Origin of the sequence: Bradyrhizobium sp. B039, assembly GCF_038965675.1 — a bacterium.
GTDB lineage: Bacteria > Pseudomonadota > Alphaproteobacteria > Rhizobiales > Xanthobacteraceae > Bradyrhizobium > Bradyrhizobium diazoefficiens.
Genome location: NZ_CP152416.1, coordinates 3,406,503 through 3,462,925, shown reverse-complemented (window position 1 = coordinate 3,462,925; position 56,423 = coordinate 3,406,503). Strand labels below are relative to the sequence as shown.

52 protein-coding genes and 1 pseudogene (1 of these 53 only partly in view) are annotated in these 56,423 nt (G+C 64.0%); 19 read left to right on the top strand and 34 right to left on the bottom strand.

Going from position 1 to position 56,423, the window contains the following annotated elements:
* The 12 genes from AAFG50_RS16115 to AAFG50_RS16060 all read right to left on the bottom strand — a co-directional run.
* On the bottom strand, positions 1 to 2,153 hold the 5' portion of the coding sequence (locus AAFG50_RS16115) for a TerB family tellurite resistance protein (protein WP_028171973.1). The gene continues 67 nt to the left of window position 1, outside the view; the window shows 2,153 of its 2,220 coding nt (coding positions 1–2,153); its start codon is at positions 2,151 to 2,153; its stop codon lies off the left edge, out of view.
* 64 nt (positions 2,154 to 2,217) lie between these two features.
* Entirely contained in the window at positions 2,218 to 3,309 is a 1,092-nt protein-coding gene (locus AAFG50_RS16110) for an AI-2E family transporter (RefSeq protein WP_028171974.1), read from the bottom strand.
* Between the two features lie 152 nt (positions 3,310 to 3,461).
* The gene (locus AAFG50_RS16105; protein ID WP_304552270.1) at positions 3,462 to 4,961 is read right to left on the bottom strand and encodes a tripartite tricarboxylate transporter permease; all 1,500 of its coding nucleotides are present in this window, start codon (positions 4,959 to 4,961) and stop codon (positions 3,462 to 3,464) included.
* A 12-nt stretch (positions 4,962 to 4,973) separates the two neighbouring features.
* Positions 4,974 to 5,441 (bottom strand): tripartite tricarboxylate transporter TctB family protein, encoded by a 468-nt coding sequence (locus tag AAFG50_RS16100; RefSeq protein ID WP_028171976.1) that lies wholly within the window; start codon positions 5,439 to 5,441, stop codon positions 4,974 to 4,976.
* Entirely contained in the window at positions 5,438 to 6,253 is an 816-nt protein-coding gene (locus AAFG50_RS16095; protein WP_028171977.1) for a carboxymuconolactone decarboxylase family protein, read from the bottom strand. The genes AAFG50_RS16100 and AAFG50_RS16095 overlap by 4 nt, the downstream gene beginning before the upstream one ends.
* 13 nt (positions 6,254 to 6,266) lie before the next feature.
* Positions 6,267 to 7,040, bottom strand: coding sequence for a glucose 1-dehydrogenase (locus tag AAFG50_RS16090; protein ID WP_011086235.1), 774 nt, complete (start codon positions 7,038 to 7,040; stop codon positions 6,267 to 6,269).
* An 11-nt stretch (positions 7,041 to 7,051) separates the two neighbouring features.
* The gene (locus AAFG50_RS16085; RefSeq protein WP_231166678.1) at positions 7,052 to 8,077 is read right to left on the bottom strand and encodes an acyl-CoA dehydrogenase family protein; all 1,026 of its coding nucleotides are present in this window, start codon (positions 8,075 to 8,077) and stop codon (positions 7,052 to 7,054) included.
* 39 nt (positions 8,078 to 8,116) lie between these two features.
* A complete protein-coding gene (locus AAFG50_RS16080) occupies positions 8,117 to 8,887 on the bottom strand; it encodes an SDR family NAD(P)-dependent oxidoreductase (protein ID WP_028171978.1) in 771 nt (256 codons plus the stop codon).
* A gap of 46 nt (positions 8,888 to 8,933) precedes the next feature.
* Positions 8,934 to 10,145, bottom strand: coding sequence for an acyl-CoA dehydrogenase (locus tag AAFG50_RS16075; RefSeq protein WP_028171979.1), 1,212 nt, complete (start codon positions 10,143 to 10,145; stop codon positions 8,934 to 8,936).
* A 57-nt stretch (positions 10,146 to 10,202) separates the two neighbouring features.
* On the bottom strand, positions 10,203 to 11,417 hold the full coding sequence (locus AAFG50_RS16070; protein WP_039184179.1) for an ABC transporter substrate-binding protein: 1,215 nt from the start codon (positions 11,415 to 11,417) through the stop codon (positions 10,203 to 10,205).
* Positions 11,418 to 11,479: 62 nt separating this feature from the next.
* Positions 11,480 to 13,612: an acetate--CoA ligase family protein gene (locus AAFG50_RS16065; RefSeq protein WP_342714194.1), complete on the bottom strand. Its 2,133-nt coding sequence runs from the start codon at positions 13,610 to 13,612 to the stop codon at positions 11,480 to 11,482.
* Between the two features lies 1 nt (position 13,613).
* Complete coding sequence (locus AAFG50_RS16060) at positions 13,614 to 14,384, bottom strand: enoyl-CoA hydratase/isomerase family protein (protein ID WP_028171982.1); 771 nt, start codon at positions 14,382 to 14,384, stop codon at positions 13,614 to 13,616.
* Positions 14,385 to 14,573: 189 nt separating this feature from the next.
* On the opposite strand from AAFG50_RS16060, the gene AAFG50_RS16055 reads away from it, so the two are divergent.
* Positions 14,574 to 15,551, top strand: coding sequence for a tripartite tricarboxylate transporter substrate binding protein (locus tag AAFG50_RS16055; protein ID WP_049832417.1), 978 nt, complete (start codon positions 14,574 to 14,576; stop codon positions 15,549 to 15,551).
* 26 nt (positions 15,552 to 15,577) lie between these two features.
* Here AAFG50_RS16055 and AAFG50_RS16050 read toward each other — a convergent pair whose 3' ends face one another.
* On the bottom strand, positions 15,578 to 16,252 hold the full coding sequence (locus tag AAFG50_RS16050; RefSeq protein ID WP_011086227.1) for a TetR/AcrR family transcriptional regulator: 675 nt from the start codon (positions 16,250 to 16,252) through the stop codon (positions 15,578 to 15,580).
* Positions 16,253 to 16,361: 109 nt separating this feature from the next.
* Here AAFG50_RS16050 and AAFG50_RS16045 point away from each other — a divergent pair, with 109 nt between their 5' ends.
* On the top strand, positions 16,362 to 17,246 hold the full coding sequence (locus AAFG50_RS16045; RefSeq protein WP_028171984.1) for an SMP-30/gluconolactonase/LRE family protein: 885 nt from the start codon (positions 16,362 to 16,364) through the stop codon (positions 17,244 to 17,246).
* 12 nt (positions 17,247 to 17,258) lie between these two features.
* On the opposite strand, the gene AAFG50_RS16040 is transcribed toward AAFG50_RS16045, so the two are convergent.
* The gene (locus AAFG50_RS16040; RefSeq protein ID WP_028171985.1) at positions 17,259 to 18,176 is read right to left on the bottom strand and encodes a LysR family transcriptional regulator; all 918 of its coding nucleotides are present in this window, start codon (positions 18,174 to 18,176) and stop codon (positions 17,259 to 17,261) included.
* Between the two features lie 123 nt (positions 18,177 to 18,299).
* Between AAFG50_RS16040 and AAFG50_RS16035 the strand changes: the two genes are divergently transcribed.
* The 3 genes from AAFG50_RS16035 to AAFG50_RS16025 all read left to right on the top strand — a co-directional run bounded on the left by AAFG50_RS16035 (position 18,300) and on the right by AAFG50_RS16025 (position 20,301).
* The gene (locus tag AAFG50_RS16035) at positions 18,300 to 19,382 is read left to right on the top strand and encodes an LLM class flavin-dependent oxidoreductase (protein ID WP_028171986.1); all 1,083 of its coding nucleotides are present in this window, start codon (positions 18,300 to 18,302) and stop codon (positions 19,380 to 19,382) included.
* Positions 19,383 to 19,438: 56 nt separating this feature from the next.
* A complete protein-coding gene (locus AAFG50_RS16030) occupies positions 19,439 to 19,933 on the top strand; it encodes a flavin reductase family protein (RefSeq protein ID WP_028171987.1) in 495 nt (164 codons plus the stop codon).
* 68 nt (positions 19,934 to 20,001) lie between these two features.
* Positions 20,002 to 20,301, top strand: a complete 300-nt coding sequence (locus tag AAFG50_RS16025) for a hypothetical protein (protein ID WP_028171988.1) — start codon at positions 20,002 to 20,004, stop codon at positions 20,299 to 20,301.
* A gap of 11 nt (positions 20,302 to 20,312) precedes the next feature.
* Here the strand turns inward: AAFG50_RS16025 and AAFG50_RS16020 are convergent, their stop codons facing one another.
* From AAFG50_RS16020 to AAFG50_RS16010, 3 genes are read right to left on the bottom strand one after another with little or no spacing between them, the layout of a single operon-like run.
* Positions 20,313 to 20,753, bottom strand: coding sequence for a RidA family protein (locus AAFG50_RS16020; protein ID WP_028171989.1), 441 nt, complete (start codon positions 20,751 to 20,753; stop codon positions 20,313 to 20,315).
* Positions 20,754 to 20,771: 18 nt separating this feature from the next.
* Entirely contained in the window at positions 20,772 to 21,950 is a 1,179-nt protein-coding gene (locus AAFG50_RS16015) for an acyl-CoA dehydrogenase family protein (RefSeq protein WP_028171990.1), read from the bottom strand.
* Positions 21,951 to 21,966: 16 nt separating this feature from the next.
* Positions 21,967 to 24,285, bottom strand: a complete 2,319-nt coding sequence (locus AAFG50_RS16010) for a bifunctional salicylyl-CoA 5-hydroxylase/oxidoreductase (RefSeq protein WP_028171991.1) — start codon at positions 24,283 to 24,285, stop codon at positions 21,967 to 21,969.
* A gap of 291 nt (positions 24,286 to 24,576) precedes the next feature.
* Between AAFG50_RS16010 and AAFG50_RS16005 the strand changes: the two genes are divergently transcribed.
* Positions 24,577 to 25,083, top strand: a complete 507-nt coding sequence (locus AAFG50_RS16005) for a MarR family transcriptional regulator (RefSeq protein WP_011086218.1) — start codon at positions 24,577 to 24,579, stop codon at positions 25,081 to 25,083.
* A 13-nt stretch (positions 25,084 to 25,096) separates the two neighbouring features.
* Here AAFG50_RS16005 and AAFG50_RS16000 read toward each other — a convergent pair whose 3' ends face one another.
* The 7 genes from AAFG50_RS16000 to AAFG50_RS15970 form a co-directional block, all read right to left on the bottom strand.
* Entirely contained in the window at positions 25,097 to 26,761 is a 1,665-nt protein-coding gene (locus tag AAFG50_RS16000; RefSeq protein WP_039184176.1) for an ATP-dependent acyl-CoA ligase, read from the bottom strand.
* A gap of 9 nt (positions 26,762 to 26,770) precedes the next feature.
* Positions 26,771 to 27,928: an ABC transporter substrate-binding protein gene (locus AAFG50_RS15995; protein WP_028171993.1), complete on the bottom strand. Its 1,158-nt coding sequence runs from the start codon at positions 27,926 to 27,928 to the stop codon at positions 26,771 to 26,773.
* A gap of 57 nt (positions 27,929 to 27,985) precedes the next feature.
* Positions 27,986 to 28,768, bottom strand: a complete 783-nt coding sequence (locus AAFG50_RS15990; RefSeq protein ID WP_028171994.1) for a cyclase family protein — start codon at positions 28,766 to 28,768, stop codon at positions 27,986 to 27,988.
* 34 nt (positions 28,769 to 28,802) lie between these two features.
* The gene (locus tag AAFG50_RS15985) at positions 28,803 to 29,915 is read right to left on the bottom strand and encodes an SDR family NAD(P)-dependent oxidoreductase (protein ID WP_334229971.1); all 1,113 of its coding nucleotides are present in this window, start codon (positions 29,913 to 29,915) and stop codon (positions 28,803 to 28,805) included.
* A gap of 125 nt (positions 29,916 to 30,040) precedes the next feature.
* Entirely contained in the window at positions 30,041 to 31,219 is a 1,179-nt protein-coding gene (locus AAFG50_RS15980; RefSeq protein ID WP_028171996.1) for a thiolase family protein, read from the bottom strand.
* 25 nt (positions 31,220 to 31,244) lie between these two features.
* Positions 31,245 to 31,673, bottom strand: a complete 429-nt coding sequence (locus AAFG50_RS15975) for an organic hydroperoxide resistance protein (RefSeq protein ID WP_028171997.1) — start codon at positions 31,671 to 31,673, stop codon at positions 31,245 to 31,247.
* A gap of 21 nt (positions 31,674 to 31,694) precedes the next feature.
* Entirely contained in the window at positions 31,695 to 32,486 is a 792-nt protein-coding gene (locus tag AAFG50_RS15970) for an aspartate/glutamate racemase family protein (protein WP_039184173.1), read from the bottom strand.
* A 631-nt stretch (positions 32,487 to 33,117) separates the two neighbouring features.
* Here AAFG50_RS15970 and AAFG50_RS15965 point away from each other — a divergent pair.
* Genes AAFG50_RS15965 through AAFG50_RS15950 form a run of 4 tightly spaced genes read left to right on the top strand, consistent with a single transcriptional unit; the run spans position 33,118 to position 37,828 of the window.
* Entirely contained in the window at positions 33,118 to 34,266 is a 1,149-nt protein-coding gene (locus AAFG50_RS15965) for an ABC transporter substrate-binding protein (protein ID WP_028171999.1), read from the top strand.
* Positions 34,267 to 34,308: 42 nt separating this feature from the next.
* Positions 34,309 to 35,352, top strand: coding sequence for a branched-chain amino acid ABC transporter permease (locus AAFG50_RS15960; RefSeq protein ID WP_028172000.1), 1,044 nt, complete (start codon positions 34,309 to 34,311; stop codon positions 35,350 to 35,352).
* On the top strand, positions 35,349 to 37,118 hold the full coding sequence (locus tag AAFG50_RS15955; protein WP_011086208.1) for a branched-chain amino acid ABC transporter ATP-binding protein/permease: 1,770 nt from the start codon (positions 35,349 to 35,351) through the stop codon (positions 37,116 to 37,118). The genes AAFG50_RS15960 and AAFG50_RS15955 overlap by 4 nt, the downstream gene beginning before the upstream one ends.
* The gene (locus tag AAFG50_RS15950) at positions 37,115 to 37,828 is read left to right on the top strand and encodes an ABC transporter ATP-binding protein (protein WP_011086207.1); all 714 of its coding nucleotides are present in this window, start codon (positions 37,115 to 37,117) and stop codon (positions 37,826 to 37,828) included. The genes AAFG50_RS15955 and AAFG50_RS15950 overlap by 4 nt, the downstream gene beginning before the upstream one ends.
* Positions 37,829 to 38,225: 397 nt before the next feature.
* On the opposite strand, the gene AAFG50_RS15945 is transcribed toward AAFG50_RS15950, so the two are convergent.
* Positions 38,226 to 38,468, bottom strand: coding sequence for a hypothetical protein (locus AAFG50_RS15945; RefSeq protein ID WP_028172001.1), 243 nt, complete (start codon positions 38,466 to 38,468; stop codon positions 38,226 to 38,228).
* A gap of 482 nt (positions 38,469 to 38,950) precedes the next feature.
* Between AAFG50_RS15945 and AAFG50_RS15940 the strand changes: the two genes are divergently transcribed.
* The gene (locus tag AAFG50_RS15940) at positions 38,951 to 39,457 is read left to right on the top strand and encodes a peptidoglycan-binding domain-containing protein (protein ID WP_028172002.1); all 507 of its coding nucleotides are present in this window, start codon (positions 38,951 to 38,953) and stop codon (positions 39,455 to 39,457) included.
* A 61-nt stretch (positions 39,458 to 39,518) separates the two neighbouring features.
* Here AAFG50_RS15940 and AAFG50_RS15935 read toward each other — a convergent pair whose 3' ends face one another.
* Entirely contained in the window at positions 39,519 to 40,025 is a 507-nt protein-coding gene (locus tag AAFG50_RS15935) for a MarR family transcriptional regulator (protein ID WP_231166677.1), read from the bottom strand.
* Between the two features lie 149 nt (positions 40,026 to 40,174).
* Between AAFG50_RS15935 and AAFG50_RS15930 the strand changes: the two genes are divergently transcribed.
* The 4 genes from AAFG50_RS15930 to AAFG50_RS15915 all read left to right on the top strand — a co-directional run bounded on the left by AAFG50_RS15930 (position 40,175) and on the right by AAFG50_RS15915 (position 43,755).
* On the top strand, positions 40,175 to 40,852 hold the full coding sequence (locus tag AAFG50_RS15930) for a VOC family protein (RefSeq protein ID WP_028172004.1): 678 nt from the start codon (positions 40,175 to 40,177) through the stop codon (positions 40,850 to 40,852).
* Positions 40,853 to 40,899: 47 nt separating this feature from the next.
* A complete protein-coding gene (locus AAFG50_RS15925; protein WP_011086202.1) occupies positions 40,900 to 42,234 on the top strand; it encodes an epoxide hydrolase family protein in 1,335 nt (444 codons plus the stop codon).
* A 76-nt stretch (positions 42,235 to 42,310) separates the two neighbouring features.
* Complete coding sequence (locus AAFG50_RS15920) at positions 42,311 to 42,766, top strand: carboxymuconolactone decarboxylase family protein (RefSeq protein WP_011086201.1); 456 nt, start codon at positions 42,311 to 42,313, stop codon at positions 42,764 to 42,766.
* A gap of 101 nt (positions 42,767 to 42,867) precedes the next feature.
* Positions 42,868 to 43,755: an alpha/beta hydrolase gene (locus AAFG50_RS15915; protein ID WP_028172006.1), complete on the top strand. Its 888-nt coding sequence runs from the start codon at positions 42,868 to 42,870 to the stop codon at positions 43,753 to 43,755.
* Between the two features lie 2 nt (positions 43,756 to 43,757).
* Here the strand turns inward: AAFG50_RS15915 and AAFG50_RS15910 are convergent, their stop codons facing one another.
* The 4 genes from AAFG50_RS15910 to AAFG50_RS15895 are packed head-to-tail and all read right to left on the bottom strand — an operon-like array spanning position 43,758 to position 46,972.
* Positions 43,758 to 44,480: a hypothetical protein gene (locus tag AAFG50_RS15910; protein WP_028172007.1), complete on the bottom strand. Its 723-nt coding sequence runs from the start codon at positions 44,478 to 44,480 to the stop codon at positions 43,758 to 43,760.
* A complete protein-coding gene (locus AAFG50_RS15905; RefSeq protein WP_011086198.1) occupies positions 44,477 to 44,914 on the bottom strand; it encodes a thioesterase family protein in 438 nt (145 codons plus the stop codon). The genes AAFG50_RS15910 and AAFG50_RS15905 overlap by 4 nt, the downstream gene beginning before the upstream one ends.
* Complete coding sequence (locus tag AAFG50_RS15900; RefSeq protein WP_028172008.1) at positions 44,914 to 45,822, bottom strand: fumarylacetoacetate hydrolase family protein; 909 nt, start codon at positions 45,820 to 45,822, stop codon at positions 44,914 to 44,916. The genes AAFG50_RS15905 and AAFG50_RS15900 overlap by 1 nt, the downstream gene beginning before the upstream one ends.
* A gap of 43 nt (positions 45,823 to 45,865) precedes the next feature.
* A complete protein-coding gene (locus AAFG50_RS15895) occupies positions 45,866 to 46,972 on the bottom strand; it encodes a cupin domain-containing protein (RefSeq protein ID WP_028172009.1) in 1,107 nt (368 codons plus the stop codon).
* Between the two features lie 367 nt (positions 46,973 to 47,339).
* Between AAFG50_RS15895 and AAFG50_RS15890 the strand changes: the two genes are divergently transcribed.
* The 4 genes from AAFG50_RS15890 (at position 47,340) to AAFG50_RS15875 (ending at position 52,193) form a co-directional block, all read left to right on the top strand.
* Complete coding sequence (locus AAFG50_RS15890; RefSeq protein WP_028172010.1) at positions 47,340 to 49,499, top strand: indolepyruvate ferredoxin oxidoreductase subunit alpha; 2,160 nt, start codon at positions 47,340 to 47,342, stop codon at positions 49,497 to 49,499.
* Positions 49,496 to 51,061 (top strand): indolepyruvate oxidoreductase subunit beta family protein, encoded by a 1,566-nt coding sequence (locus AAFG50_RS15885; protein ID WP_028172011.1) that lies wholly within the window; start codon positions 49,496 to 49,498, stop codon positions 51,059 to 51,061. Before AAFG50_RS15890 ends, AAFG50_RS15885 begins: the two co-directional genes overlap by 4 nt.
* 155 nt (positions 51,062 to 51,216) lie before the next feature.
* Positions 51,217 to 51,711, top strand: coding sequence for a MarR family transcriptional regulator (locus AAFG50_RS15880; RefSeq protein ID WP_028172012.1), 495 nt, complete (start codon positions 51,217 to 51,219; stop codon positions 51,709 to 51,711).
* Positions 51,711 to 52,193: a MarR family winged helix-turn-helix transcriptional regulator gene (locus AAFG50_RS15875; RefSeq protein ID WP_028172013.1), complete on the top strand. Its 483-nt coding sequence runs from the start codon at positions 51,711 to 51,713 to the stop codon at positions 52,191 to 52,193. The genes AAFG50_RS15880 and AAFG50_RS15875 overlap by 1 nt, the downstream gene beginning before the upstream one ends.
* Positions 52,194 to 52,330: 137 nt before the next feature.
* Here the strand turns inward: AAFG50_RS15875 and AAFG50_RS15870 are convergent, their stop codons facing one another.
* The 4 genes and pseudogenes from AAFG50_RS15870 to AAFG50_RS15855 form a co-directional block, all read right to left on the bottom strand.
* Positions 52,331 to 53,212: a DMT family transporter gene (locus tag AAFG50_RS15870; RefSeq protein ID WP_028172014.1), complete on the bottom strand. Its 882-nt coding sequence runs from the start codon at positions 53,210 to 53,212 to the stop codon at positions 52,331 to 52,333.
* A gap of 128 nt (positions 53,213 to 53,340) precedes the next feature.
* Positions 53,341 to 53,823, bottom strand: a complete 483-nt coding sequence (locus AAFG50_RS15865) for a GNAT family N-acetyltransferase (protein ID WP_231166676.1) — start codon at positions 53,821 to 53,823, stop codon at positions 53,341 to 53,343.
* A 167-nt stretch (positions 53,824 to 53,990) separates the two neighbouring features.
* Positions 53,991 to 55,092: pseudogene (locus AAFG50_RS15860) on the bottom strand (D-alanine--D-alanine ligase family protein).
* A 17-nt stretch (positions 55,093 to 55,109) separates the two neighbouring features.
* Positions 55,110 to 55,766 (bottom strand): antibiotic biosynthesis monooxygenase, encoded by a 657-nt coding sequence (locus tag AAFG50_RS15855; protein WP_063623010.1) that lies wholly within the window; start codon positions 55,764 to 55,766, stop codon positions 55,110 to 55,112.
* Between the last annotated feature and the right edge of the window lie 657 nt (positions 55,767 to 56,423).

Here is a 56,423-nt window from a genome sequence, read left to right as displayed (position 1 = left end):
AACAACGTGGCGACGCGCCGCAGGCGACTTGCGCGTTCCCCCGTGATCTCGCCGCTTGCGGAGAGCACCTCGCGTATCGCCGCGAAGGCCGCACGCCGCTGGTTGACATCCTCGGGCAACAGCTTCTGAATGGCTGCCAAGGCACCTTCCCGATCGATCAGCAGCATGAAGAACTGCTCGCGGACCAGCATCTTGAACTCCGGAAGCGTCATTCGCTGTCCACTGTAGTCGCGACGGATCCGGCGCAGCGCCTCAATGCTACGCTCGTCAACCATTCCCCGCGCCGACCCGATGTAAAGCAGACTGCGAATGGCCGCCTCGCGCAGGCCGCCCTCGCCGATCCCGGATTTCAGCTGCGCGACCCGCTTCTCCAGCATGGCGCGATGCTCGGCTGACATTTCGCGCCGGCGCGACGGCTCGGACTTCGGATCGACCCCGAGCGCAGTCTGCACCGCCGGCGAGCCATAGAGGTTGAGAAAGATCGCTTCGCTCAATGCCTCCTGTGCGTCACGCCAGCTGTCGAGTGCGTGAACGATCTGCTTGGACATCTGCTCCTGAAACGCAAGGAACGGATTGTCTTGGGCGACCGGCCTGCGATTGTCCTCGATGTCCTCCGCGGCCGACTTCACCGCCGTCATCCACGGATTTTGGCTGCTGAGCGCCTCGTACTGCAGCCGCAGGGGATGCAGGTTGCGCATCGTCTCTGCCATCTGCGGCGTGACCAGCGTCTTGATCCAGGGCTGCACGAACTTCTGGTAGGCGGCAAGGTTAAGCTCCGAGACGCGTTTGGCGGCAGCGAAGCGCCGCTCGTCCTCGGGCGAATTGCCACCCATGGCGCGGATGTCGTCGAGCGTCCGCGCCTCGCAGCGCATCACCCACTGGCCGACCACGAGATCGGAACTCGTTGTCTCCTCGCCCTTGGCCTCGAATGTCGCCTCATAGAGCCCCGGCGGCAGCACGTCGATCAGGTCGATGTTACTCGAGAACTCAGCGTGCTCTTTCTTGGCGACGCCGCCGGACACGAAGATACCGAGATGCCCAATGCTCTTGTGGACGGTATAGACGATCGTCTGCCCATAGGCCCTGATCTCATCGACGTCCGCATAGCAATCCAGAATCCAGTCCAGCGCCTGTTGCGGCGGCGTGACGTTGTCGCCCTCCGAGCAGAACACCACGATCGGCGACTGAATATTGCGCAAATCCACCCTGCGGCCGTCGGACATCTCGATCTTGCCGGCGGCGAGATTGTTGCCGATGAAGAGCTCGTCGACGATGAACTGGATTTCCTCGGCATTCAGGTTGACATGCCCGCCCCACCATCGCTCGAACTCGAGATAGCGGTTCGCCTCGGTATCGACCTTGGAATAGACGTTGTACTGCTTGGTCCACAGGGTGTTCGATGGATTCTGGTTCTCGAAGTTCTGCACCAGCCAAGCACCGTCGAACTTTCCGGCGCCGAGATCGCTGGTCAGCGCGGTGAGCCAGCTTCCACCCAAAAGGCCGCCGGAATAACGCATCGGATACTTGCCGTGCACGCCCGCCCAATAGGCAAGCGGCGCCCCCGCGATGATCAGCGGCCCGAACAGTTCCGGCCGCAGTGACGCCAGGATCATGACGGCCCAGCCGGCCTGACAATTGCCGATCACGCAAGGCTTTCCGTCCGCGTCTGGATGACGGCTGATGACCTTTTCGATGAAAATGGCTTCGGCGCGCGCGATGCGTTCGATGGTCTGACCGGGCATCGGCTCCGGCAGGAAGCCGATGAAGTAACAGGGATGCCCGGCCTTCATCGCGACGCCGATCTCGCTATCTGCCTTGAAGCCACCGATGCCCGGGCCATGGCCCGCGCGCGGATCGATCACGACAAACGGCCGTCGCTTGAGATCAATCTCCACGTCCTTGGGCGGGATGATACGGACCAGCGCGTAGTTGACCGGCTCGTCCAGCTTGCGGCCGTCCATAATCAGTTCCGCAGCGTATTGCAGGACATGCGGCGCCGTCTGTGCAACGTGCTCCCGGTATTGATCGCCGCGCTGGCGCATGATGTCCAGGAACAGCACACTCCGCTGGCTCGCGTCGACCATGTATTCCACGGCCGAAGCGACAAGTCCGGACAAGGGGCCGCCCGGCAGGTTGGGATTTTCCATTGACATGTTCCGACCTCGTCGTCGCGCGACGACATCCAAGGCGCTCCGAGGCGTCCGACATTGATTTAGGTCAACGGTCGATGGTCGCCTGCGACGCCGCGCTGGCGCGATCGGTCCTGATCCAGGCCACGGTGAGCTCCCAAGCCACCGACAGGACAATAGGTCCGATGAAAAGGCCGACTATTCCGTGGCCCAGCGTTCCGCCGATCACGCCGATCAGGATGACGAGCGCCGGCGTCGTCAGGCCGCGTCCCATCACCAACGGTTTCAGTATGTTGTCGAGAATGCTGACGATTCCGAGGAACAATGTCAGCAGCACTGCGACAGTGACATCCTTGTCGGTCCAGATCCAGATCATCACGGGGAGCATGATGATGGCTCCGCCGATCTGCACGATGGAGAGCAACAGCACCAGGAGCGCAAGCAAGCCGGCGATCGGAATGCCCGCCAACTTGAAGCCGATACCGGCTAGCAGCGCCTGAACGACGGCGATGCCGATCACACCTTGGGCTACCGCACGGATTGTCGCGCCCGCGAGATCCAGGAAGTGCTCGCTCTGCTCGGGCACGATCCGCGACAGGAAGCTCCTGCCCGCCGCCACGAGCTGCGGTCCATAGGGAAACAGGCAGCCGGCGACGACGACTGACAGCAGGAACTTGATGGTGCCCACACCGGCATCGCCCGCGATGCCAAGGAGCGTACCCGCGAACGGCTTCAGATACGGCGCAATCCGTTGCACGACCGAACGGAGATTGGTCGAGGCTTGATCCCAGAACTCGTAGAGCGGCGTTCCGATCAGCGGCCAGGTCTTGATCGCTGCGGGCGGTGAAGGGATGACCAGATCGCCCGCGGCCAGCTCACCGGCGAAGTCCCTGATCCCGTCCACCGCACCGAGACCTAGCCAAGCCGCCGGCCCGATGACAATGGCGAGATTAATCGCGGTGAGAAGCCCCGCCGCGAGTTTCGCCCTGCCTCCCAGGATTTTGGCGAGCACGAGGAAGATCGGATTGAACGCAACTGCGAGCACGAGGGCCCAGACCAGAATCGTAACGAACGGGCGGATCAGATACAAAGTCCAGAAGATCAACAGAGCGAGCAATCCGAGCCTGATCACGAGCTGGATCACGTCCTCTCCGGTGAGAAGCTGGCGAAGTGTCTTCAAGGCCGTGTCCAGATCTAGTCCAAAGGCAGCGTAGTCGGCGCTTTAGCGTTGCGATCTTGATCTGGATCAAGTACCCGAGCGGATACGGCGATCTGATCGGCTGACGTCGGGCATGATCAGGGCGAACCTGCCTGCATGGGAATCGCGGTGTATCAATCCTGGAGCGCTTCCTCTCGCCGCGCCCGGATCGTCGGCAACATGATCAGGAGGATCGCGATGGCGGCCGCGGCCAGCAGGCTCGCCGAGAGCGGCGAAGTCAGCAGCACGGTGGCGTCGCCGCGCGAGAGCACCATGGCGCGGCGGAAATTCTCCTCGATGGCCGGACCCAGAACCAGGCCCAACAGCAGCGGCGCCGCCGGAAGTTGCAGCTTGATCAGAACGTAGCCGAACACACAGAACACGGCCGCCTCGTAGACCTCGAACGTTCCGCTGTTGATGGAATAGACGCCGATCGAGCAGAACACCATGATCGCGGGAAACAGATAGCGGTAGGGAATGGTGAGCAGCTTCACCCACAGCCCGACGAGCGGAAGATTGAGGATCAGCAGCATCAGATTGCCGACCCACATCGAGACGATCAGGCCCCAAAACAGGGTCGGATTCTTCGTCATCACCTCCGGACCCGGGTGGATGTTGTGAATGTTCATGGCGCCCACCATCAGGGCCATCACGACATTGGAGGGAACCCCGAGCGTCAGCAGCGGAATGAACGAGGTCTGGGCGCCGGCGTTGTTCGCGGACTCCGGGCCTGCAACGCCCTCGATGGCGCCCTTGCCGAACTGCTCGGGATGTCGCGACAGCTTCTTCTCCAGCGTATAGGATGCGAAGGACGAGAGCACGGCGCCGCCGCCGGGCAGGACTCCCAGCAGCGTGCCCAGCGCCGTGCCGCGCAGCATCGCCGGCACCATCCGACGGAAGTCGTCGCGGGTCGGAAACAGATTGGTGATCTTCTGGGTGACCAGCGACAGCTTGTCGTCCTGCTCGAGATTCTTGACGATCTCGGCGAAGCCGAAGATGCCCATCGCCAGCGGCACGAAATCGAGACCGTCGAAGAGCTGGGGAACGCCGAAGGCGAAACGCTGGCTGCCGCTGTTCAGGTCGGTGCCGACGAGACTCAAGAGCATGCCGAGCACGACCATGCCGATGCCCTCGATGAACGGCCCGCTCGACAGCACCGAGGCGAGGATCAGCCCCAGGATCATGAGCGCGAAGAATTCCTTCGGGCCGAACAGCAAGGCGGTCGCGGTCAGCGGGCCCGCAAGGGCCGCCAAGGCGAGCGTCGCGACGCATCCGGCGAAGAACGAGCCTATGGCAGCGGTCGCGAGCGCCACGCCGGCGCGCCCCTGCTTCGCCATCTGGTAGCCGTCGATCGTGGTCACGACCGACGAAGACTCCCCAGGCAGATTGACCACGATCGCCGTGGTCGAGCCGCCATACTGCGCGCCGTAATAGATCCCGGCGAGCATGATCAGCGCGGCGTCCGGTTGCAGCGCATAGGTGATCGGCAGCAGCATAGCGATGGTCGCGAGCGGGCCGAGGCCGGGAAGCACGCCGATCAAGGTACCGAGCAGGCAGCCGAGGAAGGCATAGAGCAGGTTGGCGGGCTGGGCTGCCGTCGCAAAGCCAATCGCCAGATTATGGAAGAGATCCATCGATCGGCTCGTTCAGTTGAGGAGAGACGGCCAGACGGGCAGTTGCAGCCCGAGACCGTAGACGAATACGGCCAGACACAGCGCGATGAGCACCGCAGCGTTCGCCAGCGCGCCCATCCAGGTGAACTCGGGGCTGGCCCGGCTCGACACCATGATCAGGACGAACAGGGCACCGACCAGACCGAGCGGAAACAGCAAGGCGCCGAACAGGATCACGGATCCGGTGATCCAGGCGAGCCCCTTGAGATCCCAATTGCGCAGCGCCTGCCCGTCCGCGGTCGGCTTCATGGCACTGAGGATCACGACCAGACCGATGGCCGCGAGCACGATTGCGAGCAGGCGCGGAAAATAACCCGGCCCCATTCGCGCGGCTGTCCCCGCGGGATAGTTCAGCGCCGCCACGAAGAAGAAGACTGCAAATGCGAGGAACAGAGCGCCGGACGCGAACGCCCTGTGGTTACGGATCGCCGATCCCTTCACTTCCGTCCTCCTCCCTCTCCCGGTCCCTTGCTCTCCTCGCCCGCACCTGCCTTCGAGGAGCGCTCGTCGAGGGCTTCCACCAGAACCGGTACGCCGATCGCGCAGGCATGGACGCCAAGATGTGCAGTCATCTGGAGAACCTGAAGGATCTCCCGCTGGCCGATGCCGAGCCGCAAAGCCCGCCTGATCTGCACCCGCAGTCCATGCGGATTGAGTGCCGTGAAGCATGCGTTCAATGCGAGCGAGATCAGACATTGCGAGCGCTGGTCGAGACCATCCCCGGCCTGCCCGCCCGCGAGGAGATCCAGCAAGACGGCGAAATAGCTGGGATCGCCCCGCAGCCATTGCTCGCAGAAATCGGGCCAATCCCCGAATTGCGCCACATAGGCATCCCGCAGCGCCGTCTGCTCATGCGTCAGTTCGGGATGACCGACCTGAAGCCCCGCGCTCGCCAATTCCTCGGCTAGGATGCCGATGCCGAGATTGCAGCCATCGAGCCCCTGAACCGTCGCGAGGCGAAACACGTCGATGATCTCCCGCGCCGACGCCCCCTCCTGAAGTGCAAGGCGAAGATGCAGCGCGAGGCCGGATCGGAACAGGTGCGTCGCCGATCCGTCGAGCGCGACGTAGATCAGCTCGCGCATCTTGGGCGACAGCGGTCCCTTCTCTGCGGCATAACCCGCATATTTTCCGTATGCGTCGAGAAACGCCGGATCGAGCCGCAGCAGCCCCTCCGTCCAGGGCCGCCAATAGCCCCGCGCCTTGACGTAGGCATCTTTCAGAACCTGCTGTTCCGGCGTCAGATCGGACATCGTAATGGTCCCGTCAGGCAATGTTCGTCAGGGTGATGCCGCCGTCGACGGTGAGCACCTGCGCCGAGATGAAGCCGCTCTCGTCACCGGCGAGGAAGCAGATGGCCTTGGCGATATCGTCGACCGTGCCGAGCCGCCCCAGCGGCGTTCTCGCGACGCGGCGTGCATCGAGTTCGGCGTTACGATTGCGCATCGTTCCTTCGGTCGGAATCGCCGAGGGCGCCACGGCGTTGACGCGGATGTTGCGCGCACCGAGCTCGGCTGCGGCAGCGCGCGTGATGCCCATGACGCCCGCCTTGATGCCGCTGTAGACGATGCTGTTCTTCGCCGAGATCAGGCCGGCCACCGAAGCGACGTTGACGATCGCGCCGCCGCGTTCCGCATCCATGACCTCGGCGGCGGCCTGGATACCCCACATCACCGCCTTGAAACCGATGTTGAGCATGCGTTCGACAGTCTCCGGCGCGATGTCCGCGACCGACTGATAGCGGACCCAGGCCGCGTTGTTGACGAGGATGTCGAAACGCCCCTGCTGCTCCGCCAATCCAAGCACCGCCTGCCGCATGCCGTCGCGGCTCGACACGTCCTGCGTGACGGCTACGGCCTTGCCGCCGGCCGCCTTGATCGCATCCACCGTGCCATCGACGAATTCCGGCTTCAGGTCGTTGACACCGACGATCGCACCGCGTCCGGCGAGCCGAAGCGCAGTCGCACGGCCGATGCCGTTTCCGGCGCCGGTGACAAGTGCGACGCGCCCCGCGAGCGTCTGATCCCTGGTCTCGGTCATGGTCGTCTCCTTCATGCTTCCGCCTCGGCGAACGGTGCAACTTCCGATACGTAACGGCGGCCGAACGTGCTGATCAGGCCGCTGGCATCGCCCTGGGCCTGAAGCGTACGGATGCGGCGCAGATGGCGATGCACCGGCACATCCCATGTGAAGCCCATGCCGCCGTGAATCTGTAGCGCGCCCTCGCTGATCGAGCTGCCATAGGTCGCCGCGGCCAGGAACGCCGCATCACGCTGGACCGGACCGCCCCCCTCGGACAGGCAGCGCGTGATCGCGTGACGGATGCTTTCGAGCCCGAGCTTCTGGCGCGCCAAGGCATGCCGGATGGCCTGATTGTAGGACAGGGCGTGGCCGAACTGGCGGCGCGTCGACGCATGTTCCTGCGCGAGCGCCAGGCATGCTTCGGCGGATCCCAGGATAGCGGCGGCGCGGAGCACGTTGGCGTCCGAGTTGAGCAAATCCCATGTGCCAGCCGGCAGGACGGAGCCGATCGGGACTTCAACTTTCTGGAGCCGCACCACGTGCTCCGGCACGGTCAGATCGAGGCCGGCCGCTTCCTCCACCACAACGCCTTCGGCATCGGTCGGGATCAATGCAGCGGTGCCCGCGTTCATCCGTACCAGGATGTAGTCGACCTTCGCCGCGCAGGCCGCGCGCGCGACCGTGCCGCTCAGCACCTGCAACCCCCCTTCCCGTTCGGCGAGGGCCTCACCCTGCCAGGCGATCGTTGCCAATTTCTCGCCGGAAACGATCGCGGCGGCAAGACGCGTCAGCGACGACTGCAGCAGGCGACCGACGAGGATGGTCTCCAGGAGCGGAAATCCGAGCAATCCCGCATGAGCGGCCGCGATCACCGGCACCGCAAAGCCGAGCGGCAGGGCCAGCCCCCCGACCTCCTCATCCGCGATGACGCCGAGCAGACCGTCACCGGCGAGATTTTGCGCCTGTTCGCGAACAGCCAGGCCTGCACATGCGGTCACGGCGCGTGCCGCGGTTGCGGCGAACTCGTCGGGCTGAAGTCCTTCGGCCATGATCATCACTGTCCTCTTCGAAAACTGCGCGACTACAATTGCTCACTAGGCGAGATACCCGCCGTCGACGGGCAGGATGACGCCGTTGACATAGGACGCCATCGCCGAGGCGAGAAAGATCACCGGCGCTGCGATCTCTTCGGGCTGTCCCACGCGCTTCAACGGCGTGCGCGCCATCAGGCCGGACAGCCGCGCCGGATTCCCACGGGTGCTCTCGCTCATTTCGGTCGCGATGATGCCGGGCGCGACGGCGTTGACCCGGATGCCATCGGGCGCGAGATCGCGGGCAAGCGCCTGCGTGAACAGCCTCACCGCCCCCTTGGACGATGAATAGCCAACCGTACCACCCATGCTACCGAAGGCCGCGACGGAGGCAACGTTGATGATGGTTCCCCGCGATTTGCGTAGCGCGGGAATGAACGCATGAACCACGTTGAAGGTGCCGTTGACGTTGACATCGAACACCTGCCGCCAATTCTCGTGAGCGCGCGGGCTGTCGATCGGCTCGCGGATGATGATCCCGGCGTTGTTGACGACGACGTCGGCGAGGCCAAGCTCCTCATCGACCCGCCTGGCCACCTCGCCGCAGGCCAAAGCATCAGTCACGTCGAGCGAACAGCCGATTGCCTCCTTGCCTCCGTCCCGGATCTCGCGTGCAACGGAGTCTGCCCGGTCCTGCCCCAGATCGGTCACGACGACCCTTGCCCCGGCAGCGGCCGCGCCCAACGCGATGGCGCGCCCGATCCCTTGGCCCGCTCCCGTCACCACGACGAGACGATCCTTCAACAAGCCCGCCTGCCCCCGTCCGTCGGACATCACCGGCTCCCTGTTGTTCGTGACGAGGCAATGCGCGGGAAGACCATCACTTGCCTCGCGACAGCTGGAGGATGCGATCGGCGATGATGCCGAGCTGGATCTCGGTCGTGCCGGCATAAATCGTCTCGGCGCGCGCCTGAAGGTAGATGGCTTCGAACCGGCGCCGCGCCACCGTGATCGCCGGGTTCTGCGGCAGCGATGCCTGCGAGAGCAGTTCAATCGCAAGCGCCGCAAAGCGCTGATGCGATTCGCTCCAATAGAGCTTCGCAAGGCTGCCGCGCGCTCCGATCTTGTCGCCGTTGACGAGCGCCTCGACGGCCGTCTCGACATGCGCCTTCAGCACCTCGATCTCGACGGCGACCTCGCCGAGCCTGACGGCGTAATGCCGGTCCGCGACCATTGCCGACAGCGCCGGGTCCGTCTTGCAAGCCGAAATCAGGTGGCGCAGTTCGTTCTCGAAGCGCCAGGCGCGGTACATGCGGTTGGTCGCCCGCTCGATCTCCAGCACGCGGATGGCTGCGGCCCAGCCCTCGTCCGGCGCGCCGATCGCATCGGCCTGGGCCACTTCGACGTCGTCGAAGAAGACCTCGCAGAAGCTCTCGCGTCCGTCGATCGATTTGATGGTGCGCACGCGCACGCCGTCGGCATCGAGCGGCACCGCGAACATGGCAAGGCCGCGATGACGATCCTCCAGCGGACCGGTGCGGGCGAGCACGAGACAGCGTTGCGCCCGGTACGCGCCGCTGGTCCAGATCTTCTGGCCGGTGATCTGCCAGTCGTTGCCATTTCGCGTGGCGCGAGTGCGAAGCCCGGCAAGGTCGGACCCCGCTTCGGGCTCGGAAAATCCCTGACACCAGATGTTGCGCATCTCGAGGATGGCGGGCAGGAACCGCCGTTTCTGCTCCTCGCTGCCGACGGCCAGGATGATCGGACCGGCGAGTTCCTTGCCGATCGAGTTGACGCTCTCCGGCATCGCCAGCGCGCCGATCTCCTGATTTGCGATGAGATGTTCGCGCAAGGAGCGGCCGTGCCCACCATAGGCCTGGGGCCAGGTAATGCCGGTCAGGCCGGCGCGGTACATCGCCGCCTCCCACGCGACGGACTGCTGGAGCGTCGGAGGCGCGAATGCAGCGCTGTCGCCGCGGAAGCTGGCGGGCAGATTGGCATGCAGCCAGCGATGCACCGCATCGCGATAGGCTGCGCCCGCCAGGCTCTCACTCGCAACCGGATGCGTCGATACTGCTTCAACTACACTCATCGCCTGCTTTCCGCTTTCGCCATACGTGCCGTCATGTCCTGGCCGCCCGCCCGTTCTTCACTGCGACTTGAGAAGATCGCAGGCGCTCTCCGAGGCCGGCCGCCACGCATCCTCCGGCGCGATCGTGCCGGTGATCTCGTAATAGTCGTAGGTGTATTTGGACTCCGACGGAGCCTTGATCCGCGCGACGTGGAGCGGACGCATCACCTGGCCGTCAGCCCTGATGCTGACGTTCTTCATCTCGAAATCGTTGATCGGCGTGTTCTTCATCTGCCGCATCACGGCATCGCCGTCGTCGGAGCCGGCGGCGGCCACCGCCTTCAGATAATGCGTGATGGCGCTGTAGGTGGCCGCCTTGCCCTCGTTGAGAAGCTGACCGTTCGTCGCCTCGGCATAACGTTTGGCAAACGCCCGGCTCTCCGGCGTCATGTCCCAGTAGAACGGCGTCGTCAGCCGCACGTTCTGGAGGTCCTTGAGGCCGATGCCATGCGTCTGGCTGATCATGAGGCCGAGGGGAACGAGAAGTTGCGTCCTGTTCAGCCCGAACTCCTGGGCCTGCTTGATCGCATTGGCGAAATCCGCGCCCGAATTGGCGAGCGCAATTGCCTTGGCGCCGCTGGCCTGTGCCGTCAGCAGGAACGAGGAGAGATCCGACGAGTTGAGCGGATGCAGCACCGAGCCCACCACCTTGCCGCCACCCGCCTGGATGAACTTCGTCGCGTCCGCCTGCCAGGCCTTGCCGAAGGCATAATCCACCGTCAGGAAGAACCAGGAGTCGATGCCCTGCGCGAGCAGGGCCTTCACCGTGGCTTTCGGCTGGGCATAGGTATCGACGACCCACTGCGTGGTCATGGGCGAGCATTTGTCGTTGGTGAAGAACGATCCCGCGGTGCCGGCCAGCATGTACGGCTTCTTGCGGTTCTTCATGATGTCTTGCACCGCCAGCGCGATCGACGACGCCGAGCAGCCGACGATGGCATCGACACCTTCATTGTCGACCCACCGCAGCGCAATGGCGACGCCGACATCTGGCTTGTTCTGGTCGTCGGCGATCACGAGCTCGATCTTCTTGCCATTGACCGCTCCACCGAAATCGCCGACCGCGAGTTTGGCGGCCGCGACCGAACCGAGGCCGCAATTGTCGGCATAGGGACCGTTCTGGTCATTCATGATACCAATCTTGACCACATCGCCCGATATGCCCTGCGCGGACACCGGCGCATGCGTCAGCAGCAAGGCAATCATGCCCAGCGCGGCAATCGTCGATCTCATCACTTATCCTCCTGCTTCCTGCGTTTCCTCTGGACCGCTTCTGCGGCCTCTTGTCTTAGAGTTCAGTGTCGATCCTGGCTTGGCCCTTCGCCGTGCGGGATCAGCAGCGCGTCGAGCGCCACGGCTCCCTCGCCTTTGGCGCGTAACAGCAACGGGTTGACGTCGATCTCCGCGATCGTGTCGGTATGCGCGGCGGCAAAGCGCGACAACGCGGCAACGGCCCGAGCCGCGGCGTCGAGGTCGGCGCGCGGCCGGCCACGCGCGCCGTCGAGCACCGCGAACGCCCTGAGAGATTTCAGCATCGCCATGGCCTGCGTCTCGCTGACCGGCGCCATCTGCACGGCAGAATCCTGGAGGCTCTCCGCGAAGATGCCGCCAAGGCCGACCATCACCACCGGCCCGAACACCGGATCGATGCGGCTGCCCAGGATCAGCTCGGCGACGCCCTTGGCCATCGGCGCCACGATCACGCCGTCGATTGTCGCGTTGGGCGCATTGGTGGCGACGCGGTCGAGCATCTGGGCATAGGCGCGCCGGACTTCGGCTTCCGAGCCAACGCCGACGACCACGCCGCCGACCTCCGTCTTGTGCGGCAGGTCGGGCGAGGCGATCTTTAGCACCACGGGATAACCGATCTCGGTGGCAGCGCGCGCCGCTGCATCTGCATCCTGTACCAGACGCTCGGCCAGCACCGGCACACCGGCCTCGGCAAGTGCGCGCTTGGCGCCGAGCTCGTGGCGGAATGCATCGGCTGCCAGCGGCCCCGCCTGCTCGATCGCAGCTGGCACGTCCTGCGGACGTTTCGACACCCCCTGCAGCCGCACCAAGGCAGCGATAGTTGCGCAGCAGCCATCGAAGCTTTCCACCGTCGGAAAGCCCAGCGCGTGCAGCTCGGTCAGCGCGTCCTCCGGGCCGTCGACGCAAAGGACGATCGGACGCTGGGGGAACTGCGCGCGGATGTTGCGCAGCGTGTCCATGTAGATGGAGCGCAAGCGCGGCAGATGCAGCGAGAACGGCAGCGGCAGGATCACCGTATCGGCCCGATCGTCCGCCACGACGGCGGTCATGATCTTCTCCAGAAGATCTGGGCGGCTCGACATCTGCGCCGTGGCGTCGACCGGATTGCGCGCCGACGCGAAGGGCACCAGCTCAAGAATCTGGCGCTGCGTTTCCTGTCCAAGCTCCGGCAATGTCAACCCGACCGACTGCGCGGCGTCCGCGAGCAGCACACCGAAACCGCCTGACGCCGTGAGGATTGCCACGCCCGACCCCTTCGGCAGGCGGTCCGGCAGCAGGATCGATGCAGCGTGGCCGAGATCGATGAGTTCGTCGATGCTGCGGACGCGCACCGCACCGCAACGGGCAAACAACGCGTCGAACACCGCGTCCGATCCTGCCATCGCCCCGGTGTGCGAAGCCGCGGCGGCCTGACCTGCCGCTGACATGCCGATCTTCATGACGATGACGGGCTTGCCGGCATCGCGCGCCTCCTCCAGCGCGGAGATCAGGCGGCCGGCGTCGCGGCACGCCTCGAGGCAGCACAGGATGACCTTGGTGGCGGGATCGCGCGCCATCCAGGCGATACCGTCGGCGATATCAACGTCGCACTCGTTGCCCGTGGTGATGAAGCGGCTGACGCCGACACCGCGCTCGCTGGCGAGCCGCATGGTGTAGCTGCCGAGATTGCCGCTCTGCGACACGATGCCGAGCGAGCCGGCAGCCGGCATGCTGTGCTCGAGCACGATCGAGAACGTCGCGATGCTCTTCTCGGCGACGCTGACCGCGCCAAGACAGTTCGGCCCCAGCAAGCGCATGCCGCTGTTGCGCGCGGCCAGGCGCAGCCGGTCCTGCATCGCGCGGCCCTGCTCGCCGAGCTCGGCAAAGCCCGACGAGAACACGACGACACTGCGGACGCCGCGGGCCGCGCATTGTTCCACGGCCTCGCCGGCACGCTCCGCATCGACCGCGATGATGGCGAGATCCGGTGCCTCCGGCACTTCGGCGACGGAAGCATAGGCCTTCAGTCCCTGCACCGTCGCGGCCTTCGGGTTGACCGGATAGATGCGGCCTGCATAGCCGTGGCGGCGCAACAGGTCGACCGGCCGACCGCCGATCTTGGTCGCCTCCTGCGAGGCGCCGATGATCGCGATCGAGCGCGGCGACATCAGCGCGTCGAGACCTTCTCCCGGCCGCATCTCAGCGCCCCTTGAACACCGGCGTGCGCTTCTCCAGGAACGCCATCCGCGCTTCCTTGGCGTCCTCGGTCTTGGAGAGAGCCATCGTGATGTTCTGCTCGAAGCGGTAGGCATCGCGCGGCGGCATCAGCTCGACCATGTTCGCCGCATTCTTGGCATATTCCATCGCGATCGGGCTCTTCGAAGCGATCTCGCCTGCGAGCTTCATCACCTCGGGGATCAGGTTCTCCTTGGTCGTACAAGCCTCAATGATGCCGAGGCGATAGAGCTCGGCGGCCGGCACGCGATAGCCGGTGAAGAACATGCGACGCATCAGGGAGCGACCGAACAACGTGTTCAGCATGGCGGCACCGCCGGCCAGCCCGACGTTGATCTCGGGCATGCCGAAGACGGCCTCTTCGCAGGCGTAGAAGATGTCGCAGGAAGCCATCAGGCCGACACCGGCGCCGAGCGCAACGCCGTTGATCGCCGCGATGACCGGCTTGGAGCATTCGCGAATGCAATTGCCGGTCTCGCGTGTGATCCGGTTGTGGCTGTGAAACGCGCCGATCTTGGTCGGGTCCGGACGGTCCTTCAGATCCGCGCCGCTGCAGAACACCTTTCCGGCTCCGGTCAGGATCGCGACCCTGACATCGCTACGCTCGGAAATCTCGTCGAACACGCTCACGATGCGATCGCGCATGGCACGATCGAGCGCGTTCACGGGAGGACGGTTCAGCGTCACCAGCGCGATGTGATCGGACACTTCGAGGGTGACGATATCTCCTGACATGGCTTCCTCCTGGGCTTCTGCTTGTCTTGTGTTTGTCTTGCTTGTCGACGCCTGACCGATCGGTCAGCTTCTTCGCTGATAGCACCAACGAAGGCGGCTTGCAATATCCTGCCGATCTCCTATTGACCGACCGATCGGTCAGTCGGTAGTTTCCGCTGCAACAAAAGAACGTCCTTGAGGAGGATCTCCATGCCCAGGATCAGCCGACGCCAGGCGACAACTCTGATTGCCGGCGCCCTCGCCGCCCCGCTTGGCGCACCTGCCATCGTCAGGGCACGCGCGTCGCAGATCTTCATCATCGTGCCCTATGCCCCGGGCGGCTCGATCGACAGCCTGATGCGCTCGATCGCGAAAGCCATGGCGGAAAACCTGGACCAGCCGGTCCTGGTCGACAACAAGCCCGGCGCCAACGGCATCGTCGGATCGCAATATGTGGCGCGCGCGCCGAAGGACGGATCGGTCCTGCTGGCCGGCGGCACCGGGCCGATTTCGCTGAACGTGCTGCTGCGCAAGAACCTGCCCTACAAGCTCGCGGACTTCGCCTCCGTCGCCATGCTCTGCAACGGACCGCTGTCACTGACCGTGAATGCGCGCACGCCCGCCACCGATGTGAAGAGCTTCGTCACCTACGCCAAGGGGCGCGACAAGCCGCTGTTCTACGCCACGCTCGGTCCGGGCAGCGTCACGCATTTGTTCGGGATCATGATGGGCAAGTCGATGGGATTTGCCGTCACCGAGGTTGCCTATCGCAACAATCCGGCCTCCATCATGGAGACGCTGTCAGGAGAATGCGACCTCAACTTCGCAACGCCCGCCGCCGTGATCGAGCATGCGCGCGGCGGCCAGCTGCGCATCCTCGCCGTCTCCTCGGACAAGCGCATGGCGAGCCTGCCCGAGATACCGACGCTCGCCGAATCCGGCTATCCCGACCTCACGGCATCGTTCTGGACCGCGCTCCACGCGCCGGCGGGCACGCCGCGCGATGTCATCGCGCGGCTGAACGCAGCAGCCAACGCCGCAATGCAGAAGCCCGAGATCGCAAAGCAGCTCGAAACCGATGGCCTGATGGTCGATACCGGCGCACCGGAACGGCTCGACGCCCAATTGACCAAGGACGCCGCGCTCTGGGGACCGGTGATCAAGGCGCAGAACATCGCCCTGGAATGAGGCGTTGCACGCGGTGCCGCCACCGGTCAGCGTGATTTTCGCCGGCCGGCGCGAGGCGGCTCGGCGCCGGGAAGCTCGATCAACTCCCCGCTCCGCAGCCCGTTGAACAGCATGTCGAAGAAGATCTCCGCGATCTGTTCCGGGGTTGCGGATTTGTTGGGATTGTACCAGCGATGCATCCAATTGAGCGAGGAGAGGATCAGCCGCCCGGTCATGGGAACGTCGACCTTGCGGATTTCGCCGGCGTCGATGGCTTCCTGGATCAGGCCGCGCAGAAAGTTCTCGAAACGGTCGCGGCGCGTCAGCCTCTCCTTGTGCCGCCGTCGGTCGGGATCGTTCCAGAAGGCGGTCGTGGAGGCGATCCAGGCCCAGCGATAGCGCCGGAAGTATTCCGCCGTGGCGACCATGAACGCACGGATCTTCTGCGACGGCGGCCCGTCGGGAATGCGGTCGCGCACGAAAAGGTAGAGTTCGAGCGTCGAGCCGACCGCCACCCGCGCGTATATCTCGTCCTTGTTGGAGAAATGATGGTAGAGGAGCGACTTGGAGATGCCGCAGGCGAGCGCGATGTCGCGCATCGAAGTCCCCTCAAATCCCTTGCTGGCGAACAGCCGCCCGGCCTCGGCGAGGATCTGAAGCACGCGGTCCGAGGCCTCGGCCTGGTTCGCAACGCCATCCTTCATCGTTGACAGTTCGGTCATGAACTCCGCAATCCGTTCGTCAGCCTGGCGCCAACATGAGGGCCTTTAGAATGAAACTAGGTTTTCACGGACCGATCGGTCAAGCCCGGCGATCCCTGCGCGAGGAACCATGAGCGCGGTCCGGATCACGCGAATCGGCACGACGAAGGACCAGCTCGGCGAGAGCCCCGTCTGGGATGAGCGCCGACAGCGCCTCTTCTGGATCGACGCCCTGGCCGGATTGATCCGCGCCTTCGACCCCGTCACCGGCGCGACCGAGCAATTCAGCGCGCCCGCGCCGATCGGGTCGCTGGCGCTGCGGCGCGACCGCGGCGCTGTGCTCGCACTACGCCACGGATTTGCGCGCTACGATTTCGACATGCGCGTGCTGACCGAAGGTCCGTCGATCGGGCTCGACCACCCGAAGGTGCGGCTGAACGACGGAAAGGCCGATCCCTATGGACGGTTCGTGGCAGGCACGATGCACGGCGACCGCGCCCCGGATGAAGCGCCGCTCGGCGGCCTCTACCGCCTGGACGCATCGGGCGCGCTGGAGCTGCTGGAGACAGACCTCGCCGTGAGCAACGGACCGTGCTTCAGCCCCGACGGACGGACGTTCTATCTTGCCGACAGCGCAAGACGGATCATCTGGGCCTATGACTACAGCCAGGATGGCCCCCTCGCGAACAAGCGCGTCTTCGTCAACACGGAGGCGCAAGACTCCGGTTGCGATGGCGCGACGATCGATGCGGAGGGGTATATCTGGTCGGTCCTCGTGCGCATCGGCAAGATCGCGCGGTTTGCGCCTGACGGCACGATCGTGCGGACGGTCGACATGCCGATCCGCCATCCGACCAGCGTGACGTTCGGGGGAACCGATCTCGATATTCTGTACGTGACATCGATCTCGCGCAGCCACGCTCTCGGCGATGACCGCCCGGATGCCGGCGGCTTGTTCGCCGTCGAAGGCCTCGGCGTTCGCGGACTGCCGGCGCACCGGTTTGGCCCGGCCTGAGCGGCCCCTCCACTACTGCGCCGATCTCTTGACCTGCCTTGGCACGTTCTCGGCCATGTAGTCCACGAAGACCCTGATCTTCTCCGGCAGATAGCTGCTCTGGAGGAAGGTGGCGTAGATTCCTTCGTCGAAGGTGGAGTTCGTCACCCGGAAGCCCGGCAACAGGCGGACCAGGCGCCCGCTCTTCAGCTGTTCCGCCACGGTATAGTCGTCCAACAGGGCGATGCCGTGGCCGGCAACGGCGAGATCGCACAGCACCACACCATTGTTGCTGCCGAAGGACGACGGCACGACAATCTCGCGCAGCCTGTTCCTGCGCATGAACTTCCAGACGACGTCGTCAGGGCCCATCCAGTAGGTCAGGCAATTGTGGCGGGTGATGTCCTCCGGCTCGCGCAATTTCGGCATCCGGCCGACGTAGTCCGGCGAGGCCACGAGAATCCGCTCGCTCCGCAGCAGCCTTCGCTGCATGAGGCCTGGGTCTTTCGCCGCCTGGATCTGGAAATCGACGTCGAATTCATCTTCGCGAAGCTGGGGACGGCGCTCCGACAGGCGCAGCTCCACCTTCAGTTCCGGATAGAGCTTCTGAAAGCCCGGGATCAGCGGCGAGAGCACCCTGATGCCGAACAGCGTCCGCGAGTGCACCCGTAGCGTTCCGCGCGGCGCGGTCTGCAACGAAAGCGCTGCGGCTTCGGCGTCCTCGATACCGTGCAGGACCTGCTCGGTCCGCTGGAAGAAGATCTTGCCGGCGTCGGTCAATCCGAGATGGCGCGTGCTGCGGTTCAGGAGCTGCACGCCGAGCTGCGCCTCGAGCTCGCCGATGTAGCGCGACACGGACGCCGGGGAGAGCCCGACACGGCGCCCGGCCGCGGAAAAGCTGCCCTCACGGACGGCACTGACGAACAGTTCCATGGCCTGGAGGCGATTCATCGATCTTTTCAGATTCTGCAAAGGACATGCTCAGAATACGTCAATTGTTCGAAAACGCTCAAGCCCGTAGCTTGCTGAGAACGGATCGCAAGAGCGACCACGATCAGGTGGAGGAAGCAACTGATGGAATTCGGCGTATTCATTCTGGCGCAGCAACGCGGCTATCATCAGAGCTCGCAGCAGGTCATCAACAACGCCGTCGAGCAGACCGTTGCCGCCGAGCAGGCCGGCTTCGATACGGCCTGGTATGCTGAGCACCATTTCAACAATTACAGCCTGTGCCCCTCGCCGCTGATGATGGTCGCCCATTGCGCCGGCCTGACCAAGCGCATCCGGCTCGGCTCTGCCGTCTGCGTGTTGCCGCTGTATCACCCGGCGCGGCTGCTCGGCGAAATCGGCTTTGCCGACACCGTCTCGAACGGGCGTCTCGATCTCGGCATCGGCTCGGGCTACCAGAAGTTCGAGTTCGACCGCTTCGGCGTGGACCTCGATCATTCACACGCGCTGTTCGCGGAATTCTACGACGTGCTCCACGCGGGCATGCAGCAGCGCATCTTCTCCTATTCCGGCGAGCACCTGAAGATGCCGCCGACCGCCATCGCGGTGCGCACGGTGCAGAAGCCGATGCCGCCGATTTGGGTCACGTCCGGCCATGGCGAGACGCTCGGCTGCGCCATTCGCGACAACCACAATCTGTTCGTCACTGCGCTGCTGAACGGCCTCGATGCCATCAAGGCCCTGCGCGAACGCCTCGAGGGGATCGCCGCCAACGAAGGCCGCTCCATCGACGACACGCGCTTCGGCTTCCTGCGCTGCGCCTATGCCAGCGACAATGACAGCGAGATCCAGTCGTATCTGGACAATGCGCGCTTCCAGCGCCGGCTCTCCGAAAGCCTGAAGTTCCGACGCGCCCAGAGCGACGACGGCTATCTGATCAAGGAAGAGGCCGGGCCGAACGACATGAGCCTGGAGACGATGCGGGACAACCTGCCCGTCGGCAGCGTCAACCAGGTGATCGACCGCATGCTGGAAGAGATCAGCATTCTCAGACCGACCCACATCGCGCTTCAGACCCAGCTCGGCGATTTCGACCAGCGCACGATGCTGCGCCAGATCGAGCTATGGGGCAGCAGGATCATTCCCGCGATCCGGAAAGAGCTGAAATCCGGCCGCGGCAAGGTCGCAGGCGAAGCCGTTTCGGCGTAACGCAACCGGCGAGAAGCGAGCCCCGGAGGTGCGTCATGGGATGTCAGATGTCTCAAATGACCGATTTCCGTTCAGTCGAAGCCGCGGAGTTTCGGCTGGCCATGCGTAACCTCGCGAGCGGCGTCGCAATCGTGACGACGGGAACAGAGACGGCGCGGCGCGGGCTGACGGTCAGCTCCGTGACCTCGCTGTGCATGGACCCGCCCTGTCTGCTCGTCGGCGTCAATTCGAGCTCCGAAACGCACGCCGCCATCCTCGCCAACGGCCGCTTCGGGATCAGTCTCCTCGGCAGCGGGCAGGAAGATCTGGCGCTGCGTTTCGCCGGTGGCGCCAAGGGCATCGACCGCTTCGCGACGGCGCCGTGGGAGCAAGGCGTGCTTGATGTGCCATTGCTCGAGCCGGCGATCGGCGCGCTGGAATGCGTGCTGCACCATCATCAAATGGTCGGCACGCACGGCCTCTTCATCGGCAGGATCGTGGCCACCCGCGGCGGCAACGGCAATCCCCTGGTCAATTTTCAGGGCGCGCTGCGCGCGTTGCCGCAGGGTTAAATGGACTTCAGGCCTGCCGAGGCCGGTACCATCGCGTCCCGGCGCGCCAGAATCAAAGGAGCGGCACCGTGATCATCGAATGCTTCGCCGGCGGCAGCGTCCGACTGGACGAACCGCTCGACTTTCGCAAGTTCAAGCTGGTGTTGCATGCCGGCGCATCGCAGGAAGTGCTGGCCCGGACCGGGATCACGCTTCTTGATGATCGCGATGCGCTCGTCTCGATTGATCTGGTCCCCACCCTGGAGGGCCGCCCCAACGATGCAAGCTGGGATCGGCAATATGCCGAGATGGTAGCCAAGGCCCGCGAGCATGGCTGGATCGATATCCCGCGAAATGCGATCCGGGCCCACGTCGAACCAGCCCTGTAGGCCGCAATCCTTCAGCGCGGAACGACAGCCGTCGCTTCAATCTCGACGCGCGCTGCCGGCTCGACAAGACGCACGACCTGAACGAGCGCCATGCTCGGATAGTGGGTGCCGATCACCTCGCGATAGGCTTTGCCGAGCGCCTTGAGATTGGAGACGTATTCGTCCATGTCCACGACATACCAGGTCAGACGAACCAGATGATCCGGCCTTGCGCCGCCTTCGGCCAGGATCGCGACGATGTTTTCGAGCGCCTGGCGGACCTGCGCAACAAATCCCTCGCCAAACCGGCCTGAAACGTCCCAGCCGACGACGCCGCCGGTCACGACGAGGCGCCCATCGGCCATCATGCCGTTCGCATATCCCTTTGGCTGCGGCCAGCCACCGGGCTGGAGCACCTGCAAACCGCTCGCCATGTCTGGCATTGCCGCGCCCCGCTGTCTCGTCACACTCATCGGTTTCTCTCTATCGTCTCAGCGCGATTTCAGTAAATCGCGCGCCACAATCAGTTTCTGGACCTCGGTCGCGCCCTCGTAGATGCGCAACGCCCGGATTTCGCGGTAAAGGCTTTCGACCACCTCACCCTTGCGCACGCCGCGTCCGCCGAACATCTGGACCGCGCGGTCGATGACACGCTGTGCGGTCTCGGTCGCCGTCAGCTTCGCCATGGCCGCTTCGCGCGTCGTCGGAAGCTTCTGGACATCCCGGCGCCAGGCTGCGCGATAGGTCAGGAGCGCGGCGGCGTCGGTGTCGGTCGCCATGTCGCCGAGCGCGGCCTGGGTCAATTGGAGATCTCCCAGCGTCGCGCCGAACATGCGTCGGCTGCGCGCGTGCGACAGCGCCTCGTCGAGCGCCCGCCGAGCGAAGCCGAGGCCGGCGGCCGCGACCGACGCGCGAAAAATGTCCAGCGTCTGCATCGCCAGCTTGAACCCGCCGCCCGGCACGCCGAGGCGACGGCTCGCCGGAATCCGGCAGTTGGCAAAGCGCAACGTCGCCAGCGGATGCGGCGCGATGACGTCGATGCGGTCGGCGATGCCGAAGCCGGGATCATCGGGAAAGACGACGAAGGCCGAGATGCCGCGCGCGCCTGGCGCCTCGCCGGTTCGCGCGAACAGCGTGTAGACGTCGGCAATACCGCCGTTGGAGATCCAGGTCTTCTCGCCGTCGATGACGTAGTCGTTGCCGTCGGCGCGCGCCGTGCAGGACATCGCCGCGACGTCCGATCCCGCCTCCTTCTCGGACAGCGCGAAGGCCGCAAGCCATTCGCCGGAGCGAACCTTCGGCAGCACGGTCTTGCGCAGCTCGGCCGAACCGCCGAGCGCGATCGCACCGGAGCCGAGCCCCTGCATGGCGAAGGCGAAATCGGCAAGGCCGTCGGCATAGGCGAGCGACTCGCGCGACAGGCAGATCGAGCGGGAATCGATCGTCGTCGCATCGCCGTCGGGCGCCGCGACCGCGCAATCGAGCACCCCCGCCTCGCCCATCGCGCGCACGAGCTTGCGGCAGGCGCCGTCGACATCGCTGTGATCGATCGTGTCGAGCGCACCCGACTGCACGAAGCGGTCGAGCCGCTCGCCGATCCTGCGATGGCGCGGTTCGAAAAACGGCCAGTCCAGCCAGTCGCGCTTGATGACCTTTGCCACGGCGCTCATCTGATCCCTCCTCCGCTCACTGCGCGCTAGCTGCCGCGGCGCGCGCCAGATTGCTTTCGTATTGCCCCTTGGCGGACAGATACTGCTTCGGCCAATTGACCGACGTGATGCCGATGCGCGCGGCTTCGTGCAACGTCCAGGCCGGGTCGGCCAGATGCGGCCGCGCAATGGCGCAGAGGTCGGCGCGGCCGGCCGCGAGGATCGAGTTGGCGTGATCGGCCTCGGAGATCGCGCCGACTGCAATGGTCTCGATGCCGACTTCGTTGCGGATCAGGTCGGCGAACGGCGTCTGGAACAGGCGTCCATAGATCGGCCGCTCCTCCTTCCAGACCTGCCCCGACGAACAATCGATCACGTCCGCCCCCGCCTCCTTGAACATCGCGGCGAAGATCGCCGCATCGGCCGGAATGTTGCCGCCTTCGGTCCAGTCATGGCAGGACAGGCGCACCGACATCGGCCGATCGGACGGCCACGCCGCGCGCATCGCCTTGAACACCTCGAGCGGAAAGCGCGCACGGTTCTCGTGGCTGCCGCCGTATTCGTCCGTGCGCCGGTTGGTCAGCGGCGACAGGAAGCTCGACAGCAGATAGCCGTGGGCGCAATGGAGCTCGAGCCACTCGACGCCGGCCGACGCCGCACGATGTGTCGCCGCGACGAAATCGTCGCGCACGCGGTCCATGTCGCTGCGGTCCATGGCGCGCGGCAACTGGCTGTGGGGCAGATACGGCAACGCCGACGCGGAGATCAGAGGCCATTCACCGGATTCTAGGGGTTGATCGATCCCCTCCCATGGCACTCTGGTCGCGCCCTTGCGCCCGGCATGGCCGAGCTGGATTCCGACCTTGGCGTGTCCCAGGCTGTGGACCAGGCCAACCAGTCGGCGCCACTGCGCCTCTTGCGCATCGTTCCAGAGCCCGAGGCAACCCGGCGTGATCCGCGCATCCGGCGAAACGCAGGTCATCTCGGCAAAGATCAGCGCAGCGCCACCCATGGCGCGCGCGCCGAGATGGGCGATGTGGAAGTCGTTGATGAGCCCGTCCTCAGCCGAATACATCGCCATCGGCGACACCATGATGCGGTTCGCGAGCGAAAGGCCGCGCACGCGGTGCGGCGTCAGCATCGGCGGCAGCACCCGCTCGCCGTCCTTGACAGCGATGCCCGAGCGCGCGGCGAACCAGCGCTCAAAACCTTCCAGCCAGGTGCGGTCGCGCAAACGAAGGTTTTCGTGGCTGATGCGCTGGGAGCGCGTCAGCATCGAATAGAAGAATTGCGGCGGCTCGAGCGTATCGGCATAGCGCCGGCCGACCACCTCGAACCATTCCATGGCGTTGCGCGCCGCGTTCTGGATGCGCGCCACGTCGACGCGGCGCACCTCTTCATAGGCTTCCAGCACGGTTTCGATGCCGGCGCGGCCGTGACCGTGGCGATCGAACTGGTTGGCGAGCTCGATGGCGTCGTCGAGCGCGAGCTTGGTGCCCGACCCGATCGCGAAATGCGCGGTGTGCGCGGCGTCTCCCATCAGCACGACATGAGACTTGCCGTTGAACACGCTCCATTTGCCGCAGATCAGGCGGCTGAAATTGAGCCAGGCCGAGCCGCGCAGATGGCGGGCGTTGGTCAGGAGCTTCGCGCCATCGAGCGTCTCGGCGAAGATCTTTTCGCAGAAATCGATCGAGGCCTGCTGATCGAGCTCGCCAAGCCCGTGGGCATTGTAGGCTTCTTCCGTGGTCTCGACGATGAAGGTCGAGGTCTCCGCGTCAAACTTGTAGATGTGCGCCTGGAACCAGCCGTGCTCGGTCCTCTGAAAATCGAACGTGAAGGCGTCGAACGCCTTCTTGGTGCCGAGCCAGATGTAGCGGTTCGGCCGGATCACCATGTCGGGCTGGAATTGCTCGGCATAGCGCGCGCGGATTCTGGAATTGACGCCGTCGCAGGCGACGATCAGGTCGGCCTCGGGAAATTCGAGATCAGACTCGACGTCGCGCTCGAAGACGAGCTCGACACCCAGCGCCTCGCAGCGCCTCTGAAGAATATTGAGCAGATGCTTGCGCCCGATACCGATGAAGCCATGGCCGGTCGTGCGCTGGCGCGTGCCCTTGAAGACGAGCTCGATATCGTCCCAGTGATTGAAGGCGTCCTCGATCTCGGTCGCGCTCTCGGGGTCGGCAAGGCGCATCGCGGTCATCATGGCATCGGAGAACACGACTCCCCAGCCGAACGTATCGTAGGGCTTGTTGCGCTCGACGACCGTGATGACGTGCTCCGGATGCCGGCGCTTCATCAGCAGGCCCAGATAGAGACCCGCCGGGCCGCCGCCAATACAGACTATGCGCATGATCCCTCGCTTTCGCGCGCCGCGCCGTGTGCCTGAGCTCTCGCTCGAATTATTTTAAGCATAAAGTATTTTGTCGGCACGGGCCTTGTCAAGGTGGGTTCTGCAAGGAGTCCGGGCGACGCGCCCGGCGCCACCGCGTCGATCTTGAGATACAATGCAAAGTGGACACGGCAGAGCCGAGTCCGAGGCACCCGGGCTCAGCCTTGAATTTACTTTTGGCACGAACTATCTTGCGGGCATCCACGAGAGCTGCACCAGCTTTCATCAGGCCACCAAGCCCGGGAGATTCGATTGGCGCTCGCGAAGGAGTCCACGCCTGTTTCAGCCAGGAATGGAGCGGATCAGGAGGCCGAGTACAGGGCTCAAACGCGAGTTTGGCTCCGGCTGCTCGCCTGCACGACCTTGATCGAGGGGGAGCTGCGGCGCCGGTTCCGTGAAGAGTTCGATTTTACCATGCCCCGCTTCGATGTTCTCGCTCAGCTCGACCGCGAGCCGAGCGGGCTCGTGCTGGGAGAGCTGCCCAAGCGCCTGATGGTCTCGGCCGGGAACCTCACGCCGATCGTGGACCGCCTCGTCGCGGATGGATACATCACCCGCACGGCGTCGAACCTCGACCGCCGCGTGCAGATCGTCTGTATGACGGTCGAAGGGCGCAAGACCTTCAGGCGAATGGCCAAGAGCCACGGCGCATGGCTCGCCGAGCTGCTGGCGGATTTCCCGGCGGACCGGTTCGACGGATTGATCGGCGAGCTCGACGACCTCAAGGGCGCCGTCAGGGACGCGCTGCAAAAACCCTGAGCGGACGCGACGGTCAGCGTCGCAACCTCACACCGGCCGCCTCGCGATCCCACGTATCCGCGGTGACGCCGGCGTCACGCAGCACGCCCTTCTTGATCTTGCCGTTCTCCGTCAGCGGCATCTGGCTCAGAATGCGCACATAGCGCGGGATGGCGAAATAGGCGATCTGCCCTTCGCAATGCCCGACGATGTCGACGGGCTCCAGCGATTGGCCCGGCTCCAGCAGGATCGCAGCCGCAACCTCGTCCTCACCCAGCTCCGACGGCAGCGGGTAGATCGCGCAAGCGGCGACCGCGGGATGGGACTGGATGGTCTGCTCGACCTCCCACGAAGATACGTTCTCGCCACGCCTGCGGATCGAATCCTTCATGCGGTCAATGAAGCGATAATGTCCGTCGGCATCGCGAACGACCCGATCACCCGAGTGGAACCACAGATTGCGCCAGGCCTCGATCGTCTTCTCCGGCATGCCGAAATAGCCGGTGGCGAAAGCAAAGGGTTCGCTTGCGCGAAGCACGAGCTCCCCGGCCTGTCCATCGGGAAGCGCTGAATCATTCTCGTCGACGATCCGCGCTTCGATGCCGTCGGCGAGATAACCCATAGTCCCCGGCCGATCGGATGGGATCGTTCCTGCAAACACGAAATTGGTCTCCGTCGAGCCGTAGCCGTCGACCAGCGGCACGCCAAACCGGTCCAGGAACGGACCGTGGATTTGCGGCGGCACACCGCCGCCAAGCGCAACGCGAAGACGATGCGCCGAATCGTTCGGATTCTTCGGCTGCGCCAGAAGCATCGATGCCATCGCACCGAGCAGATAGCCGACCGTCGCATTGTGCCGTTGCGCGGCGGCCCAGAAGCCGGAGGCGGAGAACTTCGGCTCCAGCACGTAGGTGCATCCGTTCAGGAGCGCCTGGTAGAACGCATTCAGCGCGTTGGTGTGAAACAAGGGCAGCGTCGTGAACAGCACATCGCCCTCGCGGATGCCGAGCGCCCGCGCCGAATAGATGCCCCACCAGAACAGTTGCGCCTGCGGACAACACACACCCTTTGCAGGCCCCGTGGTGCCGGATGTGTAGAGGATCGCAACGGTGTCGCCGGGGCGCACGGCGCCCGCCGGGGCCGCGGCCCCGAGGGCCGGCAATGGTAGCGCGGAAAGCCCGGCATCGACCGCCCCGCCGGGAGCTCCGACGATCCAGGTCCGAGGCGGCAGCTCGACACCTGCCTCGACACTCTCGATCGCGGCAACGAACTGAGCCTCGACGACAAGGAGCGCGGGACGCGAGTTGCGGAAGATGTGGGAGAGCTGGAAGCCGCGCAGCGCGGTATTGATCGGGACCGCGATGGCCCCGAGCCACGCACAGCCGAGGTAGACCTGTAAAAACTCCGGACGGTTCGAACACATCAGCGCGACCCGATCGCCCGGCTTGATCCCCGCATCGACGAGCGCCTGAGCCGCCGCGGCCGCGATCGCCGCGGTCTGCGCAAAGGTCCAGCGCGTCTCGCCCGCGACCAGCAGGACGCGATCGCCATAGCGTTCCGCCTGCCGCGTGAGGATGGTGGAAAGGATCCGCTCCGACGGTGGAAACGACGTCACCGCGCGCGCCCAGGCCGGCGTCGCGTTCTCCCGTCCGGCCGCTGCGCCGGCGTTCGCCGGCCCCTCGTTTTCCGCCACGATCATGCGTCCGCCTCAGGGCAACAGCTTGTATTTGCCGTCCTCGATCTGGACCAGGATGCGCGAGCGATCGTCGACGCCATGCCGATCAGCCGGCGTGTAGGTGTAGACGCCCTGCGTCCCCACGACCTCCTTGGTCGTGAACAGCGCCTGACGAAGCGCGGTCCGAAATTCCGGCGAGCCGGGCTTGGCGCCGGTTGCCATCGCACGCTTGGCGGCATCGGCGAACACCAGCCAGCCGTCGAAGGAATAGGACGAGAATGAATCCGTCGGCGCCTCGCCGTTGGCCTTCTCGAAGGCCGCACGGAAATCCAGCGCAACCTTCTGAATCGGATTGCTGGCGGGAAGCTGCTCCGCCGCGGTCACCGGTCCGGTCGGACAGATGATGCCGTTGGCGGCCTTGCCGGCAAGACGGAGGAAATCGGCACTGATCATGCCGTGATTGCCGTAGAGCGGCCCCTTGTAGCCGCGCTCGGACAGCGCGATGACCGGCAGCGCACCGGGCGTTCCCGTTCCACCCAGCATGATCGCATCGGGACGCGCGGCGATCGCGCGCAGCACCTGGGCCGTGACCGAAGAGTCCGAACGCGCGTAGCGCTCATTGGCGATCACCTTGATGTCCGCCGACTTGGCGGCCTGCACCAGGGAATCGTAGAAGAGGTCACCTAACGCGTCGGAGAAGCCGATGAAGGCGACGCTCTTCAATCCCTTCGCCTTCATGTTGTCGACGATGCCCTGCAACAGCAGCGGCGTCGGTTGCGGCGTCTGCACGACCCAGGGACCGCCCTCGCCCGGCGGCACCGGCGCGATCGGGGACACCGCGATCATCGGAATCTTCATCTCGATAGCCGCAGTCGCCATTGCGAGCGTCTGGGGCGCACCGGACGTGCCAATGAGGACATCGACTTTTTCCTGCTCGACGAGTTTGCGGGCATTGCGCGCCGACGACGTCGGATCGGAGCCGTCATCGAGCTGGATGACCCGAATCTTCTCGCCGCCGATCTCGCCGATATAGGCCTGGCCCGCCGCGATCCCCTTCGCGTTCGGAATCCCAATCGACGACACCGGCCCACTGAGACCGGTGACGAAGCCGACGAGAATATCGGCTTGCGCAATGTGCGGGACGGCAAGAAGCAACGCAGTGGAGGCCAGCAGACTCTTGATCAAGTTCATGGCACCTGTCCTTCGTGAGAATGTCTTGTTCCGATTGGCAAGCGCCATGGATTCAGTTCAGGTTGACGAAACCAGCGCGATGACGCGAAGCGGACTGCCGGAGCCATTCTGGATCTTCAGCGGCGAGGCGACGATGACAGCCCCGGTGGCGGGAAGCTGATCCAGGTTGCACAGGCATTGCAGGCCGTAGCGACCCGCGCCGTGCAGGAAGTGATGCGCCGGATAAGGCGGCTCGAAATGGCCGGCCTGCCCTGCATCCGTGCCGATGGTCTCGGTGCCAAATCCGATGACGCCGCGCTCCTCCACCAGCCACTTCATGACATCAGGGTTCGGGCCCGGCGTGTGCGCGCCGTCATCCCTGAGATTGGAGTAGTCGCGCCAGCCCTTCTTCGACCAGTCGGTCCTGAGCAGCACCCAGTTCCGCTCGGGGATCCGGCCGTGCTTGGCTTCCCAGGCTTCCACGAGCGGGACGGTCAGCAGGAAATCGGGATCCTGCGCCGCCTGCGCGGAGCAGTCGATGACGCAGGCCGGCGCGATCATGTCCTTGGCCGGCATCGTGTCGACGGCATTGTTCGGCAGGCTCTTGCCGGTGAACCAGTGAATCGGCGCGTCGAAATGCGTGCCGGTGTGCTCGCCGAACGTGACATTGTTCCAATACCAGGCCGGGCCGCGACCGTCGTATCGCGAGATTTCCTGGATGCGCACCGGCGCCGCCTGGCCGAACTCCGGCGGCAGCACGATGACCGGAAAGTCCGGACTGAGCGTGAAAGTCAGATCGACGACGCGCACCGCGCCGGAAGAAATCGCACCCGCCAGCTCCAGGAGATTGTTGCTTTGCATCGTCACGTCCTCCGGCTTGGTTGAAATCTCGATGTCACCTGTCGAGCTCGCGCTCGAGCGCTTTCGGATTGGCCGCGAGACGTTGCCGTATCTCTTCGGCGACATCTCCGACATACATCTCCTCGAGCCCGCCTCTCAGCCCCGATACGATCGCCTGCGCGATGGCGCGCGGCGCGACCTTCGGCGGCGGCACGGTCTGGAACCATTCGGTGTCGACAGGCCCGGTGAACAGATTCATCACCTTGACGCCGCCGGGCCTGAGCTCGGCACGAAGGCAGTGCGAGAGCGACAGGCACGCCGCTTGCGAGGCCGAGTAGGCGCCAAAGGCAGGCCAGTTCGCCAGCGCATAGACCGAGAGAATGTTGACCCACGCGGCGCTGTTATTGATGCCATCGGCTCCCCGCATCCGCATGCCGGGGCCAAAGGCCTGCGCGAGGTTGATGAAGCCGAGATAGGCCTGGTCGATCTCGTCCCGTGCGATGCTCGTGCCCCTGCGGTCGAGCAGGCCGCCCGGCCGCACATATTCCGTCGTGTTGACGAGGATATCGACCTTGCCGCCGATGTCGGCGGCGAGATCAGCTGCGGATTTCTCGTCGGCCGCATCAAGGGTCACGATTTCGACCCCGTCCTGACCGCGCAGCAGATTCTCGCCGGCGAAAGGCCGCCATGGTTCGGCAACACCGACAAAGACCGTCTTGGCGCCTGCCGCCTTCAATGCGGCGACGGCTTCCTGGCCGATCACGCTGCGGCCGTTGGTCACGAGCACGCGCCGGAATTTCGGATCGGCCGTCATTTCCCGCCACTGCTTGTCGTCTGCCATGTTGGGAGTCTCCCCCTCGGGATGGGCAAAAGCCACCGCCTGGCCGCTCTTGTCGAGTTGAAACGACATGCGGACGGGCGCGCCCTCCGCGGCGTCGGCATGGAGATGTGCGACGATCGTCGGACCGCAGTCCATCTTGACGAGGCCGATGCGCCAGGGCGCCCGTTCACGGAAATAGACGTCGCTCGGCACGCGTGCCGTCGTTTCCGCGAGAAGGACGCCTCGTCGTGGCGCATCGGCGAACGCGAGGTTGGCCGACAGGCAAGACGGACAAGCCTCCCGCGCGGGATAGGCGAAGGCACCGCAGGCATCACACTGCTGCAGCATGAAGCGGCCTTCGGCGGCTGCCCGCGTGAACCCATGCGACGTCCTGCTGCGCGGTCGCGGTGGCGAAGCAGGCAGCCGCGTCCGCAGCAGCGGGTTCTTGCGCCGGGGCGGCTTGATCGGCTCTATCATCGCGACGGCCCTGCAAAGATCGCGGCGCCCGAGGCGAGACCGCGGTCGTAATTGATCATACCGAACCCCGAGGCCAAGGCGAGGTTCGCATTCCTGACCTGGGTGGAGCCTGCAGTCCCCAGAACCTGCCGCAGCCCTTCGACGAGGCCGAGATAGGCGCCGGCCGCGCCGGCCTGCCCGGCCGAGAGTTGTCCGCCCGAGGTGTTGTGCGGAAAGTCGCCATCGATGGTGAGATCGTGCTGGCGCACGAACTCGGCCCCCTCCCCCTTCTTGCAGAAGCCGAGATCCTCGAACTGCATCATCGTGATGACGGGATAGTCGTCATAGGTCTGGACGACATCGAGATCATCAGGCTTCACGCCGGCCATCGCATAGAGTTCGCCGATGTCCATCGCCCAGCCGCCGCGCACCTGCATCGGATCGTCGGCGAAGGCATTGTGCCGCTCGATCGTCGACAGCAGTCGCGCCGCAGGCAGCCCCAGCGATGCCGCGGTATCTTCGCGCATGACGAGGAACGCTTCCGCGCCGGCGCAGGGCATCACGCAGTCGAACAGGTGGATCGGATCGGAGATCGGCCGGGCCGCGAGATACTGTTCGAGCGTCAACGGTGCCTTCATCAATGCGTGCGGGTTGCGCAGCGCATTGGCGCGCTGGGCGACCGCGATCCTGCCGACATCCTCCCGCGTGACGCCGAAGGTGCGCATATAGTTGCGCGCGATCAGCGCGAAGCTCGCATTGGCGCCGCCCGCGCCATAGGGATAGACGGCATCCTGGTTGAAGCGCGAGAAATTCTCGAGCGTCAGCCGGAAGGAATCGACGTGGTTGGTGTCACCCGCCACGCACGCCACGATGTCGGCGTCATGAGCCTGAACCGCACGCGCCGCCTTTCGCAATCCTGCGACGGCGCTGGCGCCGCCGAGCGGGATCGTATCCAGCCATCGCACGCAAAGCCCGAAATGCTGCGTCAATCCGATCCCGCTGTCAGTCCCCATGGTGAAGCTGGAGACGCACAGACCGTCGATGTCGGAGGCTTTGATGCCGGCCTGCGCGACGAGCGCGCTGAGCGCACGGCCGATCCACCACTGCGCGCTTTCGATGGAGTAGCGCACATAGGGAATCGTGACGGGCGCCGCAATCACGACGCCGTCGTACGGTGTGCGTAAGGAATTGGTCACCGAGCGCCCGCCTCGTTCATCCGCCTCAGACCACCGTCAGTTTCACGGCAATATTGCCGCGGGTTGCGTTCGAATAGGGGCAACGCTCGTGCGCGCCGGCGACGACCTCTTCGGCCACAGATTTCTCGACACCCGGCAGGTTGACTTTCAGTTCAACGGCGAGCGCATATCCGACGGGGACCGGCCCCATTGCAACCTTCGCGGTCACCGAGGGCTCGGCGGATGGCGCGACCTTGCGGGTCCGCGCGACCAGCTTGACCGCACCGAGAAAGCACGCGGCATAGCCGGCCGCAAAGAGCTGCTCGGGATTGGTGCCCTCGCCGCCGGGGCCGCCCAGCGATTTCGGCACGGACAGCAAGACCGACAGCCGCTCGTCAGTGCTGGCGGCCTTGCCATCCCGACCTCCGGTCGCCGTCACCTCGGTCTCGTACAGGATCTTTTCGGGAGTCATCATGGCTGGTTCTCCAAGGCTGGTTCACCGGGACTGGCGGCTGTTGCGGGCGAGAAGTGCGCGAAAATCGTCGCGCGCCTGTGCGCTGGCCCGCTTGAAGCTCGGCCCGCGGCTGGGCTCGGTGCCATTGAGCTTCCGGAGTTGCACCCACATCTCCGCACTCTTCAGGGCCACGGCCGCGCAGTTGACCACGGGCGCGTGGCCGACCTTCAGGCCATGCTCCCTGCCGATCAGGAGGCCCGGCAGCACACCGGCGGGGATCACGACGTCGGCGCCGCGCTCGACCAGCGGACGTGCGCAGGCGACAAAATCCTCGATCATGCGGGCTTGCGCGGCCTGATCTCCGGCGAACGCATCGGCGAAATCCGCCGGCTTGCAGCCAAGGCCCGTCACGTGGACCACGCGATCACCGAGACCATAGCGCTCGGCCTGCTCGTAATGCCAGACCTCGAAGACAGGATCGAGCGTCACAAGGCCTAATCGCCGGCCGAGCTGCGAGGCCGCCAGCAACGTCGCCTCGCCGGTCCCGATCACGGGAATGTCGAGCGTCGAGCGCAGCTCGTAGAGACCCGGATCCTGGAAGTGCCCCATGACGAAGGCGTCGAACCCGCCCTCCTCGGCCGCGATGCCGTTGTCGATCGCCTGGACGGCACAGCGCAATTCCGCAAGCCGCCCGAACTCGCGGTCCGGCGGCGTAATGCCCTCGACATGAACTGTCGTGCCGGATGCGGCGATGTTGTTGAGGTACTCCGACAGCCGCGCCATGTAGGGCGCGTTCACGCTCGCATCAACGAAGCTCTGCCAGAAGATGCGCATCGTCCTTCTCCTCAAGCGGTGATCGGAGGATCGGTCGTCGGCTGCCGATGAATATATTTCAATCATAAACTAATTCACGCGTCAAATGCACGCCGCGGCGCCGGCGACGGCCACCGCCACGGCAAGGCAGGCACGGCCTTTTCGTCCAATCGAATGGCAAAGAAGCGCCGCGCTCTGGCGAAATTGTATGCAACGACATTTTTTTCTGACAGCACCGTGACACGTGTTGACGGCCCCACCGATAATACTTTAGGCTTTAAGTAATTCCTCGCCGGTCAGGGACCGGTGGCCATGACAATGATGTTGCAGGGCACCGATTTTGAGAGACTCGATCGTGTGGACAGTCGCCGTGCTCGAACAGCCGGCAGCAGCAGCACCGCCGGTCGCGCATCGCGGCAGGGCCAACGACCTTTCATTGCTTCAGAAAAGGCCCGCCCGCATTCGCCGATGGGCTCGTTGTTCGAACGGCAACCAGGGCCATGGCTGCTGACGCCCGCCCGAGCAAACTCTCTTCGGCCGCGCCCGGGATTTGGCGCTGCAGCAATGCTTTCAATCGGTTCGTTCGTCGTTCGGGCTCCCCGCGTGGCGGCATCAAGGCATTCCTATCCAGCATCAACGGAGGAGAACGCAAATGCGCAAGACTCTGAGCCTACTTGCACTTGTCGCCGGAATCTTCGCAGCCCCGGCTGCGCAGGCCGACATCACGATCGGCTTCGTCACCTCGCTCAGCGGCAACGGCTCGTCGATCGGAATCCCCTATGGGCGGGGCATCAACGCCGCCTATGAATACAAGAAGACCATCAACGGCGAGACCATTCGCCTGATCCAGCTCGACGACGGCTCCGACCCGTCGGCCGCGACCCGCAATGCGCGCAAGCTGGTTGAGGAAGAGAAAGTCGACCTCCTGATCGGCACCGCGACGGCCCCCTCGACCATCGCCATGGCGGCAGTGGCGAGCGAGCTGAAGGTGCCGATGATCGCGGTCTCGCCGATCGCCAAGTTGCCTGATACGCCGGAGCAGTGGGTGGTGTCGGTGCCGCAGCCGGCTTCCCTCCTCGTCAAGATCGTCGCCGACCGCATGAAGCGCGACGGCATGAAGAACATCGGCTATATCGGCTTCTCCGACGCGTGGGGCGACCTCGTCTACAACGGCGCCAAGGCCGCCGAAGCCGCCGGCGACATCAAGATCCAGACCAACGAGCGCTATGCCCGCACCGACACCTCGGTCACCGCGCAAACCCTGAAGGTGCTTGCGGCGCGGCCGGACGCCGTGCTGGACGGCGGCTCGGGCACCCAGGGCGCGCTGCCTCTGCTCAGCCTCGCCGAACGCGGCTTCAAGGGAAACACCTACGGTACCGTCGCGCTGGTCAATCCGGACTTCGTCAACGTCGGCGGCAAGGCGGCCGACGGCATTCAGGTCTCCGCGGGTCCCGTGATCGTCGCCGAGCAGCTTCCCGACGAGCACTTTGCCAAGAAGATCGCGCTGGATTTCCGCAGCGTCTACCAGAAGACCCATAACATCCCGACCACGGACGGCTTCTCCGCCTACTCCTTCGACGCCTGGCTGATCTTCGCCAACGCCGCCGAGCGCGCGCTCAAGACCGCCAAGCCCGGAACGGCGGAATTCCGCGCTGCGTTGCGGGACGCGATCCTCAGCACCAAGGAGCTGCCGGGCGTGCATGCCGTCTACAACTTCAAGCCCGGTGCGGTGACCGGCGTCGACGAACGCGCGCTCGTCGTGGTGCGGCTGACCGGCGGTGCCTGGAAGTACGCGCCGTAGTCGGAAGGCGGCAGACAGTCAGAACGGGGGAACGACGTCTCAATGACGAGTGACATCGCAGCCATTCTTGCGATCGACGGGATCGCCACCGGCGCAGTCTATGCGCTGGTGGCGATCGGGACCGTCCTCATCTTCACGGTGACCAGGGTCATCTTCATTCCCTTCGGCGACATCGCCGCGTTCACCGCGCTGACGCTGGCGGCCCTCGATGCGAAGCGCTTTCCGGGCACGGGGGCGCTGGTGGTCATCCTGGCCTGCCTTGCGACCCTGATCGAGATCATCTCGCTGGTACGCTCCGGCGAGACCCGGCTGCTGCCGCGCGCGCTCTTCTTCTACCTCGTGCTTCCGGTGGCCGTGGTTGGCCTCGCCTGGCTGACGATGCGCGCCGATCCTCCGCTCGCCGTCAGGCTCGTGCTTGCCTTGATGCTGATCACGCCGATCGCTCCGCTGCTGGATCGGATCGTCTTCCGCCCCATCGCGGACGGAACGGTGTTGTTGCTCCTGACGGTCTCGGTCGCGCTGCATTTCGCGCTGGTGGGCCTGGGGCTGCTGTTCTTCGGACCTGAAGGCGTCAGGACCGAACCGCTGACGTCGTTGTCGGCCGAGTTCGCCGGCGTGCTGGTCTCGGGCCAGACCATGCTGATCGTGATCGCAGCCCTCGTCTTCAGTGGCCTGCTCTTTCTCTTCTTCGACTTCACGCTGGTCGGAAAATCGCTGCGTGCCACCGCCGTGAACCGGACCGGCTCCCGCCTGATGGGAATACGGCCCGCCCGCGCCGGCACGATCGCCTATCTGCTGGGCTCGCTGATGGCCGGCGTATCGGGCATCCTGATCGCACCGGTCAACACCGTGTTCTACGATTCCGGCTTCCTGATCGGCCTCAAGGCCTTCGTCGGCGCCATCGTCGGCGGCATGACCAGCTATCCCGGCGCGGCGATCGGCGCCGTCGGCGTCGGTATTCTCGAAAGCTTCGCATCCTTCGAGAGCAGCGCGCTGAAGGACGTCATCGTGTTCTCGCTTCTGATCCCGATCCTGATCTGGCGATCGCTCGCCTCGCTGCATTCCGAGGAGGAGATCGAGGAATGACGCGCTTCCAAATTCAGCTTGCGGCAATGGCGGCGCTGGTGTGTCTGGCGGTAGCCCCCTTCGTGCTCAGTCCGTTCAGCATCACGCTGATGAACTACATCGGCATCTATTCGCTGGTCGCCATTGGCCTTGCCCTGCTCACCGGTGTCGGCGGCATCGTGTCGTTCGGACAGGCGGCGTTCGTCGGAGTCGCGGCCTATGCAACGGCCTGGGTCTCCGCGCTGAACGGGTACTCCCCGTGGCTCGGCCTCCTGTTCGGCGTGGCGCTGACCTGCTCGGTGGCGTCCATCCTCGGCGTCGTCACCTTGCGGCTTCAGGGCCATTTCCTCTCGCTCTCGACCGTCGCATGGGGCCTCGCGATCGGCTTCCTGTTCGGCAATGTCGAGGGGCTCGGCCGCTTCAATGGCATCTCGTCGATCCCGCCGATCAGCATCGGATCGATCGCGCTGGTCTCGAGCGCGCAGATCTATTTCCTGATCTGGGGCATCGTCGCCGCCGTCCTGCTGCTCGGATATAATTTGCTGGACTCCCGGCTCGGCCGCGCCATGCGCGCGCTCCGCGGCGGCAACACGCTGGTCGAGAGCCTCGGCATCAACGCCTTCCAGATCAAGCTCGTGACCTTCGTGATCGCGGCCTTCCTGGCTTCGCTCTCAGGGTGGCTCTACGCCCATATGAGCCGGTTCATCAGCCCCGGCCCGTTCGATGCCGGCATGGGCATCGAATATCTGATGATGTCGATGGTCGGCGGCGCCGGCAGCCTTCTCGGCGGCGTCGTCGGTGCCGCCGTCGTCACCTTGCTCAAGAACAGCGTGCAGGACTATCTGCCGCTGATCGCCAAGGGCGCCTCCGGTCAGCTCGAGATCGTCGCCTTCTCCGCATTGTTCATCCTGTTCCTGCAATGGGCGCGGCAGGGCATCGTGCCGTTCGTTGCGCGCTTTCTGCCGAAGGTCCGGCGCGATCGGCCGCTGCCGGCGCCGCCCCTGCCCCGCCGCGCGCAGCCGACCCCGGGCGAACTGCTTCTGAAGGTCGATGGCGCCGAGCGGCGGTTCGGCGGCCTCGTCGCCGTCAACAATGTCAGCTTCGAGGTGCGGTCCGGCGAGATCCTTGCCGTCATCGGCCCGAACGGCGCCGGCAAGAGCACGATGTTCAACTGCCTGACCGGCGCGCTCCGGGTCAACAAGGGCGAGATCGTCTTTGCGGGACGCCCCATCACGCGCGACGCGCAATCGCGCATCGCCAAGGCCGGGATCGCGCGGACCTTCCAGCATGTGAAGCTGCGGCCGCGCATGAGCCTGCTCGAAAACGTGATGCTCGGCACCTACGCCCGCACCAGCACCGGCCTGTTCGCCAGCGCCTTCCGCCTCAACCAGCGCGAGGAGGCCAGCGCGCGGCACGAGGCCCTGATGCAGCTCGAGCGCGTCGGGCTCGGCGAAAAACCGTTCGAGCTCGCGGGCAATCTGCCGCTCGGCAATCAGCGCATCCTGGAGATCGCCCGTGCGCTCGCCGCGGACCCGGCGCTGCTGGTGCTGGACGAGCCGGCGGCCGGCCTTCGCCGCCAGGAGAAGCTGCGGCTTGCGGAGCTGCTCAGGTCACTGCGGTCGGACCACCTGACCATCCTGATCGTCGAGCACGACATGGAGTTCGTGATGTCGTTGGTCGACCGCATCGTGGTGCTCGATTTCGGCTCAAAGCTCTGCGAAGGCGCTCCAGCAGCGATCCGCAGCGACGAGCGTGTTCAAGAGGCCTATCTTGGAGGCGTCGCGTGAGCGAGATGTTTTCGATGACCGACGTGACCGTCTGCTACGACAATGTCGAAGCGGTCCGCAACGTCTCGCTGTCGGTCGAGGAAGGGCAGATCGTCACCGTCATCGGCCCGAACGGCGCCGGCAAGACCACGCTGCTGATGGCCGCCATCGGGCTGCTCGCATCGCGCGGCCGCCTGGTGTTTCAGGGCAACGATATCGGGAGGATGTCCGTCGAGGACCGCGTCGAGCGCCGGCTGTGCCTCGTCCCGGAAAAGCGCGAGCTGTTCTCCGACATGTCGGTCGCCGACAATCTCCTGCTCGGCTCCTACAGCCTGCGCGACCGCTCGGGCGTCCAGAAGACGCTGGACGAGGTCTATGATCGCTTCCCCCGGCTGAAGGAGCGGCAGCGCCAGGCGGCAGGCACCCTCTCCGGCGGCGAGCGCCAGATGCTCGCGCTCGGCCGTGCACTGATGGCCAAGCCGAAGCTTCTCATGCTGGACGAGCCCAGCCTCGGCCTTGCGCCGCTGATCGTGCGCGAGATCTTCCGCACCATCGCGTCGCTGCGCGACCTCGGCGTGTCGATCCTGCTGGTCGAGCAGAACGCGCGCGCCGCGCTGGAGACGGCCGACTACGGCTACGTTCTCGAAACCGGCGAGGTGGTGCAGTCAGGCCCCGCCAAGGATCTCATCCACGACCCCCGGCTGATCACGGCCTATCTCGGCGGACACTAGGGCCGGCTCTTGCAGGCCGCACAACAAAAAGTCGAAAAACAACCCCATGCACAGTAGCCGGGGACAGCGATATCAATGGCTTGATGGCCCGGTGCAGGGACTGCTGTTCTTTCGAAATCGTTTGACCCGTCGGGCAAGACAGGGGCATGATGCCATCATCCCGGCGGTGGCGCGCGATGCGCCACATTGAATGATTTCACTTCCCACGTACTTGCGAGACGACGGCCCGCTTCGGGAGTAGCAAGCCGAGTTCGCGTGCCTTCTTTCTTACTGAAGTGACATGGCGATCAAGCTCCCGGGCTATGTCTCCGGCGCAGGTTTTCTGACGCGCAAGAGCCGTCAATCGCTGCGCGTCGTGCCTAGACCATTCGCGCGGTTTTGAAAACTTCACGGACCCTCATTCGTCTGAAGCGATGGAAGGTGCGGCGACCTCCCCATCCGAGATGGGCGATATGAAATCTCTGTGCAGGCAAGTTGGTCTTCGGGCGCCATCGAACAGCACGGTGAGGCCCGTGGTACGACGGCTCACGTCAATGACGATGCCGCTCCGGTCAGCAAGCTCCGGGCATCGAGCAGCACCAAGCTTGCTCATCCTGAAACGCATACCGACAGCAATTCTGTCGACGTTCTGGTAAATCATTACCGATATCCGGTAAGTAAAAAGTCACAGGTAAAAAAGCAAAAGCTCGAATTAACACAAAACTATACCAGATCGACCATCCGTGCAACCGGCGGACGAAATTGACCGCGAACTCTCGCAAGCAGGCGCGACTTGGCGGCAGCCCAAATCCCGAGCATCCGCTGTTGGACTCTTTCCGGAAGTGCCGCGATGTCGACGTGGGTCCGAAATGTGCGCCAGAACGGATGACCGCCTGTGCGCATCCCAACGTGCCGAGGTCGTTAGCCAAGCGCCTGTCGGGCAGTCCCGACGCAATTCCGTGTAACAAGCTACGCCCGCCAAGGAACAAGTGCCTCCTGTAACAGTTGCCAGCGACGGAACCCGGAGTTGACCTTTGATTTAGACACCACCCGAAATTCGAGTGTCACAGCGGTGCATTTGAACCGATACAGGTGTTCAACGCGAAATCATTGCGAGACTCAAGATCAGCGAAGGATATGCCATTGCGCGTCTTCATCCTCGCGTTATCAGTCTTGGGAATTTTCTTGGGAGTTCTCCTCGGTGCAAATGCTGCCGCAGCCGGTCCGAGCACGACCGACCGCGAACTGATCGCATCCATCGATCCGGCGATCGTTGCCGGTGAGGCAACTCAGGAAACCGAAGATCAGATCGGCCTCAACAAGGGAAAGCGTCGCGACGTGCAGCGCCGGCTGACCGGTCTCGGTTTCGACACCAAGGTCAACGGACGGTTCGACGTGTCGACCCGCGCCGTCATCACGCGCTGGCAGGCGGCACGCGGCTATCCCAGGACTGGCTTCCTGAACCCGCTGCAACATCAGGCGCTACTGACCGAGTCCGCCTCGGCGGCGCATGCCAGCTTCAGCGGCAGCGATAAATCCGATGACGACCGTTCGGCCCGCCGTCGCGCGGGTGCGGACCATCAGCACAGTGGGGGCGGTCCCGGTGGACTGATCGGCGGCGTGCTGGGAGGACTGTTCGGACGCAGGTGACGCCCTGCCCGCTTGACGTCCACATCCCTGACCGATTCACAGGGAGAGGGCCTGTCACTCGTCACTCGTCCTTCGTCGCCTTGATCAAATTGTCGCGGAGCGTGACGACGCTTTTCTGCAGCCGCGCGAAATCATCCTGCTTGAGCCCGCTCGACTTCACGAGATTCATGTGCATGCCCTTCTCGCGCAGGCGTCGGCCGGCGTCGGTGAGGCTGACGCGCACCTGCCGCTCGTCGGCGGGATCGCGCTCGCGGCGCAAATAGCCCATCGCCTCGAGCTTTTTTAGTATCGGCGTCAGGGTGTTGGATTCCAGGAACATCCTGTCGCCGAGTTCACTCACGGTCTGGTCATCTTGCTCCCACAGCGCCACGATGGCGATCCATTGCGGGTAGGTCAGGCCGAGCTCCTCGAGGCCCTGCCGGTAGGCCCGCCCGTAGGCGAGGTTGGCCGAATAGATCGCGAAGCACAGGAAATCAGCGAGGCTCCGGTCGCCCGCGGCCGGTTCCTGGTTCTGATTGTCTATTGAATTATCTCTGGAATCGGCTCTGAGACCGTTCGTAAGGCTCATTGTGGACGCCCTTTCAGACACGGACATGTGAAGTCTCGCATGCATATATATCGCATCCGATTAAATCGAAAGGGTTGACATCAGAGCCTGGCGGCACTTTATGACTCGCACCCGATTATATCGTATACGCGCCAACTCAGGAGAGAACCATGCCAGTCACAAATGCAAACAAGACCACCAGAGCACCAACGATCGACATGAAGCTCGAAGTCGTCGTGATCCCCGTTTCCGACGTCGATCGTGCCAAGGAGTTCTATGCAAACCTCGGATGGAGGCTCGATGCCGATTTCGCGGGGCCTGATGATTACCGCGTGATCCAGTTCACGCCGCCCGGCTCCCCCTCCTCGGTCATTTTCGGCAAGAACGTCACCGCGGCGGCACCCGGCTCCGCCCAGGGCCTGTACCTGGTCGTCTCCGACATCGAAGCTGCGCGAAACGATCTGCGCGATCGCGGCGTCGAGGTCAGCGAGGTCTTCCACGCCGGAGGCGACGTGCACACCGGCCCGGACGAACCCTATCTGTTCGGGCGACGTCGGATTGGTGGTGCGGAGCCCGCGCACCGCAGCTATCGTTCGTACGTTTCGTTCCACGATCCCGACGGCAACGGCTGGCTGTTCCAGGAGGTGACCACGCGATTGCCGGGACGCGTCGAGGCAGCAGACACGACATTCACCTCCTCGACCGAGCTTGCGAGCGCGCTCCGGCGTGCGTCCGCGGCACACGGCGAGCACGAGAAGCGGAACGGCGGTCAGTACGATGCGAACTGGCCGGACTGGTACGCCGACTACATCGCCCGTGAGCAGGCCGGCCAGCCGCTCCCGGTCTGAGCCGCGGCTGCGACGTCACCCAACCGAAAGAGTGAGGGAGAGTCCCAATGCGTGCGCAATCAGTTTCTGAAGTCATCAACCCGGACCGGCGCCAGCTCTTGCGTTCCGCCGCGGTGGGAATGGCCGCGGCGGCCGCCGCGAGCCTTTTCCCCGCGCACCCGGCGCCGGCGGCCACAGCTGACGAAATCCGCCCCTTCCGGATCGACGTTCCAGAAGAGGCGCTGATCGATCTGCGCAGACGCATCAACGCGACGAGGTGGCCGGAGCAGGAAACAGTCGCCGACGAATCGCAGGGCGTGCAGCTTGCGATCCTCCGGGACCTCGCGCGCTATTGGGCGACGGACTACGACTGGCGAAAGATCGAGGTAAAGCTGAACGCCCTGCCGCAGTTCATCACAGAGATCGACGGGCTGGACATTCATTTCATTCACGTTCGTTCGAAGCACGAAGATGCGCTGCCGCTCATCGTTACGCATGGATGGCCAGGCTCGATCATCGAGCAATTGAAGATCATCGATCCCCTCACCAATCCCACGGCGTACGGCGCGAGCGCATCGGACGCCTTCCATGTCGTGATCCCGTCAGTTCCCGGTTACGGGTTTTCGGGCAAGCCAACCACCAGCGGCTGGGGCCCTGCCCGCGTCGCGCGCGCCTGGGTCGCGCTGATGAAGCGCCTTGGCTACGCACGCTTTGTCGCGCAGGGCGGCGACATCGGCGCCCTCATTTCCAATGCGATGGCTGAGCAGGCGCCGCCGGAACTGCTGGGCATCCACACCAACTTCCCCGGCACGATTCCGCCGGAGATCACCAAGGCGCTGCAGAGCGGTGAGGCACCCTCCGGTCTCTCGGCCGACGAGCAACACGCCTTCGACCAGGTGAAGGATTTCCGCGCCAAGCATTTTGCCTACGCCGCCATGATGGCGACCCGGCCGCAGACACTCTACGGATTGGCGGATTCGCCGGTCGGCCTGGCCGCGTGGATTCTCGATCACGGCGACGGTGACGCGCAGCCGGCGGCGGCGATCACTTCGGCCGTGCTCGGACGCACCGTCAACGGGCATCCAGCCGGCGCCGTGACCCGCGACGACGTCCTCGACGATATCACGCTCTACTGGCTGACGAACACCGCGATCTCGGCGGCCCGCTTCTACTGGGAAAACAAGGGAATGAGCGCGCTGAACGCGGTCAACATCTCGATTCCCACCGCCGTGAGCGTCTTTCCCGGCGAAATCTACCAGGCTCCGCGCAGTTGGACCGAGCGGGCCTACCACAAGCTCATCCACTACAACAAGGTCGACAAAGGCGGGCACTTTGCGGCCTGGGAACAGCCGCAGCTTTTCACGCAAGAGGTTCGCGCAGGCTTCCGGCCGCTGCGCAAATAGATCTGAACATTCTGCCCAAACCAAGAGAGCACGAAATGATCTCCATCGAGCAGAATTCATCACCAAGGAACAAAACATGAGTCAGCGTCTCGACTACAATCAGATTGCACCGGCAGGCGTGAAAGCGCTGGGCGGTGTCCGTGGCTACGTCATGCAGAGCGGCCTTTCCCCTACGCTGGTCGAGCTGGTCTACCTGCGAATTTCCCAGATTAACAATTGCGCGTACTGCCTCGATACGCACACCCGTGACCTGCTCAAGAAGGGAGTGAAGATCGAAAAGATCGCGCTGGTGCAGGCGTGGAAGGAAGCCGGCGCCCTCTTCGACGAGCGTGAACGCGCCGCCCTTGCGTGGGCCGAAACGGTGACGCGCGTCGCGGATACCGGCGTGCCGGATGAAGCCTATCAGGACGCCCGCGCCGTGTTCGACGAGCGAGAACTCGTGGACCTCACGATCGCGATTGGCCTGATGAACGCCTACAATCGCATGGCGATCAGCTTTCGGAACACGCCACAGGCAGCACTCGGGACGTAAGCCCCAGGAGGCGCCGGGAAGTTCTCTGCCGAGCTTCTTTCAGACTCCAGATCAACTTGGCCTGCACGCTGATCGGATAACGGGACGAAAGGACGCTGATCATGTCATACCGGATCAACAACACAACAATCGATTTCTTCGAGATCAACGAAGACATCACGCTCAGAAGAGTGGTTCTGCGTAACCCGAGACCGAAGGGGACCGTTCTCTTTCTGCACGGCTTTCCGGAGACCCTGTCCGCCTGGAAGGACATTGCCGAGGCCCTCGCCGACGACTACGAAGTCCACGCTTTCGATTGGCCGGGTTACGGTCTTTCATCGAGGCCAATGGTCGACAGGTTCTCCTATGCGCCGAAGGACTACGCGCATGTTCTGGATCAGTACATCGTGAAAGCAGGCATCGACACGTCGAGGCTCACGATTTACGCAACGGACATCGGGGCCCTACCGGCACTCCTGCTGGCGGTGGAAAAACCCGATATCGCAAGGACAATCATCGTTGGCGACTTCGCCCCGTTCAACAGGCCGCAGTTCATGTCCGAGAAGCTGCAAAATCTGAAGGCGGGGCCTGCCATGGAGCAGGTCCGCGCCAACATGAACAGCAACCGCGACGAGATCCTGGAAAACATCTTCACAAGAGGCTTGCCCAAGGAAGCGCAGTTCGAAGTTTCGCAGCAGTTTAGGGACGACATGTCCCGCGGATGGAGCCACGGCGCGATGACGACCGTAGACGCGTTCTCCCACTACTACTCGCACTTCACGCGAGACCAAGATCACTTCGAATCGCAACTAGCCCGGCTCAAAACCCCGGTGAAGGTGGTTTGGGGCGAGAAGGACCTCTACATCAAGAAGGAGATGGGAATAGAGCTCGCCGCAAGGATCGACGCCGAGTTGGCGCTTCTTCCCGGCATCGGGCACTACCCTCACCTCCAGGACCCGAAGCGCACCGTCGACGAGATTCGCGCCTCGCTACGCGGCACGTCAACTTGATCTCATCGTGCTCTCGGATCTCGCGGGGGCCGCACGGCCCGCGTCAGCATCGGAAAATGCTTGTTGCCGCCCGAGAAAGGCGGGAATTTCACGAAGTCCGCGCGCATGCGCTTGATCACGTCGGAGCCGAGCGCGTGCGCGAGGGCTTGCGGGCTGTCGAACACCAGCTTGTTGCGCTGCATGTGCTCGACCCGCTGCGACGGCAGCCGGTCGACCCAATCGATGCGGGTGTAGATCTCGATCTGGCGGACATCAGGGAAGGTCCGCATGATCGCCGGGTGGTGCTCCAGATAATGCAGGTTCCAGGCGTTCATGTCCTCGGCCGGGCCGGGATAGTGCACGAGGTAACTGCACGGAGTTGTCGTTCCTGCCGGATGTTCGGCGACATCGACGGGGAATGACCGCGTCACCATCACCTGATGCGTGACGTACAATCCGGCGAGGCCTGACAATCCGGCACCTGTCGCCAAGCTGGCCAAGACGCCGCCGCGATCCATCGCCGCTTCGCATATGAGCAGGTCGGGAAAGCGCAGTTGAAGCGCAAGCACAGGGCCCGAGCCATCGGCTTTGTAGGGATGATCGACCGACTGTTGCAGCGGCGTGAACAGCAGGCCCTCGGTCATCCCAGGGATCGATCCGACCAGCTCAGCGACGGCGACAACCTCGTCGGAACGAATCCACCGTTCACCAGAAGGATCGGAGAACGTCATGAAGAGCGAGATCATGCCGGCGTTGCCTCAGCGCCCTCGCCCTCGCTCACGTGCGCCATGAGCGCGGCGCGAATGTCATCGGGCCATGGGATCGCATGGTGATCCAGCAGCGAGGTCGCGGCAACGACCTGGCGGGCGCGCCAGCGCATGCCATTCGCGCCCGAGACGACATGTTCCAGATGGAGCGACGATCCGCCGACCCGGGCGATGCGCAATCCGAACGTCAGGCGATCGCCGAACATCGACGGCCGGGAAAAGTCGCAAGTCAGATGCACCGTGGGCGTCCCGATCTTCCGGACCGTGATCAATTCCGGCCAGGGAAAACCGATCTCCGCCCAAAACTCTTCGACGACTCCGTTGAGGATGTTCAGATAGGACGGAAAGTACGCGATGCCCGAGGGATCGCAATCGCCGAACCTCAGCTCGCGATCGAACGAAAACGTCGTCATCAGATCGCGACAACGGGGTGCCTGATGACACCGACGCCGTCGACCCCCGCTTCCACCACGTCGCCCGGCCACAGCCATTCCTGCGGGCTCATGCCGGCCCCGACGCCTTCGGGCGTTCCGGTCGCGATGATGTCGCCCGGCTCGAGCGTCATGCCCGACGAAATGTCCGATATCAGCACCGGGATGTCGAAGATCATGTATTTGGTGTTGGAGTCCTGCTTCATGACCCCGTTCTTGGTCAGCCAGAGCCGCAGGTCATGCGGATCGGGAATTTCGTCCGCGGTGACGATGCACGGGCCGAACGGTGCATAGGTGTCCATGCCCTTGGAAAAGATCCACTGGCCGGCGCGGCGATTGTCGCGCGCGGAGATGTCGATCATCACCGAATAGCCGAAGACGTGCTCCATCGCTTTCTCGGTCGCGATGCGCGTCGCGGTCTTGCCGATGATGACGGCGAGCTCGACCTCCCAGTCGAGCTGCTGCGTCATCTTCGCGTTGTGCTGGATCGCCGCGCCCGGGCCGATCACGGAAGTCGGCGGCTTGGAGAAGACGACCGGCTGCTTCGGCAGGTCCTTGTCGGTATCCAGGCTCTTGGCGGATTCCGCCACGTGCGCGCGATAGTTCAGCCCGATGCCGAAGATGTTCTTTCGCGGACGCGGGATCGGCGCCTGCAGCTTCACATCCTCGACCGGAACGGCGGAGCCGGCCGGCAGGCGTCCATTGGTATTGTCCATGCATTCCCTGAGCGCCGGCAGCAGTGTCACGCTGTTGTCGATGAGCGACAGCATGTCGCTCGGCCATGCAAAGCCTTGCGACGCACCGAGGTGCTCGACGTCCACGACCAATCCGTCAACGAGGACCCCGAGACGGGCACCGCTGGAGCCCAAAGTGTAGGTAACAAGGCGCATGAAGCTTTATCCGGCTCTTTCGGTTGAATTCTGCGAGGGTACGTCAGACAGCCACTGGCTGGTGGCCGGCATTGTCGCCATAGGCCTCTTCACGATAGAAGCCGAGACCTTCGATGACAGGCAGGTCGTTGAAGCAGAACAGGCAGGCGTCTTCGCTCTCCGACGCATTGCCGTGCTCGTGCCAGGCCCAGGAGGGAACGCAGAAGATGTCGCGCTCCTCCCACGCGAAACGCTTGCCGCCGATGATCGAATAGCCTCGGCCCTTGGCGACCTGGTAGATGAAGCTGCCGGTGTGCCGATGCGACTTCGTCTTCTCGCCCGGCCGGAGCAGTTGCATGCTCGCGCCGATCGTCTGCATCACGTGCCCGCCGGTGATCGGATTGACGTAGTTCATGAGAATGCCGTCATAGGGCGAGCCGTCGGTCGCGGCGGCGTATTTCCGCAAGGACTCGTAGGTCGGCTCCCATTCGTATTTGAACATGGGGGAATAGCCCTTCGACCATTTCGAATCCGCCGGCCGCAGACCGGGATTGCCCCAGGTCTTGGTCATATCGTCCACGGGATAGCCGGAGTCTTCCTGCTGCACCTTGGGATGGACCGCGAAAAAGTTCGCCTCCAGCGCATTGACGAGCGGGATGTCCAGGCCATCCTGCCAGATGCAGACCGAGCCGTTGCCGTCGACCCCATGCTCGTGCCAGGTGCCATTCGGCGTCAGCACGAAATCCCGCGCCCCCAACGTCATCTTGTGGCCGTCGACGATGGTGTAGGCGCCCGCCCCTTCCATGATGAAGCGCAGGGCAGAGGCCGAGTGCGCGTGGGCCGATGCGACCTCGCCGGGGTGCATCACCTGCAATCCCGAATAGAGCCAGCCGACCGCGGCCGAGACGTCGCGGCGGCCGGGATTGTTGAGGTAGATCACCCGCCGTCCCGCCTTCTCCGGCGAGACCAGCTCCACCGAACGCAGCACGTGCTCGCGCAGATCGCTATAGCGCCAGAGCACGGGAACGGAGGCCGATTGCGGGGCCCACGGCTCGATCTTGTTGGCGACCGTCCACAGCGCACCGGCTTCGTACTTTTCGAGATCCTTGTAATAGGCCTTGAGCTCGGGGGTGTCCTCGACATTGGCCCGGCCGATGGTGTTTTCGCGCATCCTATCCTCCAAGTCCTGTCTCGTGGCGTCGTCAGTGCGACGCGTCCCGAGCTTTCATTCCGGTTTGCGCGCGGGCCAAGCGGCGCCAGCGGACGCCGATTGACCCGCAGATCGACGATGTCGTGCATTCGCTGCGGCTTCACGGACCGGTGAAGCCGCCTCGTCCGCTGTCGCGCCGGCGTTGAGATAGACGGGTGAAGCCTGGACGGCGGCAGCTCTAAAGCGAGGCAGCTTCAGCATCGGCCCTACCCTGTCGCTGGCTCATGACCGCCTTGCCGGAGAGAAGATCCGCAAGCGTGATAGCATGGCGCGGCGTTGACTTACTTCACATGTAAACGTATGCTATCGCATATTTCTGGAGGGTGCAATGGCTGAACGGTCTTTTGCTCGCGAAGTCGAGGATCTCCGGCTCGGCGACGGCGATACGTTCCGCGGCGAAGGCATCCTCGCCATCACCAAGGCACTGCTGCAATCCGGCGTCGCCTATGTCGGCGGCTACCAGGGCTCGCCGATCTCGCACCTGATGGACGTGCTCGCCGACGCCAAGGACGTGCTCGACGATCTCGGCGTCGTGTTCCAGAGCTCCGCCAACGAGGCGGCCGCGGCGGCGATGCTCTCGGCTTCGGTGATGTATCCCCTGCGCGGCGCGGTTGCGTGGAAGTCGACCGTCGGCACCAACGTCGCCTCCGACGCGCTGGCCAATCTGGCCTCGGGCGGCGTCACCGGCGGCACCATGATCATCGTCGGCGAGGACTACGGCGAAGGCTCCTCCATCATGCAGGAGCGCACCCACGCCTTCGCGATGAAGTCGCAGATGTGGCTGCTCGACCCTCGCCCCGACCATGAATGCATCGTCAATTTGATCGAGAAGGGCTTTGAGCTTTCCGAGGTCTCGAACACCCCCGTGATGCTCGAGGTTCGCGTCCGCGCCTGTCACATGCACGGCACCTTCGCCTGCAAGGACAACGTCAAGCCGGCGCATACCATCAAGGACGCGCTCAACAATCCCAGGCGCGACGTCAACCGCATCGTGCTGCCGCCGGCGGCCTATGAGCATGAGCAGGAGAAGATCAAGACGCGGATGCCCGCGGCTGTCGGATTCATCCGGGACAAGAAGCTGAACGAGTGGATGGGACCGAAGCACGGCAAGGTCGGCATCATCATGCAGGGCGGCATGTACAACAACGTGATCCGCGCGCTGCAATATCTCGGGCTGTCGGATGCCTATGGCAGCACGCAAGTCCCGCTCTACGTCATGAACGTCACCTACCCCGTGATCGACACCGAGGTCGCGGAGTTCTGCGTCGACAAGGATGCCGTGCTCATCGTCGAGGAGGGCCAGCCGGAATATCTGGAGCAGGCGATCAACACGGTGCTGCGCCGCAGGGACATCCAGGCGCGCATCCATGGCAAGGACGTGCTGCCGATGGGCGGCGACTACACCGCGCATGTCCTGCTCGGCGGCGTCAGGGAATTCCTGGAGAAGACCGAGCCGCGGCTGCTCGGCAACCGGCCGCCGGCGCCGGATGCCGCGCCCGTGCTCAATCACCCCGCGGTCGAGAAGCTCAAGCAGGTCGTGCCGGCGCGCCCGCCCGGGCTCTGCACCGGCTGCCCGGAGCGGCCGATCTTCGCCGCCATGAAGCTGGTCGAGGAAGAGCTCGGCCAGCACCACGTCTCCGCCGACATCGGTTGCCATTTGTTCTCGATCCTGCCGCCCTTCAATATCGGCGCGACCACCATGGGCTTCGGCCTCGGCCCGGCCTCGACCTCGGCCTTCAACGTCAAGGCCGACAAGCGCTCGATCGCGGTGATGGGCGACGGCGGCTTCTGGCACAACGGACTGACCAGCGGCATCGGCAATGCCGTGTTCAACAAGCATGACGGCGTGTTCGTCATCGTGGACAATTTCTACACCTCGGCGACCGGCGGTCAGGACATCCTGTCGTCGCGCGCGACCAACAAGCGGCGCAAGACCAACAATTCGATCGTGCAGGCCGTGAAGGGCATCGGCGGCCAATGGGTGCGTCAGATCGACCGCACCTATGACGTCGGCAAGATGCGCGACACGCTGAAGGAAGCGCTGACGACCAAGGACGAAGGTCCCAAGGTCATCGTCGCGTCCTCCGAATGCATGCTGAACAAGCAGCGCCGCGTGAAGCCGCTGATCAACAAGGCGATCAAGGACGGCGTCCGTACCGTCAAGGAGCGTTTCGGCGTCGACGAGGACGTGTGCACCGGCGACCACGCCTGCATCCGGCTCTCCGGCTGCCCATCGCTGTCGGTGAAGCAGCTCGACGATCCCTTGCGCGATGATCCGGTCGCGGCGATCGACAATTCCTGCGTCGGCTGCGGCAATTGCGGCGAGGTCTCCGAGGCCGCCGTGCTCTGCCCCTCGTTCTACCGCGCCGACGTCATCCATAATCCGACCCGCTGGGACATGTTCAAATCCAAAGTCGCGATGGCCGTGATCGGTTGGCTGCAACGGCGGCGCGATCGCCGGCGTCCGGCGCTCGAGGCACTGGCATGAGGGACGAGACGATCCGGCTGGCCCTCCCCGCCGCGGGCGAGGCAACCGAGCGGCCGATCTCGATCGCGATTGTCGCGATGGGCGGCCAGGGCGGCGGCGTCCTGACCGACTGGATCGTCCAGCTTGCCGAGAACCACGGCTGGGTCGCGCAGTCGACCTCGGTGCCCGGCGTCGCGCAGCGCACCGGCGCCACGATCTACTATATCGAGACGATGCCGCCGCTCGACGGCCGCAAGCCGATCCTGTCGCTGATGCCGACGCCCGGCGACGTCGACGTGGTGATGGCGGCGGAATTCATGGAGGCCGGCCGATCGATCCTGCGCGGCCTTGTGACGCCGGACCGCACCACGCTGATCGCATCCAACCACCGGTCCTTTGCGATCGGCGAGAAGATCGCGCCGGGCAACGGCATCGCCGACGGCGGCGCCGTCACCGGCGCCATCGGGATCGCCGCCAAGACGGAGATCATCTTCGACCTGAACGCGCTGGCGATCGCGCACGGCAGCGTCATCTCGGCCGCGATGTTCGGCGCGCTCGCGGCGGCCGGTGTGCTGCCCTTCAGCCGCGACAGCTATCTCGACGTCATCCGCGCAGGTGGGAAAGGCGCGAAGGCCAGCATTGGGACTTTCGAGGCCGCCTTCGACCGGGTCAAGACCGGCTCGCCCGACGTTGTGGCGCCGCCGCAACCGAAACAGGCCGGCAATATCCCCTCTCCTACAACGCCCGATCCGGATCTCGCCGGGCTTGTCGCAAGGCTGACGCAGGAGCTGCCCGAGCCCGCGCTCACCATGGCCCGCGCCGGCCTGAAGAAGGTGGTCGACTTCCAGGACGTCGCCTATGGCACCGAGTATCTCGACATTCTCAGGACGCTGCACGCGGCCGACCGCAGCGCCGGCGGTGCGGCCCGGACCTATGCCTTCACGGAAGCCGCGGCAAAGTACCTCGCCAACGCCATGAGCTATGACGACGTCATCCGCGTCGCCGACCTCAAGACGCGCGCCGGCCGCCGGGCTCGCATCGAGAGCGAACTCGAGATGTCGGAAGGACAGGTGCTTCAGACCACCGAGTTCATGCATCCCCGCATGGAGGAGGTCATGGGCGTGCTTCCCGTGGGCTTCGGCCGCTGGCTTGGCGCGCGGCCACGCCTGCTCGGCTGGCTCGATCGCCGCGTCAACAAGGGGCGCCGGGTGCGGACCTATTCGCTGCCCTGGTTCCTGGCGCTTTATCTCGTGGGCGGCCTGCGCGGCCTGCGCCGCCGCTCGCTGCGGCACGCCATCGAGACGGCGCACCGGGACGGATGGCTCAAGGCCGCCACCGACGCGGTCGGCACCAACTACCAGCTCGGTGTCGAGATCCTGCAATGCCGCCGCCTCGTGAAAGGCTATTCCGATACTCACAGCCGGGGGCTGTCGAAATTCGACAAGACGCTGGCGGCGATCAAGCTGGTCGAGCGACGCGAGGATGCCGCCGACTGGGCGCGGCGCCTGCGCGAGGCTGCGCTGAAGGACAGCGCCGGCCAGGAGCTCGACGGCGTGATCCAGACCATCAAGACTTTTGCGTGATGCGGGTCGAGCCCAGCACAGGATTGGATTGCCGTTCGGACCGGAGAACGTCAGGATCAAACGGCTTGACTGCGATTCTTAGGTTGCTAATCGGAGCGAAAGACCCGCGATAATCCCTCCAATTGACGAGACACCTTGTCCTCGATGGTCATGCGATGCCGGTAGCACTCAAAGAGAACATAGTTCCCGTCCCCGGGCAGATTGAAACCCGGCTCTGGCTCCAATTGCTGTCGCTGCATGGCGAGCTGTTCGCCTCGCTGAATTCGATGCTGAACTCCGAGTTCGGCCTGTCGCTCGCAAAATTCGACGTGCTGGCCCAGCTCGATCGCTACCGGGATGGGCTTGCGCTCGGTCAGTTGTCGCAAAATCTGAAAGTGACCGGCGGCAATGTGTCGGGCCTCGTGCAGCGTCTTCTCGCCGACGACCTCATCAGCAGGGAGATGTCGAGCGAGGACCGGCGGTCCTTCATCGTGCGCCTGACGCCGAAAGGCGAAGCGCTGTTCAGGAAGGCAGCCGAAATCCACAAGAAGCATCTCGGCAAACGGCTCGAGAACGTTTCGGCCCAGGAGCTGGACACCGCGTTGTCCGTGCTGAAATCCCTTTCTTCAAAACTTCACACCGACAGCAAGAAGCAAAGTCGCAAGAGATAATGGCCAGAGAATCCAAGAGCAAATGGAAGTCGGGTCCGCCGAGGACCAGGGACCAGCTGCAGACCTACATCCCGTATCTGTTCAACCGGCTCGCCAATCGCTGGAATCTCGACCAGAACCGCGACCTGAGCGAGCACGGCGTCAACAATGTCGTGTTCCGGACGCTGTCGGTGCTGTTCATCTACAAGACCCTCACCGTCAACGAGATCGCCGTTCTCGCTGTGACCGAGCAGTCGACGGCGAGCCGCATGGTCGAATCCATGGTGACGTCGGGCCTCGTCAAGCGCGAGATCGCGGAGGAGGACCAGCGCCGCCGCGTCGTGGGTCTGACGCCTGACGGCGAAGCGCTGCTGCGCAAGATCTGGCCGGTCATGGCGAACAACTACGACAAGCTGATCGAAGGCATCGCCCCTGACGACATCGAGGTCTGCGCGCGGGTGCTGGCCAAGATGGTCGAGAACATCCGCCAGAACCAGATCTGACGTTGTTGCTTGAGCATCTCCGCGCAATCGCGTTCCGCATTTGTCGCGGGGAAAGCCAGCGGTTGGGGACGCGGTTTCCCTGATGGATACATCCAGCTTCGTTTTGACAGCCTTCCTCTCCAGAAAGTGGAGCAGGATCAAGCAGCTCGACGTGATAAATGGACGCCGAGGATGACCAGGCTCAACGCCAACAAGGTCGCCGGGAAAATATCCTCGGACAGGAAAGCTACGGCGATCACGAGGCTCACCAGCGGCTGGCCAAACTGAAGCGGGGCGATCGAGGTGACGCCACCGTGCTCAAGCGCCCAAAACCACACTGCAAAGCCGATCAGCGTGCAGAAGACGGCCAGGAAACCGAGCGCGCCCCAGACGGCGAACGAGAGTTGACCAAGACCGGCAGCCAAGGCCGGAAATGCGGGAAGAGTGATCAACCCAGCGAGAAGAAGCGACCAGCAGGTCGCCGCGAACAGGCCGATCCGCGCTGAGAGCCGTGCGCCTGCGACATAGCCAACGCTGACCGTGACCGTACCGGCAAGAACAAGAAGGTCGCCGAAGAGCGTCGGCGCTGCCACGCTTCCGGCAGGGTTGCGGCCGGGAATGAGAATTGCCACGCCCATGAGCGCGATCGCGCTTCCAAGCCACCAGAGCGGCCTTGGCCAGCAGCGGGAAAGCAGGAAATGGACGGTCGCCGTGAAGATCGGAGCCAAGGCAAGGACGAGGGCGGCGTGCGAGGTGCTGGTGCGTGCAATGCCGACGCCCTGCAGGACGAATGATCCGGCGAACCCGACCAGGGCGCTGATCAGCAGCGCGATCCAGCCACCCCGGTCGCTCGGGAGTTCTGGCTTCAATGAGACGGCGATGGGGATGAGAATGGTGGCCGATAGCAACAGCCGGGCCAACCCGATCAACCCAGGTGACAATTCGCGGGCAACGATGGCGGTTGCTGCAGGAGTAGCTCCCCAGATCACAACGGCGACGCCGGCGCCCATGTATGCAAGGCGGGTTTTCGCTGTGGTCATTGCAGAAACCTCGGGGGGCCGGGCTGCAGGCCAAGATGACGATTACCCATTCTCGATCAGCGTTTCTTTGCGTTTGAAATGAGTATGGACATCCCCCGGCAAGTCGATCATGGGGCTACGTCGCCTGCCTAAACCGCAGTCCACTCCGTTCTGAGGACGGCCATTATCAATTCATCGCGATGGATTCCTCCAAAATAGGCGCTGCCACGTGCGATGCCTTCTGCCTTGAAGCCCACAGCTTCATACGCTCTGCGGGCTCGTTCATTCTCTGGAAAAACGCTTAGCCAAACACGGTGAGCTTCGGTTTCCCGAAAGACGGTGCCAACAACCGCGCGAACGATCCGCCTCCCTAGCCCCTTGCCAGGGTTCGACACCGCTATCCGTTTCAGACAGGTCACTCTCTCCGGAGCCCCCCAATCCCGGACAATGGCGAATCCAACAGAAGCCGCGCAATCCCTGGCAATGAAATAGGCATAGTGATTGTCATCGATAGCCGCCAGATGCCGCGCCTCGTCCCACCGGCCGACTAGTGTATGGTATCCTTCCGACCGTTCGGTCATCATCACGAATGGCAAATCCGTCTTGAACGCGCGCTCGATCTTAAGGTTCATCATCGGTCCATGCCTTCAAATAGATCGTGCGTCACACCGTCTTCCTCATATTTCCCCTCGGCGCCACTCCCCAGCCGGCAGCACGCGGATGCAGATGTAACGCGTCGCTCTGGTTCCGCGGCGAGATCAGAGGGCTCCTTAGTTGGGTCCTATCCGCCGCATTCTTGTCAACCGAAGCTTAAGGCACGACGTCGCTCGTGGCGCGCAAACGCGTGCGCGATTAGCTTGTCCATGAGGTCGGTTTGAGACAAGCCGCTTGCTTCCCAAAGCTTGGGGTACATGCTGCTCCATGTGAACCCTGGCAACGTGTTCGCCTCGTTGACAAAGACTTCATCGCCTTGAACAAAGAAGTCGACTCTGGCCATACCTTCGCAGCAGAGCACGTTGAAGACTTCAACGGCAAGTTCCTGAAGACGGCGAGCCTGTAGCAGGGGAAGGTCTGCCGGGATGTGCAGAGCGGCGCCATCGGCGTCGATATATTTTGCCTGATACGAATAGAAGCCGTGCTCGCTCGCGGGAACAATCTCGCCGAGCCCAGACGCTCGAATATCACCTGTCGATTCCTCCAGGACAGAACACTCGATCTCCCGCGCTCCGTTCAGAGCTTGCTCGACCAGGATCTTGCGGTCGTAGCGGAACGCGAGAGCACACGACGCTGCGAATTCCTCCTCGGACCGCGCGCGGGAGACGCCGACCGATGATCCCAGATTGGCGGGCTTTACGAACAAATCCGGCGTCCCGAGCGCGGCAACTGCCGCAGCGTATTCGATTCGGGACGAGGCAGTCGTTGTTAGGAACGGCACCACGGGAAGGCCAGCGTCGCGCATCAGCCGCTTGGAAACTTCCTTGTCCATCGCCACGGCAGAACCCGTCACCGACGAACGACACGTCGGCTAATTCCAGTGCTCCCTGCACCGTCCCATCTTCTCCGTTCGGCCCGTGCAAGATCGGAAATGCAACGTCGATACTCCCCGCGTCACTTCCTGTTGGTCCGTCGCAATGAACGAGGCGGCCTCGCCCGCCCGGCACAAGGCCGATCTCCGGTGCCTCGTCCGAAATTGTGAGCGCTGTAGAACCCGTTCCCGCGCCATTCCCTGAATCGCAGGCAAACCAGCGACCATCTCGCGATATGCCTATGAGATAAACGTCATAGCGATCGCTGTTCAGAGCTCGAAGGATATTGGCAGCGGATGCCCTGGAGACTTCGTGCTCAGCCGAGCGCCCTCCAAACAGCAGCCCGACAGTAATCTTACGTCGCTCTTTCGTCATCTCTCCACCGTATGCTGTCACAAACCAGCATCAGTCGGCTTCGAGCCAAGCTCTTGAACCTGGGTCACGGGCGGATAATATTGAGGCGCCTCCTTTCGATCGAACATGCCGTAGTCGCGAGACACGAGATACAATCGGATCGATGTCACGACGCCTGCCAACAAGAATTCCTCTGCCATTCGAAGCCCGTCTGCAAGCGACGATGCCAGGGCCAGGACGATGTATTCTCGCTCGCGAGAAATGCTCGCCAGAAGGTCACCTTCAACGCCCGCTTGGATGGGCGAGTTGGCGGTGGAAACGATCATGAATCGTTCTGGCCGCAGAACCGGGTCGTTGTAGCTGTTGGTGGTTTCGAATTGACGCGGAGCGCCGGCTTGAGGAGTCCACTCGCAGACGAGCTGGCCGATGCGCAGGCGATAGTCCTCGAAGTGCAGCTTTCTTCCCGCGATTTGCGCGGCATGATGCTTTGCGTGGGTACGCCATCCGGCAAGGCTTGCCTCATCGCGCCAGTGAGAGTGCGAAAGCACGATGCCTGGCCGACCGACGCTTTTGAAGCGGTCAATGAACAGAAGGCCGGGATTCTTGTCCAATTCGGGTCGTAGACCGGCGGCAATATCGAAATAGGCCTGCTCGTGTCCTGGTCGCGGCACAACTTCGAAGAACAATCCAATCATATCCGCTCCACTAGATTGTCGGGTCTGCATGCACCGCGCGGTTGGAGGTGGGACCGCATATCATCACTCTGAGTTCCGTTCTTGATGCGCCAAGAGCGATCCGCCGATGATTAGGCCCATTGCCAGAAACTACGATGGCTCAACGGGGTCATTGAGGCTGATGGCGGCGCTCATGATGCCAACGTCTGGAATCGCAAGTAAACCCTGGGACATTCCGCTCAAATAGCGCGACCAAATTTGCATTTTGCATAAGGTTTCAGGTGGCTCTATGAAAAGGGCCAGTTCCAAAAAATACAGAGAGCCAGAAAGATGCTCTTGCTGGAGGGGACGCTGCTCTTGTCGCCGGGAGTGAGCAGACCTTGTTGCTGCAACTGTCTGGGGGGTGAGGACGCGCATTACGAGCGGACGCCCGACCACCGGCCAACGCCTCCATGTGCCGCGCAGCTTGGCCGCCGATGGCGTCCACGCCCTTCAAGCCGGGGAAACTTACGGCACAACTCTTCGAGGCTGGCGCAATATCGCCCGTTGTCGGGCAAGCTGTTTCACAAATCAAAAGAGCGAGGATTGTTTCTTGGATTTGCGGCATGGAATGAGAGGGAGATCGACCGTGCCACACGGGTTGTCGACCGGATAATCCGTTGACGTGCACAATGCGGG

Coding starts and splice junctions, on each gene's coding strand:
- AAFG50_RS16070 (WP_039184179.1), bottom strand. CDS start 11,417: ATGAGATCGACGATTGCCGCGCTGGGCATGATTGCCTTGCTGCTGACG.
- AAFG50_RS15975 (WP_028171997.1), bottom strand. CDS start 31,673: ATGATGACTCCCGAAAAGATCCTGTACGAGACCGAGGTGACGGCGACC.
- AAFG50_RS16035 (WP_028171986.1), top strand. CDS start 18,300: ATGGAATTCGGCGTATTCATTCTGGCGCAGCAACGCGGCTATCATCAG.
- AAFG50_RS15925 (WP_011086202.1), top strand. CDS start 40,900: ATGCGTGCGCAATCAGTTTCTGAAGTCATCAACCCGGACCGGCGCCAG.
- AAFG50_RS15905 (WP_011086198.1), bottom strand. CDS start 44,914: ATGACGACGTTTTCGTTCGATCGCGAGCTGAGGTTCGGCGATTGCGAT.
- AAFG50_RS15870 (WP_028172014.1), bottom strand. CDS start 53,212: ATGACCACAGCGAAAACCCGCCTTGCATACATGGGCGCCGGCGTCGCC.
- AAFG50_RS16105 (WP_304552270.1), bottom strand. CDS start 4,961: ATGGATCTCTTCCATAATCTGGCGATTGGCTTTGCGACGGCAGCCCAG.
- AAFG50_RS15920 (WP_011086201.1), top strand. CDS start 42,311: ATGAGTCAGCGTCTCGACTACAATCAGATTGCACCGGCAGGCGTGAAA.
- AAFG50_RS15930 (WP_028172004.1), top strand. CDS start 40,175: ATGCCAGTCACAAATGCAAACAAGACCACCAGAGCACCAACGATCGAC.
- AAFG50_RS15990 (WP_028171994.1), bottom strand. CDS start 28,768: ATGCAAAGCAACAATCTCCTGGAGCTGGCGGGTGCGATTTCTTCCGGC.
- AAFG50_RS16095 (WP_028171977.1), bottom strand. CDS start 6,253: ATGTCCGATCTGACGCCGGAACAGCAGGTTCTGAAAGATGCCTACGTC.
- AAFG50_RS15910 (WP_028172007.1), bottom strand. CDS start 44,480: ATGATCTCGCTCTTCATGACGTTCTCCGATCCTTCTGGTGAACGGTGG.
- AAFG50_RS16000 (WP_039184176.1), bottom strand. CDS start 26,761: ATGATCGTGGCGGAAAACGAGGGGCCGGCGAACGCCGGCGCAGCGGCC.
- AAFG50_RS16010 (WP_028171991.1), bottom strand. CDS start 24,285: ATGCGCATAGTCTGTATTGGCGGCGGCCCGGCGGGTCTCTATCTGGGC.
- AAFG50_RS16065 (WP_342714194.1), bottom strand. CDS start 13,612: ATGCGGCCGGGAGAAGGTCTCGACGCGCTGATGTCGCCGCGCTCGATC.
- AAFG50_RS15875 (WP_028172013.1), top strand. CDS start 51,711: ATGGCCAGAGAATCCAAGAGCAAATGGAAGTCGGGTCCGCCGAGGACC.
- AAFG50_RS15895 (WP_028172009.1), bottom strand. CDS start 46,972: ATGCGCGAAAACACCATCGGCCGGGCCAATGTCGAGGACACCCCCGAG.
- AAFG50_RS16050 (WP_011086227.1), bottom strand. CDS start 16,252: ATGACCGAACTGTCAACGATGAAGGATGGCGTTGCGAACCAGGCCGAG.
- AAFG50_RS15995 (WP_028171993.1), bottom strand. CDS start 27,928: ATGAACTTGATCAAGAGTCTGCTGGCCTCCACTGCGTTGCTTCTTGCC.
- AAFG50_RS16080 (WP_028171978.1), bottom strand. CDS start 8,887: ATGTCCGACGGACGGGGGCAGGCGGGCTTGTTGAAGGATCGTCTCGTC.
- AAFG50_RS15900 (WP_028172008.1), bottom strand. CDS start 45,822: ATGCGCCTTGTTACCTACACTTTGGGCTCCAGCGGTGCCCGTCTCGGG.
- AAFG50_RS15935 (WP_231166677.1), bottom strand. CDS start 40,025: ATGAGCCTTACGAACGGTCTCAGAGCCGATTCCAGAGATAATTCAATA.
- AAFG50_RS16030 (WP_028171987.1), top strand. CDS start 19,439: ATGACCGATTTCCGTTCAGTCGAAGCCGCGGAGTTTCGGCTGGCCATG.
- AAFG50_RS15885 (WP_028172011.1), top strand. CDS start 49,496: ATGAGGGACGAGACGATCCGGCTGGCCCTCCCCGCCGCGGGCGAGGCA.
- AAFG50_RS16085 (WP_231166678.1), bottom strand. CDS start 8,077: ATGATCATGGCCGAAGGACTTCAGCCCGACGAGTTCGCCGCAACCGCG.
- AAFG50_RS15945 (WP_028172001.1), bottom strand. CDS start 38,468: ATGATTTACCAGAACGTCGACAGAATTGCTGTCGGTATGCGTTTCAGG.
- AAFG50_RS16055 (WP_049832417.1), top strand. CDS start 14,574: ATGCCCAGGATCAGCCGACGCCAGGCGACAACTCTGATTGCCGGCGCC.
- AAFG50_RS15985 (WP_334229971.1), bottom strand. CDS start 29,915: ATGCTGCAGCAGTGTGATGCCTGCGGTGCCTTCGCCTATCCCGCGCGG.
- AAFG50_RS16020 (WP_028171989.1), bottom strand. CDS start 20,753: ATGAGTGTGACGAGACAGCGGGGCGCGGCAATGCCAGACATGGCGAGC.
- AAFG50_RS16045 (WP_028171984.1), top strand. CDS start 16,362: ATGAGCGCGGTCCGGATCACGCGAATCGGCACGACGAAGGACCAGCTC.
- AAFG50_RS15880 (WP_028172012.1), top strand. CDS start 51,217: ATGCCGGTAGCACTCAAAGAGAACATAGTTCCCGTCCCCGGGCAGATT.
- AAFG50_RS15890 (WP_028172010.1), top strand. CDS start 47,340: ATGGCTGAACGGTCTTTTGCTCGCGAAGTCGAGGATCTCCGGCTCGGC.
- AAFG50_RS16040 (WP_028171985.1), bottom strand. CDS start 18,176: ATGAATCGCCTCCAGGCCATGGAACTGTTCGTCAGTGCCGTCCGTGAG.
- AAFG50_RS16090 (WP_011086235.1), bottom strand. CDS start 7,040: ATGACCGAGACCAGGGATCAGACGCTCGCGGGGCGCGTCGCACTTGTC.
- AAFG50_RS15955 (WP_011086208.1), top strand. CDS start 35,349: ATGACGCGCTTCCAAATTCAGCTTGCGGCAATGGCGGCGCTGGTGTGT.
- AAFG50_RS16060 (WP_028171982.1), bottom strand. CDS start 14,384: ATGTCAGGAGATATCGTCACCCTCGAAGTGTCCGATCACATCGCGCTG.
- AAFG50_RS15960 (WP_028172000.1), top strand. CDS start 34,309: ATGACGAGTGACATCGCAGCCATTCTTGCGATCGACGGGATCGCCACC.
- AAFG50_RS16075 (WP_028171979.1), bottom strand. CDS start 10,145: ATGAGTGTAGTTGAAGCAGTATCGACGCATCCGGTTGCGAGTGAGAGC.
- AAFG50_RS15915 (WP_028172006.1), top strand. CDS start 42,868: ATGTCATACCGGATCAACAACACAACAATCGATTTCTTCGAGATCAAC.
- AAFG50_RS16015 (WP_028171990.1), bottom strand. CDS start 21,950: ATGAGCGCCGTGGCAAAGGTCATCAAGCGCGACTGGCTGGACTGGCCG.
- AAFG50_RS15965 (WP_028171999.1), top strand. CDS start 33,118: ATGCGCAAGACTCTGAGCCTACTTGCACTTGTCGCCGGAATCTTCGCA.
- AAFG50_RS15865 (WP_231166676.1), bottom strand. CDS start 53,823: ATGAACCTTAAGATCGAGCGCGCGTTCAAGACGGATTTGCCATTCGTG.
- AAFG50_RS15970 (WP_039184173.1), bottom strand. CDS start 32,486: ATGCGCATCTTCTGGCAGAGCTTCGTTGATGCGAGCGTGAACGCGCCC.
- AAFG50_RS15855 (WP_063623010.1), bottom strand. CDS start 55,766: ATGATTGGATTGTTCTTCGAAGTTGTGCCGCGACCAGGACACGAGCAG.